This is a genomic window from Gaetbulibacter sp. M240 (genome assembly GCF_043876815.1).
In the GTDB taxonomy this organism is placed as follows: Bacteria; Bacteroidota; Bacteroidia; order Flavobacteriales; family Flavobacteriaceae; genus Gaetbulibacter_A.
The window spans coordinates 173015-230685 of sequence record NZ_JBAWKA010000004.1 but is presented as its reverse complement, the minus strand read 5'-3'; the positions used below and the strand labels follow the sequence as shown (position 1 = coordinate 230685).

At 36.9% G+C, this 57671-nt stretch carries 48 protein-coding genes and 1 tRNA gene (2 of these 49 running past the window's edge); 24 read left to right on the top strand and 25 right to left on the bottom strand.

Features of this window, described 5'->3' with window-relative positions; genetic code table 11:
• From arsC to V8G61_RS12235, 3 genes are all read left to right on the top strand, one after another.
• Positions 1-228, top strand: partial view of an arsenate reductase (glutaredoxin) gene (arsC, locus tag V8G61_RS12245; protein WP_394876033.1) — the 3' portion only. It extends 114 nt beyond the left edge of the window; only the last 228 of its 342 coding nucleotides appear in the window; its start codon lies beyond the left edge, outside the window; the stop codon is at positions 226-228.
• Between the two features lie 98 nt (positions 229-326).
• Positions 327-2855, top strand: coding sequence for an outer membrane beta-barrel protein (locus tag V8G61_RS12240; RefSeq protein WP_394876032.1), 2529 nt, complete (start codon positions 327-329; stop codon positions 2853-2855).
• A gap of 98 nt (positions 2856-2953) precedes the next feature.
• Positions 2954-5377, top strand: a complete 2424-nt coding sequence (locus V8G61_RS12235) for a TonB-dependent receptor domain-containing protein (protein WP_394876030.1) — start codon at positions 2954-2956, stop codon at positions 5375-5377.
• 84 nt (positions 5378-5461) lie between these two features.
• Here the strand turns inward: V8G61_RS12235 and V8G61_RS12230 are convergent, their stop codons facing one another.
• Both V8G61_RS12230 and V8G61_RS12225 read right to left on the bottom strand, forming a co-directional pair.
• A complete protein-coding gene (locus V8G61_RS12230) occupies positions 5462-5638 on the bottom strand; it encodes a hypothetical protein (protein WP_394876029.1) in 177 nt (58 codons plus the stop codon).
• 87 nt (positions 5639-5725) lie between these two features.
• Complete coding sequence (locus V8G61_RS12225; RefSeq protein WP_394876027.1) at positions 5726-6367, bottom strand: peroxiredoxin; 642 nt, start codon at positions 6365-6367, stop codon at positions 5726-5728.
• A gap of 185 nt (positions 6368-6552) precedes the next feature.
• Here V8G61_RS12225 and fumC point away from each other — a divergent pair, with 185 nt between their 5' ends.
• Positions 6553-7950 carry a class II fumarate hydratase gene (fumC, locus tag V8G61_RS12220; RefSeq protein WP_394876026.1) on the top strand — a complete coding sequence of 466 codons (1398 nt, stop codon included), beginning with the start codon at positions 6553-6555 and terminating at the stop codon, positions 7948-7950.
• Positions 7951-8103: 153 nt separating this feature from the next.
• On the opposite strand, the gene V8G61_RS12215 is transcribed toward fumC, so the two are convergent.
• The gene (locus V8G61_RS12215) at positions 8104-8673 is read right to left on the bottom strand and encodes a Crp/Fnr family transcriptional regulator (protein ID WP_394876024.1); all 570 of its coding nucleotides are present in this window, start codon (positions 8671-8673) and stop codon (positions 8104-8106) included.
• A gap of 165 nt (positions 8674-8838) precedes the next feature.
• Positions 8839-9735, bottom strand: coding sequence for a chromosome partitioning protein ParA (locus V8G61_RS12210; RefSeq protein WP_394876022.1), 897 nt, complete (start codon positions 9733-9735; stop codon positions 8839-8841).
• Between the two features lie 162 nt (positions 9736-9897).
• Between V8G61_RS12210 and V8G61_RS12205 the strand changes: the two genes are divergently transcribed.
• Entirely contained in the window at positions 9898-10374 is a 477-nt protein-coding gene (locus V8G61_RS12205) for a GNAT family N-acetyltransferase (protein WP_394876021.1), read from the top strand.
• Here the strand turns inward: V8G61_RS12205 and V8G61_RS12200 are convergent.
• Both V8G61_RS12200 and V8G61_RS12195 read right to left on the bottom strand, forming a co-directional pair.
• Positions 10363-11310 (bottom strand): NAD(P)H-dependent flavin oxidoreductase, encoded by a 948-nt coding sequence (locus V8G61_RS12200; protein ID WP_394876019.1) that lies wholly within the window; start codon positions 11308-11310, stop codon positions 10363-10365. The genes V8G61_RS12205 and V8G61_RS12200 overlap by 12 nt on opposite strands.
• 236 nt (positions 11311-11546) lie before the next feature.
• Complete coding sequence (locus V8G61_RS12195; protein WP_394876018.1) at positions 11547-12272, bottom strand: bacteriorhodopsin-like; 726 nt, start codon at positions 12270-12272, stop codon at positions 11547-11549.
• A gap of 104 nt (positions 12273-12376) precedes the next feature.
• Here V8G61_RS12195 and V8G61_RS12190 point away from each other — a divergent pair, with 104 nt between their 5' ends.
• Entirely contained in the window at positions 12377-13273 is an 897-nt protein-coding gene (locus V8G61_RS12190) for a Brp/Blh family beta-carotene 15,15'-dioxygenase (RefSeq protein WP_394876017.1), read from the top strand.
• A gap of 36 nt (positions 13274-13309) precedes the next feature.
• Here the strand turns inward: V8G61_RS12190 and dnaK are convergent, their stop codons facing one another.
• From dnaK to V8G61_RS12175, 3 genes are all read right to left on the bottom strand, one after another.
• On the bottom strand, positions 13310-15226 hold the full coding sequence (gene dnaK / locus V8G61_RS12185; protein WP_394876016.1) for a molecular chaperone DnaK: 1917 nt from the start codon (positions 15224-15226) through the stop codon (positions 13310-13312).
• 212 nt (positions 15227-15438) lie between these two features.
• Entirely contained in the window at positions 15439-15927 is a 489-nt protein-coding gene (locus V8G61_RS12180) for a nuclear transport factor 2 family protein (protein WP_394876015.1), read from the bottom strand.
• Positions 15914-16660, bottom strand: a complete 747-nt coding sequence (locus V8G61_RS12175; protein ID WP_394876014.1) for an NUDIX domain-containing protein — start codon at positions 16658-16660, stop codon at positions 15914-15916. The genes V8G61_RS12180 and V8G61_RS12175 overlap by 14 nt, the downstream gene beginning before the upstream one ends.
• Positions 16661-16797: 137 nt before the next feature.
• On the opposite strand from V8G61_RS12175, the gene V8G61_RS12170 reads away from it, so the two are divergent.
• The 4 genes from V8G61_RS12170 (at position 16798) to V8G61_RS12155 (ending at position 20135) form a co-directional block, all read left to right on the top strand.
• Complete coding sequence (locus V8G61_RS12170; protein ID WP_394876013.1) at positions 16798-17052, top strand: hypothetical protein; 255 nt, start codon at positions 16798-16800, stop codon at positions 17050-17052.
• 110 nt (positions 17053-17162) lie between these two features.
• Positions 17163-17981: a 3-methyl-2-oxobutanoate hydroxymethyltransferase gene (panB, locus tag V8G61_RS12165; protein WP_394876012.1), complete on the top strand. Its 819-nt coding sequence runs from the start codon at positions 17163-17165 to the stop codon at positions 17979-17981.
• A 51-nt stretch (positions 17982-18032) separates the two neighbouring features.
• Positions 18033-18731, top strand: coding sequence for an RluA family pseudouridine synthase (locus V8G61_RS12160; protein ID WP_394876011.1), 699 nt, complete (start codon positions 18033-18035; stop codon positions 18729-18731).
• Positions 18732-18755: 24 nt separating this feature from the next.
• Complete coding sequence (locus tag V8G61_RS12155; protein WP_394876010.1) at positions 18756-20135, top strand: aldehyde dehydrogenase; 1380 nt, start codon at positions 18756-18758, stop codon at positions 20133-20135.
• Positions 20136-20152: 17 nt separating this feature from the next.
• On the opposite strand, the gene V8G61_RS12150 is transcribed toward V8G61_RS12155, so the two are convergent.
• Positions 20153-20611, bottom strand: a complete 459-nt coding sequence (locus V8G61_RS12150; RefSeq protein WP_394876009.1) for an Lrp/AsnC family transcriptional regulator — start codon at positions 20609-20611, stop codon at positions 20153-20155.
• Between the two features lie 159 nt (positions 20612-20770).
• On the opposite strand from V8G61_RS12150, the gene V8G61_RS12145 reads away from it, so the two are divergent.
• A complete protein-coding gene (locus V8G61_RS12145; RefSeq protein WP_394876008.1) occupies positions 20771-21973 on the top strand; it encodes an aminotransferase class I/II-fold pyridoxal phosphate-dependent enzyme in 1203 nt (400 codons plus the stop codon).
• Positions 21974-22099: 126 nt separating this feature from the next.
• Complete coding sequence (gene nhaC, locus V8G61_RS12140; RefSeq protein WP_394876007.1) at positions 22100-23566, top strand: Na+/H+ antiporter NhaC; 1467 nt, start codon at positions 22100-22102, stop codon at positions 23564-23566.
• Positions 23567-23586: 20 nt separating this feature from the next.
• Here the strand turns inward: nhaC and V8G61_RS12135 are convergent, their stop codons facing one another.
• The 3 genes from V8G61_RS12135 to V8G61_RS12125 form a co-directional block, all read right to left on the bottom strand.
• Positions 23587-24063, bottom strand: coding sequence for an ankyrin repeat domain-containing protein (locus V8G61_RS12135; protein WP_394876006.1), 477 nt, complete (start codon positions 24061-24063; stop codon positions 23587-23589).
• A 72-nt stretch (positions 24064-24135) separates the two neighbouring features.
• A complete protein-coding gene (gene katG / locus V8G61_RS12130) occupies positions 24136-26346 on the bottom strand; it encodes a catalase/peroxidase HPI (protein WP_394876005.1) in 2211 nt (736 codons plus the stop codon).
• A gap of 181 nt (positions 26347-26527) precedes the next feature.
• A complete protein-coding gene (locus V8G61_RS12125) occupies positions 26528-27106 on the bottom strand; it encodes a fasciclin domain-containing protein (RefSeq protein ID WP_394876004.1) in 579 nt (192 codons plus the stop codon).
• 157 nt (positions 27107-27263) lie between these two features.
• Between V8G61_RS12125 and tpx the strand changes: the two genes are divergently transcribed.
• From tpx to ribB, 6 genes are all read left to right on the top strand, one after another.
• Positions 27264-27767, top strand: a complete 504-nt coding sequence (gene tpx / locus V8G61_RS12120) for a thiol peroxidase (RefSeq protein ID WP_394876003.1) — start codon at positions 27264-27266, stop codon at positions 27765-27767.
• A gap of 3 nt (positions 27768-27770) precedes the next feature.
• Positions 27771-28139 carry a diacylglycerol kinase family protein gene (locus V8G61_RS12115; protein ID WP_394876001.1) on the top strand — a complete coding sequence of 123 codons (369 nt, stop codon included), beginning with the start codon at positions 27771-27773 and terminating at the stop codon, positions 28137-28139.
• Between the two features lie 64 nt (positions 28140-28203).
• Complete coding sequence (locus V8G61_RS12110) at positions 28204-30567, top strand: DNA translocase FtsK 4TM domain-containing protein (protein WP_394876000.1); 2364 nt, start codon at positions 28204-28206, stop codon at positions 30565-30567.
• Between the two features lie 9 nt (positions 30568-30576).
• The gene (locus V8G61_RS12105; RefSeq protein ID WP_394875998.1) at positions 30577-31212 is read left to right on the top strand and encodes an outer membrane lipoprotein carrier protein LolA; all 636 of its coding nucleotides are present in this window, start codon (positions 30577-30579) and stop codon (positions 31210-31212) included.
• Positions 31213-31285: 73 nt separating this feature from the next.
• Entirely contained in the window at positions 31286-33277 is a 1992-nt protein-coding gene (locus tag V8G61_RS12100; protein WP_394875997.1) for an LptF/LptG family permease, read from the top strand.
• 15 nt (positions 33278-33292) lie between these two features.
• Positions 33293-34453 (top strand): 3,4-dihydroxy-2-butanone-4-phosphate synthase, encoded by a 1161-nt coding sequence (ribB, locus tag V8G61_RS12095; protein ID WP_394875996.1) that lies wholly within the window; start codon positions 33293-33295, stop codon positions 34451-34453.
• Here the strand turns inward: ribB and V8G61_RS12090 are convergent.
• Both V8G61_RS12090 and V8G61_RS12085 read right to left on the bottom strand, forming a co-directional pair.
• The gene (locus tag V8G61_RS12090; RefSeq protein WP_394875994.1) at positions 34450-35403 is read right to left on the bottom strand and encodes a hypothetical protein; all 954 of its coding nucleotides are present in this window, start codon (positions 35401-35403) and stop codon (positions 34450-34452) included. The two genes, ribB and V8G61_RS12090, sit on opposite strands and share 4 nt — an antisense overlap.
• A gap of 154 nt (positions 35404-35557) precedes the next feature.
• Positions 35558-36523 carry a hypothetical protein gene (locus tag V8G61_RS12085; RefSeq protein WP_394875993.1) on the bottom strand — a complete coding sequence of 322 codons (966 nt, stop codon included), beginning with the start codon at positions 36521-36523 and terminating at the stop codon, positions 35558-35560.
• A gap of 262 nt (positions 36524-36785) precedes the next feature.
• Between V8G61_RS12085 and V8G61_RS12080 the strand changes: the two genes are divergently transcribed.
• Positions 36786-37526: a LytR/AlgR family response regulator transcription factor gene (locus V8G61_RS12080; protein ID WP_394875992.1), complete on the top strand. Its 741-nt coding sequence runs from the start codon at positions 36786-36788 to the stop codon at positions 37524-37526.
• A gap of 5 nt (positions 37527-37531) precedes the next feature.
• Positions 37532-39028, top strand: coding sequence for a sensor histidine kinase (locus V8G61_RS12075; protein ID WP_394875991.1), 1497 nt, complete (start codon positions 37532-37534; stop codon positions 39026-39028).
• 9 nt (positions 39029-39037) lie between these two features.
• Here V8G61_RS12075 and V8G61_RS12070 read toward each other — a convergent pair whose 3' ends face one another.
• The 3 genes from V8G61_RS12070 to V8G61_RS12060 form a co-directional block, all read right to left on the bottom strand.
• Positions 39038-40603, bottom strand: coding sequence for a family 16 glycosylhydrolase (locus V8G61_RS12070; protein WP_394875990.1), 1566 nt, complete (start codon positions 40601-40603; stop codon positions 39038-39040).
• Between the two features lie 102 nt (positions 40604-40705).
• Positions 40706-41899, bottom strand: a complete 1194-nt coding sequence (locus V8G61_RS12065) for a DegT/DnrJ/EryC1/StrS family aminotransferase (protein ID WP_394875989.1) — start codon at positions 41897-41899, stop codon at positions 40706-40708.
• 93 nt (positions 41900-41992) lie between these two features.
• The gene (locus tag V8G61_RS12060; protein ID WP_394875988.1) at positions 41993-42622 is read right to left on the bottom strand and encodes an NAD(P)H-dependent oxidoreductase; all 630 of its coding nucleotides are present in this window, start codon (positions 42620-42622) and stop codon (positions 41993-41995) included.
• Between the two features lie 238 nt (positions 42623-42860).
• Between V8G61_RS12060 and V8G61_RS12055 the strand changes: the two genes are divergently transcribed.
• The 4 genes from V8G61_RS12055 to V8G61_RS12040 all read left to right on the top strand — a co-directional run bounded on the left by V8G61_RS12055 (position 42861) and on the right by V8G61_RS12040 (position 46101).
• A tRNA-Ser gene (locus V8G61_RS12055) sits at positions 42861-42945 on the top strand.
• Between the two features lie 267 nt (positions 42946-43212).
• Positions 43213-43869, top strand: coding sequence for an SGNH/GDSL hydrolase family protein (locus V8G61_RS12050; RefSeq protein ID WP_394875987.1), 657 nt, complete (start codon positions 43213-43215; stop codon positions 43867-43869).
• A gap of 245 nt (positions 43870-44114) precedes the next feature.
• Complete coding sequence (locus tag V8G61_RS12045) at positions 44115-44999, top strand: dienelactone hydrolase family protein (protein WP_394875986.1); 885 nt, start codon at positions 44115-44117, stop codon at positions 44997-44999.
• Between the two features lie 190 nt (positions 45000-45189).
• Positions 45190-46101 carry an alpha/beta hydrolase gene (locus tag V8G61_RS12040; protein ID WP_394875984.1) on the top strand — a complete coding sequence of 304 codons (912 nt, stop codon included), beginning with the start codon at positions 45190-45192 and terminating at the stop codon, positions 46099-46101.
• A 70-nt stretch (positions 46102-46171) separates the two neighbouring features.
• Here V8G61_RS12040 and V8G61_RS12035 read toward each other — a convergent pair whose 3' ends face one another.
• From V8G61_RS12035 to V8G61_RS12005, 7 genes are all read right to left on the bottom strand, one after another.
• Entirely contained in the window at positions 46172-48157 is a 1986-nt protein-coding gene (locus V8G61_RS12035; protein ID WP_394875983.1) for an LTA synthase family protein, read from the bottom strand.
• A 294-nt stretch (positions 48158-48451) separates the two neighbouring features.
• Entirely contained in the window at positions 48452-50359 is a 1908-nt protein-coding gene (locus tag V8G61_RS12030) for a heavy metal translocating P-type ATPase (protein WP_394875982.1), read from the bottom strand.
• A gap of 115 nt (positions 50360-50474) precedes the next feature.
• Positions 50475-50873 carry a cation transporter gene (locus V8G61_RS12025; RefSeq protein ID WP_394875981.1) on the bottom strand — a complete coding sequence of 133 codons (399 nt, stop codon included), beginning with the start codon at positions 50871-50873 and terminating at the stop codon, positions 50475-50477.
• 20 nt (positions 50874-50893) lie between these two features.
• Positions 50894-52618 carry an efflux RND transporter periplasmic adaptor subunit gene (locus V8G61_RS12020; protein ID WP_394875980.1) on the bottom strand — a complete coding sequence of 575 codons (1725 nt, stop codon included), beginning with the start codon at positions 52616-52618 and terminating at the stop codon, positions 50894-50896.
• Position 52619: 1 nt separating this feature from the next.
• Positions 52620-53351: a heavy-metal-associated domain-containing protein gene (locus V8G61_RS12015; RefSeq protein WP_394875979.1), complete on the bottom strand. Its 732-nt coding sequence runs from the start codon at positions 53349-53351 to the stop codon at positions 52620-52622.
• Between the two features lie 64 nt (positions 53352-53415).
• On the bottom strand, positions 53416-54651 hold the full coding sequence (locus V8G61_RS12010) for a TolC family protein (protein ID WP_394875977.1): 1236 nt from the start codon (positions 54649-54651) through the stop codon (positions 53416-53418).
• Positions 54648-57671, bottom strand: the 3' portion of a protein-coding gene (locus tag V8G61_RS12005) for an efflux RND transporter permease subunit (protein ID WP_394875976.1). Its footprint extends 693 nt past the window's final position; only the last 3024 of its 3717 coding nucleotides appear in the window; the start codon falls outside the window, past its right edge; it ends in the stop codon at positions 54648-54650. The genes V8G61_RS12010 and V8G61_RS12005 overlap by 4 nt, the downstream gene beginning before the upstream one ends.

The following is a 57671-nucleotide window of genomic DNA, read 5'->3' as shown; positions in this document are numbered from 1 at the left end:
TCCGAAGAGCTTTCAGAAATTATAAAACTTTTGGGCATTCAACCCATGGACTTAGTTCGGAAAAATGAAGCGATTTGGAAAAGTGATTTTAAAGGAAAAGAACTTTCAGATAAAGCTATCATAGAAGCTATGGTGAAAAATCCTAAACTTATTGAACGTCCAATAGTTATAAACGGAAATAAAGCTATTGTAGGGAGACCTCCCGAAGCCATTTTAGATATTTTGTAGTTTTGTTTAATTTTTTATTAAAATGTTTTAACAAAAAATTAACCGAAAAAGAGGTTCTATAGATTAGTTTTGCAGTAAATATGACTGCTAATAAATTTATGAAAACCAAATTTTTTCTTTCCCTGATTTTGAGCCTGCTTACTGCATCGATTAGTTTCGCTACAGAACCGGATAAAAACATTACTATAAAAGGTGTCGTAATAGATGCGGATACCAAAACCCCCTTGGAATTTGCTACGGTTTCTATTCGTAAGCATGACGATCAACAAGTTATCGATGGTGTAATAACCGATATTTCCGGGAAATTCAACATGCGGGTTGCACAAGGCACTTATGATATTAAGATTGAATATATTTCCTATAAATCAATTACTTTCGAGAATAGAACTATTACCGAAAACACCGATCTAGGTGTCATAGCTCTTGCCCTAAATGTAGAATCACTTAATGCCGTTGAAATAGTTGCAGAGCGCACCACAGTTGAGATCAAGCTGGATAAGAAAATCTACAACATAGGAAAAGATTTGACCACTGCAGGTGGTACCGTTAGCGATGCCCTTAACAATGTTCCCTCAGTTGCCGTGGATATTGAAGGTAATATTAGTTTACGAGGAAACGGAAACGTACGAATCCTTATAAATGGAAAGCCTTCCGCAATGGCCGGATTTGGTGACACCAATGTACTGAGCCAGTTACCTGCTGAAGCTATTGAACGTGTGGAAGTTATTACATCGCCATCAGCACGTTATGATGCTGAAGGTACAGCCGGGATACTAAATATTATTTTACGTCAGAAAGAAACCCTTGGATTTAACGGTTCTTTAAACCTGACTTTAGGTAATCCTGATAATTTAGGCTTTTCTTCAAATATAAATTACCGTACAGAAAAATTCAATGTGTTCTCAAACCTTGGTTATCGCTATTTTGATGCGCCTAGAAACAATTTTAACGATACAGATTATTTTGATCGTGTGGTAAACGGCAATACCGTGACACCTGAATTTGAGCGCATTATTGAAAGTGAAAAAGTAAGTCGTTTGAACCGAAATTATAACGGTAATATTGGATTGGAATATTTTCTATCTGATAAAACCTCGGTAACTGGTAGTTTATTTTACCGTTATGGTGAGGATGCTGATTTGGGAATCAACCGTAGTTCTCGTTATAACGGAGGCGATGTAGTAGAGCGAACCGATCGTAGAGAAAAGCAAGACGAAACAGGAAACAGCTATCAATTTTCTTTTAATTACATTACCAAATTCGATGAATCCGGTCACCAATTAACAGCTGATTTTCAATATGGAATCCGAAGCGAAAACCAAGATAATTTTATAAATGAAGATTATATTTTCACCGACCAAACAAATCCGGATCCGTTTCAAAATGAAATTATTTATCAAACCGAGGATAGCAAGGATTACCTGATCCAAGCAGATTATGTTTTACCAATGGGTGAAGATTCTCGCTTTGAAGCCGGATATCGTGGGAATTTTGAAAATGAGATCACTGATTACCTTTTAGAACAGGAAGATATTAACACCGGAAATTACGTTATAAATGAAGAAATTACGAATGTTTTTGATTACACTGAAAATGTTAATGCATTCTACACCCAATATGGCAGCAAATTCGGTAAGTTCTCATTTCTACTGGGTTTACGTTTGGAGAACACCCAGCTGAAAGGAAATATTGATTCCAGGTTAACAGATGCTGAGCTTGAGGAAGCTTTTGGTTTTCCTATCGATACCGAGTTCAACAATAATTATTTAGGCCTCTTCCCTACAGTTAATTTTATTTATAATCTTTCCAGCGAAGAGGATGATCCGGAGGAAAGTGTTACACTTGGTTTCAACCGACGTATCAATCGTCCTAGAGGTTGGTATATTAACCCGTTTCCATCGCGATCAAGCCGTACAAATATATTCCAGGGTAATCCCAGCTTACGTCCTGCCTTTTCGAGTACCTTCGATTTGGGCTATTTAAAACGGTGGAACGAATTAACAGTAACAGCTTCCGTTTACTATCAGCATGAAACCGGGTCTTTTGATCGTATTCAGGAAAATACGGGACAACAAACCTCAGATGGTATAGATATTATTAGAACAATACCTGTAAACCTGTCTACCAATAAGCGTACCGGTGGAGAATTCGGACTCATGTACAATCCAGCAAAATGGTTAAGACTAAATTCAAGTTTCAACATCTTTAAATTTGAAACAGAGGGATCATTTAACGGCGTTGATTATGGCGCCAATAATTCTAGTTGGTTCACACGTTTTAGTAGCAAGGTAGAGTTGCCGGCTAAAATAGATTGGCAAACTAATGCTTACTATAGTGGCCCGCAACAAGATGCACAGAGCGATCAGAAAGGTGTTTTTTCAATGGATATCGCCTTAAGTAAAGAAATTCTAAATGATAAGGTAACGATTTCCTTGAATGCCAGAGATCTTTTTAATTCCAGAATACGTCGTACCACAACAACAACAAGTTTTTACACGAATTACGAGGAATCACAATGGCGTCAACGCCAGGTAAACCTTTCAATCCTTTACCGTTTCAATCAGCAAAAATCTAAAAAAGAGAGATCAGGACAAGATATGGATGATGATTTTGATTTTGAAGGTTAATAAGTGTTAAAATAACATTTTATATTTATTTAACTTTTATTTAACCAGAACACACAAGGCTTATATCTACTTTTGCCGCGCTAACATTAAATCAAAAAATGAAAAAAATTGCTCTGTTAATCGCCTTGTGTTTTACCACTATGGTATTTGCTGATCCGGATGACCTTAAAAACAATAAAATCACCGGAACCGTTATTGATAAAGAAACAAACCTTCCTCTTGAATACGCCACCATTTCCTTTTACAGTCATAAAGAAGAAAAAGTTGTAGATGGTACAATTACTGATCTCGACGGAAAATTTGAAATAAAAGTTGCCGATGGTACCTACGATATTAAAATTGAATATATCTCATACACCTCCTTCGAGCTTAAAAAGAAGGTCATCAATACAAACCTTGACCTAGGCACCATTTTTTTAAGTTTGAATTTAGAATCCTTGAATGAAGTCGAAATTATTGCCGAAAGAACCACGGTGGAAATCAGACTCGACAAAAAAATATACAATGTTGGTAAGGATTTAACTGTACGGGGAGGAAACGTAAGTGATGTTCTGGACAACGTGCCCTCTGTGGCCGTTGACGCGGAAGGAACCATCACCCTTCGTGGTAATGACAACGTAAGAATCTTAATTAACGGAAAACCCTCAGGTCTCGTAGGTCTTAATTCTACGGATGCCTTACGACAGCTCCCTGCGGATGCAATAGAAAAAGTTGAAGTGATTACTTCGCCATCAGCGCGTTACGAAGCTGAGGGAACGGCGGGTATTTTAAATATAATCTTAAGAAGAAGTAAATTACAAGGTTTTAACGGAGCGGTAACGGCAAATGTGGGACATCCTGATCGTGCTGGAATTTCTGCTAACGTGAATTACAGAACAGGCGATTTGAATATTTTCAACACGCTGTCCTATCGCTACAACGAATCTCCCGGTTATTGGTATTCTTACACCACCTTTAAAAATACAGGAAACGTTTCTGATGAAAAGCGCGATTGGTTAAATACAAGTAAAGGCCTAACCAATAATTTTGGAGTAGAATGGTATATTAATGATTCTTCTTCTATTACGGCTTCCATGGTTTACAGTGATAATAATGGAATCGAGAGGTCTACGAACCGCATTTTTCAATACGACTCAAATATGAATTTATTGTCTGAAACGTTACGTTTAGACCCACAGGATAATGATTCCAGAAATTCACAATACACTTTTAACTACACTAAGGATTTCAATGACAGTGGTCAAAAATTAACCCTTGATTTTCAATTTGAAGATAATCAACAGACACAGTATTCTTTAATCAATCAAGACGGGGTTGATACGGATATTTTAAGTCAGAATATCACGGGATCTAAATTATTTTTACGTTCAAATTACGTGCTTCCTGTTGGAGAGAATAGTCAGTTTGAAATAGGCTATCGTGGTGATTATGATAGAACCACTACAGATTATCGTGTAGAGCTTTTAAATACAGATACCAATGAATTTGAGGTAGACAGAGGACTTACTAATTTGTTCAATTATAAGAACTATATACAAGCTGCTTATTTGCAATTTGGAAGTAAGATTAACGATAAGTTTTCGTATTTACTTGGCCTGCGCATGGAAAACACGCAGCTAACTTTGGATCAACCAACTTCAGGTGATTTTGAGAAACGCAATTTCACAGGATTGTTCCCAACGGTTAACTTAACCTATGAGTTTAGTGAAAAAGAGAATTTAAGTCTGGGCTTCAACCGTAGATTAAGACGCCCGTGGTCGTTTTTCTTAAACCCTTATCCCTCACGAAGTAGTATAACAAATATTTTTCAGGGAAATCCCGGCTTAATACCAACCTACTCCGGACAGTTTGATCTGGGCTATTTAAATCGATTCAATGATTTTGTTTTAACAACCTCAGTGTACTACTCACATGCTACCAACGTTATTCGATTTATAAGCAGAGAGTCAGGAGATTTTGTTGAAATTGATGGTCGACCGGTACCGGTGATTTTAAGAGGACCGGATAACATTGCGACAGAAGACCGTTATGGTTATGAATTTAATTTGAGTTACAGTCCATCTAGAAAATGGCGTGTAAATACGGATTTTAATATTTTTAATTCCGTGATAAACGGCGATTATCAAGGAACAAGTTTCGACTCTAAAAACGTGTCGTGGCGCGCCCGTTTAAATAACAAATTAACCTTACCCTTAGCTATCGATTGGCAAACTAATTTCAATTACCGTGGTCCCAGTCAGGATGCTCAAAACACACAAAACGGTGTGTTTTCAATAGATGTAGCCTTCAGTAAAGATTTACTTAAGGAAAAGGCTTCCTTGGCTTTTAATATTAGTGATTTGTTAAATAGCAGAAGCTTTAATGGTACCGTAGATACACCTCAATTTACAACTGTAAGAGAGTTGCGTTTTAGAGGAGTTCGATCGTACAACTTATCATTCACTTACAGATTTAACCAAAAGAAAAAGCCAAGTCGCGATGGAAACTTCGGTGGCGGTGGCGATATGGATATACAAATGTAATCTGGAAAAAGAAACAATATAGAAACAAAAAAAGGAAGTTCATTTGAACTTCCTTTTTTTTTTTATTAAAACTATATATTTTGTTTATGGATTTTCACGTTTAGCCTTCTTTTCTTCTCTGATTTCCTGAAGTCGTTCAATCAATGCACCACCAATCCAGTAAGGCACTACGAAGGTTATTAAGAAAATCATCAACCAGAATCCTATGGTTAGAATGGTTAAGAATGCTAAAAAGCCTAAATATTGGTCAAAATCAAACATAATGTGTTTCCTTTTTTTAAATCTTAAGCAAAGATAATATAAAGTGTATTGTTAAACAATAGTGATTTTAATATTTCTTCCTTGAGTTTAATTTAAATTTGGTTGTGGTGTGATTCTTAAATATGGTTTAATTTCTTTAAAGCCTTTTGGAAATATTTCAGGAATATCCTTGGTAGCTATCGATGGAGATACCACACAATCTTCACCAAATTTCCAATTGGCTGGTGTCGCAACTTTATGATATGCCGTTAATTGTAACGAATCAATAACGCGCAATAACTCATCAAAATTTCGACCCGTAGAAGCGGGATAGACAATAATTAGTTTAATTTTTTTATCAGGACCTATTACAAAAACAGAGCGTACGGTTTGTTTATCATTCGCATTAGGGTGAATCATATCGTAAAGTTCAGCGACTTTATGATCTTCGTCAGCAATAATCGGAAAATTAACTTCAGTGTGTTGTGTTTCATTAATATCCTTTATCCAGGCCTTGTGTGATTCCAAACCATCCACACTCAATGCAATAGTCTTTACGTTGCGTTTATCAAATTCTGATTTATATTTTGCTACTGTGCCCAGTTCTGTGGTACAAACCGGTGTATAATCCGCAGGATGCGAGAATAATATACCCCAGCTATCTCCTAACCAATCATGAAAATGAATATCTCCTTGTGTTGTTTGGGCTGTAAAATCGGGAGCTGTATCTCCTAGTCTTAAATTTGCCATGTCTTATAGTTTTTTTAATTAATTTATTTGTTTTTATTTATTTCCTACAAATTTAATAGGTTTAATAGGATAATAAAAATCCCTCTAGTTATTTCTCTGTTAAAAGTTCTACGAATTCCCGCTTATTATTCGAAGAAAACAGCATAAATAATTTAACTTTGTAACAGAAATTAAAGTATAAACCTATGGGATACAGAATAGAAAAAGATACTATGGGGGACGTTCAAGTTCCTTCTGATAAGCTTTGGGGCGCACAAACGGAACGCTCCAGAAACAATTTTAAAATTGGTCCTGAGGCTTCTATGCCCCTGGAAATTATATACGGTTTTGCCTATCTTAAAAAAGCAGCAGCCTACACTAATTGTGAATTAGGCGTGTTATCCATAGATAAACGCGATTTAATTGCCCGGGCCTGTGACGAAATTTTAGACGGTAAACACGATGACCAATTTCCGTTGGTAATCTGGCAAACGGGATCGGGAACACAAAGTAATATGAACGTGAATGAAGTTATAGCTAACCGGGCTCATCAATTGGCGGGCTTCAAGATTGGTGAGGGCGAAAAAACCATTCAGCCCAATGACGATGTAAATAAATCTCAGTCCTCAAACGACACCTTCCCTACAGGAATGCATATTGCTATTTACAAGAAAGTTGTTGAAACCACCTTACCAGGTGTTAAAAAACTCCGCGATACCTTACATAAAAAATCTAAAGAGTTTAAATCCGTCGTTAAAATTGGTCGAACTCATTTAATGGATGCCACTCCCCTAACCTTAGGTCAGGAAATTTCCGGTTATACCGCGCAATTGGATTACGGTATTAAAGCTTTAGAAAATACCTTGGCACATTTAAGCGAACTCGCTTTAGGAGGAACGGCTGTTGGTACAGGCCTAAATACGCCAAAAGGCTATAGTAAACGTGTAGCTGAATATATCGCAGAGTTTACTAAGCTTCCATTTATAACAGCACCAAATAAATTTGAAGCTTTAGCAGCTCACGATGCTTTAGTTGAAACCCATGGCGCTTTAAAACAATTGGCAGTTTCTTTGAATAAAATTGCTAACGATATTAGAATGTTAGCTTCAGGGCCACGATCTGGAATTGGTGAAATTATCATTCCTGCTAACGAACCCGGAAGTTCCATTATGCCGGGAAAGGTAAATCCAACGCAATGTGAAGCCTTAACCATGGTTTGTGCACAAGTTTTAGGTAATGATGTTGCCGTTTCTGTTGGTGGTTTACAAGGACATTATGAGCTCAATGTATTCAAACCTGTTATGGCCGCAAATGTGCTGCAATCTGCCCAACTTATTGGTGATGCTTGTGTAAGTTTTAACGATAATTGTGCTATTGGTATTGAACCTAATAAAAAAGTAATTGATAAATTGGTAAATAATTCCTTAATGCTGGTTACGGCCTTAAACACTAAAATAGGGTATTACAAAGCCGCTGAAATAGCCAATACAGCACATAAAAATGGAACCACATTAAAAGAGGAAGCTATTAATTTAGGATATGTAACTGCCGAAGAATACGACGAATGGGTAAAACCAGAAGAAATGGTTGGCGGATTAAAATAGCGTTCTAACTATAGGATTTTAAAACAAAAAACAGGTAATTAAAATTACCTGTTTTTTTTTTGGTGGTTAGCTATTAATCCTTTTGAATGTTGTTGAAAAGAATTAATTCAAATATAGGATTATTGAAAATGTTAAAAATTAACAAATGTTAAATTAAACTATTTTTTTACGAATACGACTTAATTGTACAGGTGTAATTCCTAAATAAGATGCGATATGATATTGAGAAACCAATTGATCTATGTTCGGTCTGTGTTTTAATAATTTTTTATAACGCTCGGTGGCATTTAAAGATATTTGATCTACTAAACGCGCTTCATACTTCGTGTAAAGTAGTTCTAAAACAGAAGTATATAAGCTTCGCAAGTCCTCTTTGGTCTTACATAACACCATTAATTTCTCATAATCCACAGCGTATATTTTAGAATCCGATAAGGTCTCAAAAATAAATTGGGATGGAGTTTGTCGCAATAGAGCGGTTAAAGATCCAACAAAGCTGTTGGGAAAATAAAATGCTTTATTAAACTCCTTCCCTTTTTCTGTTGAAATATAACAACGTATTGAACCTCCAACTAGCATGTAGAGTTTTGTTGGTACTTCCCCAAGTTTAACAATTTGAGTTTCTTCAGGAACTTTAACAAACTCGGTGATTTCCGTTATAGCCTTGAAAGATTCTTCAGAAACATTGGATATGGAATTTAAAAACTTAAAATTTCTATGCATTTGGGGGTTCGGTCTATTAATTTTAAAATAAATATAATAGCTTGAAAAAATTATTGAGTATTATTTTCTACGATATGCTTATAAATTAGGTTTACCCGTATTATGATATATAAAAAAACCTCAGACCGAAGTCTAAGGTTTTTAAAAAATTATGTGAAATGTCTTTTATCTCAGGGTAAATTCTGAAGTAGAAACCAAATCTTTTTGGTTAAATACATTTACAATATAGCGTCCTTCAGCAAAATCAGCTTCAGAAGTTTTATCTAAAAACTCGCAAATATTTAAACTGGAACCTTCGTAATTAAATTTACTAATAGTACTGTAGTTTATCGTTTTGGCTTTTTCTCCTTCTCCAAAAGTTACCTGCTCGTTTAATCCTAGAATTTGATTATTAGGACCTAAAACCTGAATGTATAATTCCTGATCACCGGCCTGTACGAGATTATTTTTAGCCACTAAGAAACAAATACGGATTTTATCGCTTCTTCCAGCGCGTTCTGTTGGAATCACTTTACCCGATGTTCTTGTGATAACCCCTGAAGCCTTAAGGTCTAAAGCTGATAATACAGCAGCATTTTCAACTACTTCAGCTAAAGCTGTATTTTGAAGTAATAAAGAATCAGTGAAAACTGTACGCTCTTCTAAACGTACACGTGTACTATCTAATGAAGTTGCTAAATACGAGTTTTGTACTTTTAATGAATCATTCTGAGCTAATAACTGATCCATTTCTTTTTGTAGGCCTAAATATTTCGTTTTGTAGCGCCATAAGCTCTTCACATTCGTTTCAGAGATTTTCAAAGAATCTATTAACCCTTGAATTCTGCCACGTGCCTCAACTAAATTTGCATTGGCTATATCATTCTCATTGATCGCCTGATCATATTGCTTGGCCATAGCGTTAAGATCATTCATCACTAACTGTTTTTCTTCAGTTAATTGTTTTTGGGTCTCTTTACTGTTATTGTAAAGGTTTAAGGTGTAAAATCCGGTGGCTATAAATAAAACCACAGCGATTACTAATCCAACCTTAAGAGGCGTGCTACTTTTATTATTTTCCATAATTTTGTTTTTAGTGTTTTTTTAATAATTATGCTTAGTTGATTACGATCTGTCTCGTATTCAGTTTAATATACGCAGGTTTTTTTTATTTAGATGTTTTTGAAATAAAAAAAGTTTTTCACCGAATCAATTTACAGCATATTTAAAGCTATTTTTTAAATTATGAAAATTGAAATAATCTCATATAAACCCCAATTTGCTAAAGATTTTTACGAACTTAATATCGAATGGTTGAAGCACTTTTTTTATGTTGAACCTTATGATGAAGACATATTAAGTCAACCTGAAAAACATATTATTAATAAAGGAGGACATATCTTTTTCGCTTCGCGGAATGGTATGAATGTGGGTACCGTAGCTTTAATGCCTTTAAACGGAACTCCTTATTTTGAACTTACTAAAATGGCTGTATCTCCGAAATTTCGTGGTTTACAGATCGGACAAAAATTGATGCAGCATTGTATTGATTTTGCTTTATCGAACAATATGCCCAAACTCATAATATACTCCAATACCATCTTAGAGAATGCCATCCATATATACAAAAAGTATGGCTTTATAGAGATACCCGTTGAACCAGGAGTCGCGTATGAACGCTGTAATATTAAACTAGAATTGAACCTGAGTTCAAGTGGTTAGTTTTTTAACAATATCTTTTACGGGCAAAATAGCGTCGGTATATTCAATACTAGGGCCTGCAACCCAAACAGTTTTATAAGTAGCTTTGGTAGCTGCATTTTTTGTAGCATTCATTCCTATAGAAAAACGAATCATTTTTACCCACTTCTTTAAGCGTTTGTTCTTATTCAAAACAGATTCCAACCAGGTTTGTTTCGTTCCTATTTTTTGAACATACGGTGTATTGATCACCGTACAAGGCGTTCCGGAAATACGCTCCGTCATTACAATATCTTCAGCACCATAATCTACACAAGCTTGTTTGTATTCATCGGTCACCTGAGCTTCTTCAGAGGCTATAAACGGACTCCCAACTGAAACACCATCAGCACCATAACTTAGCATTCTCTCTACATCGGCCTTGCATCCCACGCCTCCGGCAGAGATGACAGGTATATTAATATTAGCTTTTAACTCTTTTATTAGAGTTTCCGGCGACATATTACCACGATGTCCTCCAGCCTGATTATTAACGGCTATTGCCGCATCAGCTCCAAGGCTTTCCACTTTTTTGGCAAATTTCAGATCCACCACATCACAAAACACCTTAATTCCTACTTCATGGGCTTTTTTTATGGTTTCCTCAGGACTCCCTAAAGAAGTAATAATGAAGTCACAGCCTTCCTCACAAAGAATTCGCAACTGCTCTTTATATTTAAGATTCGATTTATTCACAATCAAATTAAAGCCAAAAGCACCACCTTCAACTTTGGCCGCTTTCAATTCATGAACAGCAGCTTTTAATTCTTCGAGGCTTCGGTAATTTAAAGCTGGAATACACCCAGCAATACCACTTTGCATGGCTTCAATAACCATGGCGGTATTCGACACCAAAAACATAGGGGCCTGAATAATGGGGTATTTAATATGAAGTATGTCGTTTAGTTTAGCTGTCATGGCATTGCAATTTGAACAAATATACTAAATTAGTATGCATGCATAACAAATTATTTATACCCTTTCAATCCCTTTTCCCTAATTACACTCAATTTAACAGCAAAGCGTTTTAAACTATAGTTGAATTCTTCAAAAGCATCAACCTTTAAGATTCCTTGTGTCGAGAAGCCGTTTTATCCAAACAAAAAGCGCAGCTTTAATGCTGCGCTTTCTAATAATTAAAAGTTCAAATTTAATTAGGCTTTCTGACTTTTAACTGCCAGAGCATAAATAACTAATCCAAAGCCAATTTTGTTGATAGCATCAGCTATATTATAAGCGACGTCTACACTACCGGACCCCAGAATATTAGTGTACCAACCATCAGTACCTAGCATGTACCCTAACGGATAAATCGCCCAACCTACAAGCACGAACCAGCATAGTATTTTGTGATACTTCAAGATATCGCCTCCTGCTGCCTGAGCCAATTTCTTGGCGCTTCCAAGCCAAATTTCGTAAACGATATAAAAATAAGCTAATCCAGAGATAAAACCCCAAAGAGCCGCCTGACCCGGGTAAACTGCTTCTCCAAAATAACCGGTAACCAACATGATCAAGGAAAAAATAATCATTTTCCAAAGCAAGGTTTTCGTAGCACCTACAACTTTTAAGATCAAATAAAACTCAACACACATTAATGGCACCGTTAAAACCCAATCTACATATCTGAAGAATGTAGGTGATTCCATAAACGACGCCCAATAATCGCGCATGTAAAAGTAATGCACTGCAGCAATAAAGGTAATGAGTCCGGAAACCAATACTGAAGTACGCCATTTTTTATCAAACTGGCTTAGTGATAAAAAGAAAAAGGCTGATGCTGCCATCATGGCCATACAACCTACAAAAAAAGTAAATCCTACATAATCCGTAGGATCTAATTTGGTGGCAATTTCACTTGTTAAAAAGAGTGTTTTCATAGTTAATTATTTATTTTGTTTAACCAAAGATAATAAAAGTTAAACAAAAATATTATATTTATATGATTTTTTTTAACATAATTTTGTTATTCTAATATTTTATTATGACCAATTTTTATAATGTCGCAATTATTTTAAGTTTTATTGGCTTATGGATTAATGCCATACTTCCAGAAAATTTAGAAATTATACTCGGTTTTATTCTTATTTTTTCTTTTGGGATATTACACGGTTCTAACGACATTTTAATTCTGGATACGATTCAAAATAAAAGTAACACCAATCCATTTTCACAAATATTACTTACGTATATCATTGTTGTACTGAGCGCCGTAGTTATTTTTTATTTTCTTCCCTCGGTAGCAGTTATACTCTTTATTATTTTCAGTGGGTTTCACTTTGGAGAACAGCATTGGGAAAACCAAAATTTTAAAGCCTCAAAAAGCATACGCAATCTCTTATACCTTTTCTATGGCTTATTTGTATTGAATTTATTATTCATATGTCAGCCAAAAGAGGTCATTGCCGTTGTAGAAACAATCACTGGTAAAAACATAAGTGAAACCCTTATTCAATATACTTTTGCTATTAATTCAGTTTTATTTGGTTTTACAGTCCTCTATTTGGTTTTAAAAAAACCGGATCTAAAAAAACAATTACTTACTGAGGGCTTCTACCTGTTGTTGTTTGCTGTTATTTTTAAAGTAGGAACATTAATTTGGAGCTTTGCCATTTATTTTATCTTTTGGCATAGTATTCCTTCCCTAATTGAGCAAATTGATTTTATTTACGGCCGTGTAACAAAACAATCGATGTGGAATTATTGTAAAAAAGCCTTGCCATACTGGCTGATTTCTATTGTGGGAATGGCTATCATGATTTACATTTTTAAAGACTCCGGCCTATTCTATGCCTTGTTTTTCTCATTTATAGCAGCTGTTACTTTTCCCCATACGATCGTGATAAATAAATTGTTCAAAAACAAAAAAACGCAACCCTAAAAGAGTTGCGTTCTTGATTTATTATTAGATGTGTTCTTACTTCACTTCTTCGAAATCTACATCCTCAACATCACTTCCTTCACCTTGTCCATTCTGACTGGCATCAGGTCCTGCTTGTTGGCCATCGCCACCAGCACCTTGTTGCGCTTCGGCTTGAGCTTTGTACATTTCTTCAGAAGCTACTTTCCAGGCTTCATTAATTTTATCTAAAGCTGGTGTAATCACTTCTATATCTTTCGTTTCGTAAGCTTTCTTAAGCTCTTCTAAAGCATCCTGAATTGGTTTTTTCTTGTCATCAGACAATTTATCACCAAACTCTTCCAGTTGTTTTTCTGTTTGGAAGATCATCGAATCCGCTTCATTTAATTTCTGAGCTTTTTCTGCCGCTTTTTTATCCGCCTCAGCGTTAGCTTCAGCATCAGCTTTCATTTTTTCGATTTCTTCTTCGGTTAATCCTGAAGAAGCTTCAATACGAATGTCTTGAGATTTTCCAGTCGCTTTATCGGTAGCCGATACTTTAATAATACCGTTGGCATCAATATCAAAGGTTACTTCAATTTGAGGTATACCACGTTTTGCTGGTGGAATACCATCTAAGTGGAAACGACCAATGGTCTTGTTATCAGCAGCCATCGCACGCTCACCTTGTAACACATGGATCTCAACAGAAGGCTGATTATCAGCTGCAGTCGAAAATACCTGTGATTTTTTTGTTGGGATGGTCGTGTTGGCCTCGATCAACTTGGTAAATACATTACCCATAGTCTCAATACCTAATGATAATGGCGTTACATCAAGAAGCAATACATCTTTCACATCTCCTGTTAATACACCACCTTGAATAGCAGCTCCTAAGGCTACAACTTCATCAGGATTTACACCTTTACTTGGTGCTTTTCCGAAAAATTTCTCAACGGCAGCTTGCACGGCAGGAATACGTGTAGATCCACCAACCAAAATAATTTGGTCAATATCACTTTTACTTATACCTGCAGCTTTAATCGCTTTTTCACATGGTGCAATGGTACGTTTTACTAAATCGTCAATTAATTGCTCGAATTTTGAACGGGTTAATGTACGCACCAAGTGTTTTGGTCCACTCGCAGTTGCCGTAATATAAGGTAAGTTGATCTCTGTTTGAGTCGAAGATGATAACTCGATCTTAGCCTTCTCAGCCGCTTCTTTTAAACGTTGCAAAGACATAGGGTCTTTACGTAAGTCAATAGACTCCTCTTTGTTAAATTCATCGGCTAACCATCTGATGATCTTTTCATCTACATCATCACCACCAAGGTGTGTATCACCATCTGTTGATAATACTTCAAAAACGCCATCTCCTAACTCTAGTATAGATACGTCATGGGTACCACCACCAAAGTCAAAAACCACGATTTTATGATCTTCGCCTTTTTTATCTAATCCATAAGCCAGTGCCGCAGCGGTTGGCTCATTTATAATACGTTCTACTTTCAAACCTGCAATCTCACCGGCTTCCTTGGTTGCCTGACGTTGTGAGTCATTAAAATAAGCAGGTACAGTAATTACAGCACGTGTTACATCTTGTCCCAAATAATCTTCAGCCGTTTTCTTCATTTTTTGAAGAATCATTGCCGATAATTCTTGCGGCGTGTATTTACGTCCTTCAATCTCAACTCTAGGCGTGTCATTATCTCCTTTTACCACTTTGTAAGGTACGCGTTCTGCCTCTTTTTGCGATTCAGAATATTTGTTACCCATAAAACGCTTAATCGAATAAATCGTGTTATGAGGATTGGTTACTGCTTGTCGTTTTGCAGGATCACCAACTTTAATCTCGCCACCTTCAACAAAGGCGATAACCGATGGCGTTGTACGTTTACCTTCAGCATTCGGGATTACAACAGGCTCATTACCTTCCATCACAGAAACGCAAGAGTTGGTTGTTCCTAAATCAATTCCAATAATTTTACTCATAATATATACTTTAATTGTGTTGCTTGTTCGTTTTAACTGTCACCCTATATTAGTCAATCATTATGCCAACAAAAAAAATGCTGACACAGTGTCAGCAATTCATATATAAGTTATTAATTTCTTGGGCGTTACCCCTCCTCCGTCACGGTCGTGCTTTCGCTAGTCGCACTTTTCAAGGTGCTCCAACAGACCGCTCAATCACTAACGCAGTCCTATTCAGCTGCACTGCAACCTGTCTTGCGTCTCGTATCTATAAGATAAATAATTTTCCAACCAGTTTCCGATTTCATCAACTGAAACGAATTCACACCACAATGACTAAAAGCATCATTGAACCAAAATTCATAAGGCGTCCAGGCATTCGCCATTAATCCATCTATTTTAATGTCGTAATCCAGCAGGCGTTCATCCCATTTCTGGTCCTCCGGACGATTAGCAATAGCGTCTAATAATCCGTTTAGGCCTTCATCTCGCAACAAAGTTTGCCCTTCTTTAGTTTTAACAATCGTTTGTAATACCGCTTTTTTATACATTACCGAAGCCACAATACTGGTATCACCCTTATGAAAGCCATCAAAAAAAGTGTCAATAGTTCTTTTAACTACTACTTCTTCCCCAGTTTGTGCATTCATATAAACTGAAAACAATAAAAATAACATACAACTTACTCTAACCATAATATATACTTTACCAAACCTCATTTAATCCATTTTTTAATGCGGTATTGTAGCGTTCCAAATCAAACGAATACAGGTCCGGAGCCTTGTGAGCACCACCCTTTCGGGTTTCGTCCAACTTTACTAAAATATCATAACGCAATATTTTTCTGTAAAAATTACCGCGGTTCAATTTTTTATTTAAAATAATCTCATATAATCTCTGCAATTCAGGCATGGTAAATTTATCAGGTAATAAATTGTACCCAATAGGTTTGTGTACCAATTGCTTGCGCAGTGTTCTTTGTGCCTGTTCCAAAATAAACTGGTGGTCCATCATTAATTCAGGAATGGTATCAATACAGCGCCAAACACAATCCGTCGATAATTCATCTACCACAGGTTGAACCTTAGAATAATCAACTAAGGCATAAAACCCCACTGAGATAAACCGTTGTTTAAAAAAAGACCCCTCTGGTAAATGATCAAAAAAAGCTTCCGATCGATTTGTTTCACCAAACACCCGGAACTGTTGTAAATAAACATCTTTAGCTCCCGTTCTTGCTTCTAGTATGCGGCCGGCTGCAGTTTTTAAATCCTCTTCTTTTAAAACATAACCACCGGGTAAGCCCCATAATTCAGTCTCTTTCATTTTCAATATTAAAACTTTTAAAGACCCCTCATGAAAGCCAAAAACCACACAATCAATTGAGATATGCGGTAGATAAATTTCCCAGGCTTCAATAGAATTTTTTTCTAATAATTCTTTAAAAGTCATAATATATTATAATTCGCTAATGTAAGCATTTGATTTTAACTAAAACACTGTTAACGACTTACATGTTTCTTTTGGTAAATATATAATAATTTACTATCATTGCTTCAATTTGAAGCATTATTGTAAAAGCAGTTCGTATGATTTCTAATTCTCCTTATTTGATTAATAGCAAATCAATATTAATCAGCGGACTGCTTTGCTTAACCTTGGCTTCATTTAATATTAATAAAAATACCTGGGTAGCTGAAAAGGGAAGCCATACCATTTTAATAGGTTCCTCTTCTTTAGATATTCAAAAACAAATAGTATTCTCTCAAAATAATGTGTTGATAGCAGAAAAAACTCATGCGGAATGGGCCCTAAATGTACCATTTACCGATTTGAAGATTTAATTTTTTCAAAAAGTTTTTTCGAAGTATGGGTCCAAAGAAATTTGGACCCATTTTTTATTTCATACCGATTTGTTTCAGTATTTTTACAGACCATTTAAACAAAGAATCGCATGTCTGTCGCAAAAAAAGAGTACAAACGCATTACGGTAAAAACCCTAGTGGATATGAAAGCTAAAGGTGAAAAAATATCCATGCTTACCGCCTACGATTACACGATGGCTAAAATTGTTGATGGCGCGGGTATTGATGTTATACTTGTTGGCGATTCTGCGAGTAATGTCATGGCAGGTCATGAAACCACTTTACCCATTACCTTAGATCAAATGATCTACCATGCATCCTCTGTAATTCGCGCTATTGAACGTTGTTTGGTAGTTGTAGATCTCCCCTTCGGAAGCTATCAAAGTGATCCTAAAGAAGCGCTTCGATCTGCCATTCGTATTATGAAGGAAAGTGGTGCCCATTCCGTAAAGATGGAGGGTGGAAAAGAGATTAAAGAATCTATAAAGCGTATTTTAAATGCCGGTATTCCTGTGATGGGGCATTTAGGTTTAACGCCACAATCCATTTATAAATTTGGCACCTACACCGTACGTGCAAAAGAAGAAGAGGAAGCGAATCGTCTTATTGAGGACGCCCGTATGTTAGAGCGTATTGGCTGTTTCGCAATTGTTCTGGAAAAGATTCCATCTAAATTGGCCAAACAGGTGGCTGAGAGTGTTTCCATCCCCATTATTGGTATCGGGGCTGGTCCGGATGTTGATGGCCAGGTTCTTGTGCTACACGATATGTTAGGTATGACTCACGAATTCAACCCGCGTTTTTTACGTCGATACATGAACTTATATGAGGATATGACCAAGGCTATTTCTCAATATGTAGAAGACGTTAAAACTGTTGATTTTCCAAATAAGAACGAAAAATATTAAGCACAATTTGTGTAGGAACATCCGTGTTTGCACTTTTCATTCTAAAATTATATGTCTAAAACCATTTCCAATTCATCCAACCTCCAGATTCTTTATGAGGATAATCATATGATCGTGGTGAATAAACGGGCCGGTGATATTGTCCAAGGTGATAAAACCGGAGATATGCCATTGAATGACATTGTAAAAGCCTATATCAAAAAAGAATACCACAAGCCTGGAAATGTTTATTTAGGTACGGTTCACCGCTTAGATCGCCCAACCACAGGTTTGGTTATTTTCGCAAAAACGAGTAAAGCCTTAACGCGCTTGAATAAACTATTTGCGCAAAAAGATGTTGCCAAAACCTATTGGGCTCTTGTGAAGAATCCGCCACCAAAAGGTGAAGATCGCCTTGTGCATTGGCTTAAAAAGAATCCGAAAAACAACAAATCCTATACATATCCTCAGGAAATCACAGGTAGCAAAAAAGCAATTTTGAGCTATAAGGTTATAAGAACACTTGGTAATTATTACCTGTTAGAAATTAATTTAGAAACAGGCAGGCATCATCAAATTCGTTGTCAATTAGCAGCTATTGGATGTCCTATTAAGGGTGATCTGAAATATGGTTTCGACAGAAGTAATACCGACGCCAGTATTCATTTGCATGCTCGAAGTATTCGCTTGGAACATCCGGTTCAAAAGGAAGAATTGTTCATAACATCACCCGTTCCAAAAGACCCGCTCTGGGAGGCTTGTTCTGAATAATTATTCGTACATTTCAAGAAAAACGTGCAATACATCAATACTTTATTTTCGAAGCAACGCGACTTCTATAAAAGTCATCAAACCCGAAATATCAAAGGGCGTTTAATCTTATTGAAAAAGCTTAAAGCTGAAGTTATTTCCAATGAGACCGCTATATTGGAAGCGCTAAAAAAAGATTTTAAAAAATCGGCTTTTGAGGGCTATCTGAGTGAGGTTGGTTTAGTTCTATCAGAGCTTGATTTAACGATTAAAAAACTGAAGTCTTGGGCAAAAAAGGAGCGTGTAAAAAGCGCACTCCTCACCTTCCCTTCCAAAGATTATATTTATAAAGAACCTTATGGCAACGTGCTGGTTATAGCGCCTTGGAACTATCCTTTTTTATTGGCCTTGGAACCTGTAATTATGGCCATTGCCGCCGGAAATACGGTGGTATTAAAGCCTAGCGAATTAACAACGAACACGGCCGCCATTTTAACGAAGATTATAAAAAAAGTTTTTCCGGGAGAAGTCGCCACAACAGTTGAGGGTGGCGTTGAAGTGGCTACGGCACTTTTAGAAAAACCCTGGGATTATATATTCTTTACGGGCAGTACGCAGGTTGGAAAAATCGTTGCAGAAGCAGCCGCCAAACACCTCACACCAACAACGCTGGAACTTGGAGGTAAATCACCCTGTATTGTTGATGAAACGGCCGATTTAAAACTGGTAGCGCGCCGCTTAGTGTGGGGTAAATTTTTTAATGGTGGGCAAACTTGTATTGCCGGAGATTATGTTTTAGTAAAAGCGCCCCGAAAAGAAGCATTAATTCAGGCGCTTAGCAAAGAAATTGAAAAACGCTATACCAAAAACCCAAAAAGTTCAGAAGATTTTCCACGAATCGTGAATAATGATCATTTGAACAGGTTAATAAATTTATTAGAAAATCAAACGGTTGTCTTTGGTGGAGATTTTGATGAATCCGACAATTACTTAGCACCCACCATTGTTGACGAACCCGATATGAATACGCCATTAATGAAGGAGGAGATTTTTGGTCCAATTTTACCCATTCTAAGCTATAGCACAGAAGAGGACATCCGAAAAACTATTGCCGAATCAAGTCGACCGTTATCATTCTATATCTTTTCTAAAAACAAGACATTCGTAGATAACTTATTGAATACCATTAACTTTGGTGGTGGTGTAGTAAATGACCTTCTGGTGCAATTTGGAAACCCCAGACTGCCTTTCGGTGGTATCGGCACGAGTGGCATGGGAAGTTATCACGGAAAATTTGGATTTGATACTTTTTCACATCATAAGGCCGTAATGATACGTAGTACCTGGTTTGACCCCTCATTCAGATATCCTCCGTATAAAGGAAAATTAAAATTATTGAAAAAGTTTTTAAAGTATTTCAGTTAAAAAACCTTGGCAATATTTTAAAAGCTGATTGCCGTGGTATGCTTAACATCGCTGATAACAAACATACTGTGTGTACTACTAATGTGATTAATATTGGTTAATTTCTTTACCATAAACTCACGAAAAGCGGCCATATCCTCAACCAAGACTTTTAGCAAATAATCATAATCACCACTCAGGTGATAGCACTCTAAAACCTCGTTGAGATTAGCTACTTCACGTTCAAATTTAACCACATAATCATGACTATGTTGTAACAATTTAATATGGCAAAAAACCACAAAAGGTTTTCCTATTTTATCTTTGTTGATCAGGGCAACATACTTTTCAATAAAGCCTTCTTTTTCCAGTTTTTTTATCCGTTCAAATACAGCTGTTACGGAAAGATCAAGTTTATTGGCAAGTTCCTTATTCGTTCGCTTACTGTCTTCTTGCAAATAATTAAGTAACTTCCTGTCTGTAGCATCAAAAATCATATTCGAATAATTTTCATAAAGATAACTTTTTTATCATCAATTAATTAAAATTATTCATCATATTATAATTACTGTAGTTTTATTTTCCTGATTTAATTAATTCACTTGATTTTTATTCTTAATTATCAGACATTTGAGTAAAACCAGAAGCCTAAAACTATGTCTTTTAAACCTGCAAATAACATTCAAGATTTACAATATTTTGGAGAATTCGGGGGAGTGAATCCTTCCATTTCTGATTCTTCTACCTACACCTTCCTTTCCGCTAAAACCATGTTTGATACTTTCGAAGGTAATGCTGACGGTTGTTATCTGTACTCACGGCATTCTTCGCCTTCTAATTTATATTTAGGTGAAGCCCTTGCTGCTATGGAAGGCACTGAAACGGCTAATGTATCATCATCAGGAATGGGCGCCATTACGACCACCTTGATGCAATTATGTTGCGCTGGCGATCATATAATCTCCAGTAGAACGATTTATGGCGGAACCTATGCTTTTTTGAAAAACTTTGGCCCCAGATTCAATATCGCAACCAGTTTTGTGAATATTACCGATTTAAAACAGGTAGAAGCATCGATAAAAAAGAACACCAAAGTAATCTTTTGTGAAACCGTTAGTAACCCCTTGCTGGAAGTAGCAGATATCGAAGGCTTATCTAGATTAGCTAAAAAGAATAACCTGAAACTTGTTGTAGACAACACTTTTTCTCCCCTATCTATTTCACCAAAGATGTTGGGAGCTGATGTCGTTATTCACAGTTTAACAAAATTCATTAATGGATCCAGCGATACCGTTGGCGGTGTTGTGTGTGGTACTCAGGATTTTATTGATGAATTGCGTAACGTGAATGATGGCGCGGCCATGCTCTTTGGGTCCACTATGGACAGCTTGCGTGCAGCTTCCATTTTAAAAAATCTAAGAACCTTGCACATACGCATTCAACAGCATAGTAAAAACGCCTTGTTCTTAGCTGAAAAGTTTGAAGCCGATGGCTTAAAAACAGTTTATCCGGGATTGAAATCTCATCCCTCTCACGAACGCTTTAAAGGAATGATGAATCCACAATACGGATTTGGCGGTATGCTCACCATAGATGTCGGGAATCTGGATAAAGCCAATGAGCTTATGGAGCTCATGCAGCACAAAAATCTGGGGTATTTGGCGGTAAGTTTAGGCTTTTATAAAACCTTGTTTAGTGCTCCCGGGAGTTCTACCTCGTCTGAAATCCCTGAAACCGAGCAAATAGAAATGGGTTTAACCGATGGATTGATACGTTTTTCCATAGGTTTGGATGCTGATATTGAACGTACTTATCAAATGATGCGTAACTGTATGGTGTCATTAAATATATTGAAATAAGACTAAAGTCTAAATATTTCATAATCAAAAAATTACAAATTTTAGCCGAAGCAATTGCTTCGGCTTTTTTATTTCGACTTGTCAAGTTTCTTTGAAAATCGTAACATTACACAACAAAAAAAGATTATGCCAAAAGACGATAACCTTTCAAAAATTAAAGTAGACGGTCAAAACATTATAGAAAATACAGAATTGAACCTGTGGGAAGCCCTACTCCCGGTTGTTCTTTTAATGTCTTTATTAGCTTACAACATTTTTTTTATTGAAGATCAGGAGTGGTTTGGCGCTTATACGAATCAAATCATTTTATTAACAGGAGGTCTCATTGCAGCGATTGTTGGGCTTTTCAACAAGGTTTCCATAAAAAATATGCTTGCAGAGATTTGGGAAAATCTAAAGAGTGTTTTTATACCTGTATTAATACTTTTTTTGGTTGGAGCCCTAGCAGGCACTTGGCTTGTTAGTGGTGTTATTCCTGCTATGGTTTACTATGGTTTACAAGTTTTAAGTCCGAGCATTTTTCTACCGGCTTGCGTGGTAATATGTGCTATTATTTCGATTGCGACAGGAAGCTCCTGGACCACTTCGGCCACCGTGGGCATCGCGCTAATTGGTATCGGTAGTGCTTTAGGTCTCGATACCGGGATGATTGCGGGTGCCGCAATATCAGGAGCTTACTTTGGTGATAAAATGTCACCCTTGAGTGACACGACCAATTTAGCGCCAGCTATAGCAGGAACGGATCTATTCACGCATATTCGTTACATGACAATTACTACCGTACCCACTATTTTGATCACCTTAGTGATATTTTCTATTTTAAGTGCTACTACAGAAACCTCCGGATCTGCCGACCTGAGTAATTTACTTAGCACAATAAATAGTACATTTCATATTACACCCTGGTTATTTGTAGTTCCGGCTGTAGTTATTGGGTTAATCCTAACAAAAACAAAACCATTAGTGGCGCTTAGTTCAGGTGTTATCTTAGCTGCTGTTTTCGCTTTTATTTTTCAGGGTGACGTATTAATTAGTTTAAGCGATTCTAAATTGAACGCTGTTGTTACCTCCGCTCTAACAGACACGAACATCACTACAGATAATGAAAAATTAAATGAGCTTTTTTCAGCCGGTGGAATGCAAGGCATGTTATGGACGATCTATTTAATTATTAGCGCTATGATATTTGGAGGTATTATGGATGGCATTGGTGCCTTATCAAAGATTACCAAGGTCTTACTATCCGTGGCGACAACGGTATTTGGTCTGTTTGCAAGTACGGTATTTAGCTGTTTAGGCCTAAATGCCATAGCATCCGATCAGTATTTGGCCATTGTTATACCCGGAAAAATGTTTAAAAAAGCTTTTGATGATAAAGGTCTGGCACCAGAGAACCTCAGTAGAACTTTAGAAGATTCTGGTACGGTAACCTCTGTACTTATTCCTTGGAATACTTGTGGCGCTTATCAATCGAGTGTTTTGGGAGTTGGAGTAGCCGATTATTTTGTTTACGCCTTTTTTAATTGGATCAGCCCTTTTACAACCTTACTTTTTGCTGCATTGAACATAAAGATTCAAACCTTGAAAAAATAATATGTAATATGAAGGTAGAATTAACCTTTTAAAAGGGCAATCAAGTTATTAAACCCTTTTTCTTTAGCATGGTCTAGAGCTATTTTTCCTTCATTATCCTTAATTGAGGAATCTGCGTTATGTTTCAGTAACAACTTCACAATATTTTCTTTGTTATAACTTGTAGCAAAGCTTAAGGCTGTTGTTCCATTATTATTTTTATTATTAATAGATGCACCATGCTCTAACAAATAATTAGCTATTGTCTCATTGCCTTTAAAAGCAACTCCTATTAACGCTGTATTCCCCGATGCATCTGTATCATCAATGTTCGCCTTGCATTGAATTAATGTTTTTACAATGGCCTCCTTATCAAAATAAGACGCGAAAATAAGGGGAGTAAAACCTCTGGAATCTTTGGAATTAACAACTTCCGGGTTCGATTTTAACACAGCCTCAACCGCCGCATTATTTCCGGACTGAATAGCCATAAATAAAGTGTCTTTTGGATTCATCATTTTTTCATTTTTAAAAAAATTGGGATAAGCATACACAACGCTTATCCCAACTTCATTATAATTCTATGGAATTTATTTTAAATCAAACCGATCTAAATTCATCACTTTGGTCCATGCGGCAATGAAATCATTTACGAATTTTTCTTCGCCGTCATCCGAAGCAAAGACTTCTGCCACAGCACGTAATTCTGTATTAGAACCAAAAATTAAGTCAGCACGGGTCGCTTTAAAAACAACCTCATTCGTAGCACGGTCACGTCCTTCAAAATAACGATCGTCTTCAGCAGTAGGATTCCATTTATATTTAAAATCTAACACATTCACAAAGAAATCATTTGTTAAACTACCAACGTTCTCTGTGAAAACTCCGTAATCAGAACCGTCATAATTAGTACCAATCACACGCAATCCACCAATTAATGCCGTCATTTCAGGAATAGAAAGCGACATTAGGTTTGCTCGATCAATCAAAAGGTCTTCCGCAGCAACCTGAAGGTTAGATTTAATATAATTTCTAAATCCATCAGCCAATGGCTCCAGATAACCAAACGATTCTAAATCAGTTTGCTCTTGTGAAGCATCACCTCGTCCCTGTGTAAACGGCACTGAAACATCATGACCTGCATTTTTAGCAGCTTGTTCAATACCAACAGATCCTCCAAGTACAATCAAGTCTGCGATAGATACATCACCACTAAAGTCTTTTTGAATAGCTTCGTAAACTTCTAGTACTTTAGCCAACTCCTCAGGGTTATTAACTTCCCAGCTACGTTGTGGCTCTAAGCGTAAGTGACCACCATTAGCTCCACCACGTTTATCAGAATCTCTATACGTAGAAGCAGAAGCCCAGGCTGTAGTGACTAATTGTGAAATGGACAATCCGGAAACACCAATCATTTTCTTAATGGTATCGATATCTTTATCGCTTAAAGTATAATCAACTTTAGGGATCGGATCTTGCCAGATCAATTCCTCACTTGGTACTTCAGGACCTAAATAACGATCGATCGGTCCCATATCACGGTGTGTTAATTTATACCATGCACGGGCAAAAGCATCTTCAAACGCTTTAAAATCATTATGGAATTTTTTAGAGATTTTTGAATATTCCGGATCCATTTTAAGAGCCATATCCGCAGTAGACATCATTAATGCTTGCTGTCCGTTAGGATCACCAGCTTTAGGAGCCATTTTCGCTTGCGACTCTTTTGTTGGTGTCCATTGGTAGGCTCCGGCAGGACTTTTTGTTAATTCCCACTCGTAATTCAATAAGACATCGAAATATTCACTGTCCCAACGTGTTGGATGCGGTGTCCAAGGGCCTTCCAAACCACTGGTAATAGCATCATCCAAAACACCGGAATTAAAGGAGTTCTTCCAACCTGTACTCATTTCTTCAATAGAAGCTCCATGTGGTTCAGGACCAACATACTTATCCGGATCGGCAGCACCATGTGTCTTTCCAAAGGTATGTCCTCCAGCCACCAAGGCTACAGTTTCTTCATCATTCATGGCCATACGACCAAATGTAATTCGTATATCATGCGCAGATTTTAAAGGATCAGGTTCTCCGTTTGGCCCTTCAGGGTTAACATAGATCAAGCCCATATGAACAGCACCTAAATGTCCTTCCAGCTCGCCGTCGCTTGTATCATAACGATCGTCATTATCCAACCATCCGGTCTCTGAACCCCAATAAATATCTTCTTCAGGCTGCCACACATCTTCACGACCACCGGCAAAACCAAAGGTTTTAAAGCCCATAGATTCCAAGGCACAGTTTCCAGCGAGTATCATAAGATCTGCCCAGGAAATCTTTTTGCCATATTTCTTTTTAACAGGCCATAATAAAAGACGTGCTTTATCTAGGTTTCCGTTATCCGGCCAACTGTTCAATGGTGCAAATCGTTGTGAACCTCCGTTGGCTCCACCCCTACCATCACCAACGCGATAAGTACCAGCACTGTGCCAAGCCATACGAATCATAAAAGGACCGTAGTGACCATAATCTGCAGGCCACCAATCTTTAGAATCGGTAAGGACATTAATTACATCCTTTTTAAGTTCTGCAAAATCGATACTATTGAAAGCTTCCGCATAGTTAAAATCATCCCCCATAGGATTTACGGGAGTTCCATGCTGTCGTAATATGTTTAACTTTAGTTCATTAGGCCACCAATCCCGGTTGCGTGTTCCACCACCGGCAGTCTTTTTTTGAGTGCCACTCAAAAAGGGACAATTTGCAGCATCACTGTCATTTAAATCGAATACATTATTCTTCATAGTTATTAATAAATTTTATAGAATTACCACGTAAAAATACTCATAAAAGGTACGCATTTTGAACGAAATTAATTTGAATAATCGATATTAAAATTGGTAAAATTTATTGGTGGATTTTGATCAAAAAAAAAGCGTTCCGAAAAAAATTCGAAACACTTTTTTTGACTAACTCAAAAACTAATTATGACTTTGGTAATAAAACTGTATCTATAACATGAATCACACCATTCGATTGATTTACATCCGCGATAGTAACCATGGCTGAATTTCCATTTTCATCAGTAACATAAACGGCACCATCTTTAATCCATGCGGTTAAATTTCCTCCACTTACTGTTTCTAATGTCGCTTTACCACCAGATTTAGCTATAAGCATTTGTAATTTTGAGGCACTCACCTTACCTGCTATAACATGATATTTTAAAATAGTTTGTAGTAAAGTTTTATTTTCTGGTTTTAATAAATTAGCTACCGTACCTTCTGGTAATTTTGCAAAAGCTTCATTTATAGGTGCAAAAACGGTAAACGGACCGTCACTAGTTAAAACACCTACTAAATCTGCAGCTTTCACAGCCGCAACTAAAGTGGTATGGTCTTTTGAGTTTACGGCATTTTCAACAATGTTTTTTGTTGGGTACATTTCTGCACCACCAACCATTTTAGTTTCTGATTTCATCATATCACTCTGTGCAAAAACACTTGAAACAGTTAGTAACATGGTAAATAATAAACTTGCTTTTAATACTTTGATTGTTTTCATCTTTTTATTTAAATTATTAATTATTAATCATCTTCCCTACTAACGTAATTATTTCCTTTGCGGTTTTTAAAAAAGCCGAAAATATTTTATGGTGACTAAAATTTATAGTCTAATTATTAATTATTAGTTTATTAGTTTTGTATTAAATTCTAAAAAAATGGCTAAAACAGCATTAGATGGCAATCATGCCAATACATCAGGAGAACTGCCAAAAGTAGGATCAAAATTAAAGGACTTTGCTTTAGTAGATAAAGCATTAGGAACCAAAACTCTAAAAGACTTTCAAGGTAGTCAGCTCATATTAAATATTTTTCCAAGTGTTAATACCGGTGTTTGCTCGGCATCCGTTAGAAACTTTAACGCAAATTCAGGTAAGTTAAGTAACACCAAAGTTTTGTGTATCTCTCGTGATCTCCCCTTTTCGCAACAGGCATTTTGTGCTGCTGAAGGCCTTGAGAACGTTATTATGTTATCTGATTTTAGAGATGGACAATTTGGAAAGGACAATGGATTGTTATTATTAGACAGTGCCTTTCAAGGACTTTTAGCGCGTTGTGTAATGGTTGTTGATCGTGATGGTGGTATTCGTTATATCGAATTGGTTCCTGATATTGCTCAAGAACCGAATTATGAAGCCGCACTGAATGCCGTTCAAAATTAATATATGAAACCAAGAAAACCCTTTTTAAAAGGTAGACTTTACAGTATCCGTTGTGCCTTTAACGGTGCTTTCCTACTATTTAAAACTGAAACTAGTTTCCAAGTTCAGGTTGTTGTTGCCATTCTTATGACAATCGCAGGGTTTGTTTTTGAGATTTCTACTACCGAATGGACCATTCAAATTTTGGCTATTGCTCTCGTTATGGGCTTAGAAGCTGCTAATACAGCCATTGAAGATATGGCTAACTTTATTCATCCTGAACACCATATAAAAATTGGTGGCATAAAAGACCTTGCAGCCGGCGCCGTTTTTATTGCTGTTATTTTCGCCATTATTATAGGGTTAATTATATATCTTCCCAAGGTATTTTAAAATACTATTACCCTTAGGATAAACGTTAGTAATTTGTATTTTTGTTGAAACTAACAGCGCATTAATGGCCAAACGCAAAACCAAATCTAATAAAGAGACCAAAAACCCAACTAAAAAACGCAGTTATAAGCTGTCTAGTCAGCAAAAACTTGTGTTTGGTAGTTTTTTAATCATCTTTGGAATCATTTTAGGCATTGCCTTTATCTCTCATTTTTCTACCGGTCCTGCAGACCAAAGTACCTTATCTAGCTTTGATTCACGAGCTGTAGAGTCCAAAAACTGGTTACGAAAATCCGGTGCATGGCTAAGTAATTTTTTCATTAATCAGGGTTTTGGAATCGCCTCCTTTATTTTTTCAGGGCTTATTATGTTATCCGGTGTCTATGTGGTTATGAATTTGAATAAGGCTAAATTGCGCAAACACTGGTTTTGGGGTACGTACATTGTGATTTGGCTTTCCATATTCCTTGGATTTTTTAATAGTCAATATGCGTTTCTAGGTGGCACTGTAGGCTTCGAGTTAAACAGTTTTCTTCAGGATTATTTGGGTAAGATTGGTATTGGTCTCCTACTGCTATTTGGTCTCATTGTGTATTTAGCCATCCGTTTTGGTGTTACTTTCGAAAGTATAGCTAAAGTATTCAGATCAGCTAAAAAAGATATTCAAGAAGATCTTTCAGAAATAGAAGATGTAAACATCGATAACAGTCTGTCTGAAGAAGCAGAAGTGATCAAAACAACCTTCGGCCTTAATACAGAAGACACAGAAGAGACGAGCTCAGAACCTAAGGTTGAATCTAGTCGTAATACGGATACTTCGGAAGAAGAAAAGGCAGAAGATGATATTCAAATGGAAGTTGAACAAGGCGTTGACGACACCTCTGAGGACAGTGATCTGGCTCAAAAGTTAGTTGAAGATTTTGGTCAGTTCGATCCCACTTTGGAATTAGCAAAATACCAGTTTCCAAACTTAGACCTTCTTAAAAGATACGAAACCGAAGGAATCAAAATCAATCAGGAAGAACTTGAGGAGAACAAAAATAAAATTGTGGATACCTTGAGTAATTATAAGATTGGTATTGCCAGTATTAAAGCCACCATTGGTCCTACGGTTACCTTATACGAGATTGTTCCTGATGCCGGAATTCGTATTTCCAAGATCAAAAATCTGGAAGACGATATTGCATTATCACTTTCAGCTTTGGGAATCCGAATCATAGCTCCAATTCCAGGTCGTGGTACTATCGGTATAGAAGTACCTAATAAAAAGGCTACTATTGTATCGATGCGTTCTGTAATCGCTTCCAAAAAGTTTCAAAATTCGGATATGCAATTACCTATTGCCTTGGGAAAAACCATTAGCAATGAAACTTTTGTAGTTGATCTGGCAAAAATGCCTCATTTATTAATGGCAGGTGCTACGGGACAGGGTAAGTCGGTAGGTTTAAATGCTGTTTTAACCTCTTTATTATACAAAAAACATCCGGCGGAAGTCAAGTTTATTTTGGTTGACCCAAAGAAAGTTGAACTTACCTTATTCAATAAAATTGAGCGTCATTATTTAGCCAAGCTACCGGATAGCGAAGAAGCTATTATTACAGATAATACTAAGGTTATCAACACCTTAAATTCCTTGTGCATTGAAATGGATAACCGATATGAGTTATTGAAAAATGCCATGTGTCGGAATATCGCGGAATACAATGTGAAATTCAAGGCCCGAAAATTGAACCCCAACGAAGGTCATCAGTTTTTACCATATATTGTTTTAGTGGTTGATGAGTTCGCTGACCTGATTATGACGGCCGGTAAAGAGGTTGAAACACCTATAGCGCGTTTGGCTCAATTAGCGCGTGCCATTGGTATTCATTTGATTATTGCCACACAGCGCCCATCTGTAAATGTTATAACGGGTATCATAAAAGCCAATTTCCCGGCTCGAATTGCATTCAGAGTAACCTCTAAGATAGATTCCAGAACCATTTTAGATGGCTCAGGTGCGGATCAATTGATCGGACGGGGTGACATGTTATTCACCCAAGGTAACGATCTTATCCGGTTACAATGCGCCTTTGTAGACACCCCTGAGGTAGAACGGGTTACGGAATTTATCGGATCACAGAAAGCTTATCCGGAAGCCTATCAGTTACCGGAGTATGTTGGCGAGGAAAGTGGCACAAGTCTTGATGTAGATATAGAGGATCGCGATAAACTTTTTAAGGACGCTGCAATAGTTATTGTAACGGCTCAGCAAGGTTCAGCATCGCTATTACAAAGAAAATTAAAACTTGGTTATAATAGAGCCGGTAGGATTATAGATCAGTTAGAAGCTGCCGGCATTGTTGGTCCGTTTGAAGGAAGTAAAGCCAGACAGGTTTTAGTACCCGATTTAACGGCCTTAGATCAATTACTTGAAAATGAAATTTAAAAAAAGAAAATGAAGCAACTTTTTACCCTCGTATTTATAAGTATTTCACTCATAGCTTTTTCTCAAAATAAAGCCAAAACACTCTTGAATGATGTGTCCCAAAAAGTGAAAAGTTATGATAATATTGCTATAGAATTTAAATATGTTCTGGAAAACACCTCCGAAAACATCAAACAGGAAACGAAAGGAGATGTTACCTTGGAAGGTGATAAATACCGTTTGAATATTTTGGGAGTTACGCGCCTATTCGATGGCCAAAAATTATACACCATTAGTCCGGAAGATGAAGAAGTAACCATTTCAATTGAAAGGGATAATGAAGACGAAGGTCTCAGTCCGAGTAAAATGCTATCGTTTTACGAAGATGGTTACACATATGAAATGGATATTACACAGAATATCCAAGGACGTAAAATTCAATATGTTAAGCTAACACCCATAGACTCCAATTCCGAAATTAAATATATTTTATTAGGTATAGATGCTGTTACCAAGCACATCTACAACCTGATCCAAATTGGAAAAAATGGAACAAAAACTACCCTTACGGTGAATTCTTTTCAAACAAACGAGCTTTTACCAAAAACCTTATTTACCTTTGACGCCGATAAATACAGTGATTATTACATTAACCGAATAGATTAAGGCAAAAGAGCTGCCTTTTTATAGATGTTGAAAATACCTTATTTCATCCGGTATTTTAGATAAAATTAAGCGCGTGAAAATTTTAGACCGATACATTTTAACGACTTATCTCAAAACATTTTTCAGCGTTTTCGCCATACTCATGCTTATTTTTATTCTGCAGACGATATGGCTGTATATACGCGAGCTGTCTGGCAAAGATCTAGATCTATCAATTATTGTAAAATTTATTGCCTATTTCACACCCAAGCTAATTCCTCTAGTTCTACCTCTAACTATTCTACTTTCGTCCATTATGGTATTTGGAAGTTTTGCTGAGAATTATGAGTTCGCCGCCATGAAATCCACAGGAATTTCACTTCAGCGCGCCATGTCTGGCCTGAGTATTTTTATAGTGATTCTGGGGATTGTAACTTTTTTCTTTTCAAATAATGTCATTCCATGGGCTGAGCTGAATTTTTACAACCTACGCGTTAATATTTACAAACTCAAGCCCGCCATGCTATTGGCTGAAGGCCAGTTTAACGAAGTTGGAGCTTACAACATCAAATTCGACGAAAAATCAGGTGATCAGGGTCAATATTTAAAAAACGTTACTATTCACGTTAAGGGAGCAGACAAAAGAACGAATACGACGGTAATTAAATCTAAAACTGGTGAATTATTCGGAAAGGAAAGTTCTTCTGTATTAAAACTGATCCTAAAAGATGGTAATTACTACCATGATATTATTCCACAGAAAATACAAAACAGGGAAAAACGCCCTTTTGCAAAGAGTACTTTCGACACCTATACAATGAATATCGACCTATCCCAGCTTAACAATGTTGATATGGACGAAAAATCTAATACTGAGAAATCAGACATGTTAAGTTTAAAAGGTCTTGGTGTAGCCATGGATTCGATCATTAAAAAACGTGCTACGGAGCAAGAAGGCACCAAACAGAATTTATATCAACGGGCAGGTGTATCGAATTTTAAGTTGGCTAATGAGTTAGATACATCGGAAATTGATTCCATTCAATCTCGAAAGGATTCGTTAGCGAAACAACCTCTGCTTTCTGTTTTTGATTTGAACGCTCAAATTCGCTTAGTGGATCTAGCATCGAAAGCTATGTTTAGCAATAAGCAAACGGTAATTGCCAAGGAGAAAACCATTATACAGTCTAAAAAAGACCTGTATACCCATATGATCTCATACCATCAAAAGTTCGCCCTGGGTTTTGCTTGTATTATCTTATTCTTTGTAGGAGCCCCTCTCGGTGCCTTAATTCGAAAAGGAGGTCTTGGCTTGCCAATGGTCATCGCTATTTTACTGTTTTTAACCTATCATTTTATAGGTATTTTTGCCACAAACAGTGCAAAGAATGGAAGTTTGAACCCTATTTTAGCAAGTTGGTTTTCTACATTAGTCATGCTGCCTTTAGGGGTTTATTTAACCAAACGCGCAACAGCGGATCGAGGCTTGTTCGAGATTGGAAACATTCTGGATCCTATTAAGAAAATCCTTAAAATCAAGGACAAAGAGGTTTTTGATTATAAATTCTTATTATCCTATACCAATGAGCGCCTCATTGATGTTATTAACAATTTTGAAGATCATGGTCTTGAAGCCGAAGCACGTATAGAGGCTTTACGTATTTTGGAAGAACGTGAAAACACTTTGGAAGCTTTAGAGCGCAACGGTTTGGAAATAGATTCAGCATACAAAACCTCAGAAATACACACCAGAAATTATAATGACCATGCTAAATTCGCGATCAGTTTATTTAGTACAGGTGCGATATTACTCATTTTATTTTTCGTGTTCAGAAACAACAAGCTACCTTCACTGGCCGAGGCCTCTATTCAGTTAAGCATAGTGTCGTTCGCTTTGTACGTTGTGTATTACCTAAAGTCCATGCTGAATTTAAATCAATTTTACAGCCATATCAAGAAATCTGGAAAACGTCCACATGTAACTCTGCTTATCCTAGGATTTTCGTTGTATATGATAAGTTTTTTATTCTTAAAATTAAAAATCAAAGAAGACCTGAAGCAAAATTGTTTGGATTCTTTAAAATAGCAATATCTTTGCAAAATGATGACAGAAACTATGACCAAAACAGCAAAGTCAAAATTTAAGCTCAATACCATTCAAGAGGCTATTGAAGACATCAGACAGGGAAAAGTTATTATCGTTGTTGATGATGAAAATCGTGAAAATGAAGGCGATTTTGTGGCGGCTGCTGATAAAGTAACCCCTGAAATGATAAACTTCATGGCTTCACAGGGCCGCGGTTTAATTTGTGCGCCATTAACTGAGAAACGCTGTAAGGAATTGGAATTGGAAATGATGGTTCGTAATAATACGGACCCCATGGAAACAGCTTTTACGGTTTCTGTTGATCTTCGCGGACATGGTGTAACCACAGGTATTTCTGCGAGCGATCGTGCGAGAACAATAAAAGCTTTGATCGACCCCAATACCAAAGTACATGAATTGGCGCGTCCCGGACATGTTTTCCCTCTTGTTGCTAAAGAAGGTGGAGTACTGCGACGTACCGGACATACAGAGGCTGCTATAGACTTTGCGAGATTAGCCGGTTTACAACCTGCAGGTGTTATTGTAGAAATCATGAATGAAGATGGTTCTATGGCGCGTTTACCTCATTTGATGGAGGTGGCTGAAAAGCTGAATCTAAAAATAGTTTCCATTGAAGATTTAGTAGCCTACCGCATGCAACACGACTCCTTAATTGAGAAAAGAGAGGATTTTCAACTGGAAACACGATTTGGAAGCTTTAGATTAAGAGCTTACAAGCAAACTACTAATAATCAAGTACATATAGCTTTAACAAAAGGCTCTTGGGCAGACAATGAAGAGGTTTTGACACGGATAAATTCTACCTTGGTGAATAACGATATTTTGGGCACCTTAACGAACAATGCTGATAAGAAGTTAGACGACATGTTCAAGGTGATCAATGACGCCGGAAAAGGCGCCATAATCTTTATAAATCAAGAAGCCCAATCGATGAATATTTTGAGTCGATTGGACTTCTTAAAAACAAATCAGGTGACTAACAAAATTACCAAAGCCCCTCGAATAAATATGGATAATCGGGATTTTGGTATAGGTGCTCAGATCCTACACGATCTTAATATCCATAAGTTACGTCTGATCTCCAATACCGAACAAACCAAACGCGTTGGTCTGGTTGGCTACGGCCTTGAAATTGTAGACTACGTTCAATACTAGTCTATCACATCAAATTCTACAAGTAAGTTTTTTGATTTTGTATTTGGTACCTCGGAAATAAAAACATAGTTCCCGGGCTCTAAGTCGACTGTAAAATAACCTGTTCGTCCTTCCGGCATATCATTTACCCCACCTAAAAAGGTTACCCCATTTGGTGCTGGGCTTTGTAACCCGCCTTTTATAGACCAATCCATCCATTTTTCAAGTTCATCGAGGTCTGTGTAAGGTTCTATTTTGGCCAGATTGATATCATGGCCAACAAAATTTTCATGTACAATTTGATCCTTAAAATGTACCGAAAACACCTGTTTCCCTTTAGTAATCCCTTTATCGTAGGTAATGCCATCCTCACTTGAAATAGTAATATTAACAGTAGGTTCCGGTGGCGTTACACCACTATCCTTATCTGTTACAATAATAGCTTTCGCCATGCCCATAGAGGTGTGAAATTTCCCTTCTGGCATCTTTACATAACATTCCATGATGTAATACCCAGGATCGAGTTTTACTGCTGTTAATGAGGTTTCTTTTGGACTTAAAAGTCCGGAACCACCAACAAATATAATTTTTCCGAACCACTCCGGTAAATTGGCTAGTTCGGCCATACCTTCATCGCGCTTTCCTGCATGGATAAGTTCACCACACTTGTCAAAAGGCGGTGCAACCTCTTCTATGGTGTTTTGTATGGTATAACCTTCAGGATATTGATCCAACAAGAAAAAGTGTGGTTGATCTGAAAGGTTCTGGTATTTGAAAATATTCCACCCTGAAGGTATAGTGTCTACAGATTGGAAATCCATACCTCTGGTTACAATATCGACAACGTTCATAGAAGATTCCATAGCAACCTCCTCATCCGCAATAGCGTCCTTATCTGATTCTTTTTGTTTACAATTAAAAAAGACTAATAGTGTAAAAATCAGAACGATTTTTAAATACATTGATTTCATAGTTTGTGGTTTTGTAGTTATTGAATTTAATTAATTTTCTGATAATCAGTGCTAAATGTACATATCTATCATGTTTTAAACGCATTGGATTTTATGAATGGTAAAAAATGTACTCTATTTTGTAAAGAATAAATTGTAACTAGTTTTCTAGTGATTAATAAACCTTAAAAACCTTATACATTTTTCGATTTAAAACATCAGGAATTTCGGATATTAGTACATAATTACCTTTTTCAGCTAGATTAGCCTTGAAAAAGCCTGTACTTCCAGCCTCAAGGTCTTCAACACCACCTAAAAAAGTTAAACCTTCAGGGGTTGGTGTTCTAAACGATTGAATATTTGCCGCATTTATCCAGTCACCTAATGAATCCAAGTTGGAAAGCTTATCCAGTCTTACTAAATTTATATCGTGACCTAGAAGGGTTTCATATAGTTTTTGATCTTTAAAGTTTACAGCAAGCTCATACACACCGCTTTTTATTGAATCCTTAAAAACAATGCCTTTTTCGCTTGAAACATCAATATTATAGTCGGCTATAGGAGCTTCTAAATTATTCTTTTTATCCGTTACAACAATTTGCTTTAACATTCCGTAAAAGGCATGGGGCATCCCATTTGGCATTCTAACATAACATTCCATAACATAGGTACCTGGATTCAGAAATACAGTTGACTGTGCAGAGCTTTGCGGTGAAATCAATCCTACACCACCACCTAATTTCACGTCTTTCCACCATTCAGGTATTTCCTCACTTGCTTTCATGGCTTCCTCATTTTTCCCTTCTATTAAAAAAGTAAAAATCTTTTTAAAGGGAGGAACCAGTTCATTGTTATAATTTTCTATGGTGATACCCTCTGGCATTTTTTCAAGGATGAAAAAATGGGTTTCTTCAGATTTATTGATATATTCAAAAGTGGTCCAACCGGAATCAAATTGCGATGGTATTTCAAAATCCATAGCATTCGTAACTACTTCGACCCTATTAACTTTATCATTGCTCCTTTGAACTTCATTAATTGTCGTATCGTTTTCCTTATTTTGATTTTTACAACTAAAAATTATAAGTGAGATAACTGATAAAAAAATGGCATACCTTTTAATATAAATCTTTGTAGTCATAATAAAAATGTTTTAACTAATTTTCTGATAATCAGTCATAAATATACATATCTATCGTACTTAAAAGGGCTTTGAATTTATGAATGGTAAAAAATGTGCTCTAATTTGTAGAGAATAAATTGTAACTTGTCTTAGAACACCTTTTGGTGTTAATAAAAACTGAATATAAGCGAAACAATACCAAGTATGTATTCAACAGTGCCTATTATACAAACCTTTACTATAATGTATGAAAACTTTATATTTTTAACAAAAGTTTGATATGATACGCGCCATTATTATAGATGATGAGTTCAATGCCATTAATAATTTGAAATGGGAAATTGAAAATTTTTGTGATGATATCGAGATCTGCGATACCTTCACAAATCCTAAGAATGCTATTTCTGCGATCAACTATCTCAAACCCGATTGTGTTTTTTTGGATATTGAAATGCCGGAAATGGACGGATTTCAGTTATTGGCACAACTAGAATATCGTGATTTTGATCTCATCATTACCACGGCTTATGATAATTACGCCATTAAAGCCTTTAAAGAGCACGCCATAGATTACCTCTTAAAACCCATTGATTCTGAAGATCTTAATAATACTATTGCTCGGGTTCGTAAAAATAAAACCAAAAATAATCTGGGTGAAGAAGTCAAAAAAATAATAGATACGATCTCTAGAGAAAATCAACCCAAAAGGATCGCCTTACCGCTGGTAGGAAAAACTAAATATGTGAATATGGTAGATATACTCTATTGCAAATCAGATGGAAATTACACCGAGATCTATTTAAAAAACAGTGAGAAAGAAATGCTGTCTAAAAAATTGAAGGAATTTGAAGATATGACCAGCGATGATTTCTTCAGAGTTCATAACTCCTATTTGGTCAATATTAACAGCATTAAAGAGTTTGTTAAAAGTGATGGCGGTTATATTGTACTCGAAGATGGGACTCATATTCCGGTATCACGATCAAAGAAAACCGACTTATTAGCCGTATTAAATAGTTAATGATTTTGGATCAGGATCTATCGTATTACTTTTTTAATTACCCGTTTCAAAACGGATTCATCACCTTTACAATCGGGATATTATTTATCCTTTCGGTCTACCATTTTTTGTTGTATTTTCAAAATAAAGACAAGCTATATCTGCTTTATAGTGGCTATACTTTTTTCATTATTTTATCACAACTGAATCATGTCTCAAGCGGTTTTATTTACGAACTGTTTGTTCCTATTCAAGTCGTAACAAACTACCCTACCATTGCTACAGAAATCTACTTTTTCCTTTATGTACTTTTTGCATTCCGGTTTCTGAATATGAAACAGGAGCTAAACACCTGGTACACCTGGAGTATGCGTGCTTTGTATCTTATTATGGCATATTGTGTAGTTAATTTTATTTGGTATCTGTTTACGGGGGATATATCTACCTTATCCCAGGGTTATTTTGTGTTCACCATACCCATGACCATGTATGGTATTGTCATGTATATTCCTTTTTTTAAGTTGAAAAATTCTCTGAAGTATTACATGATCGCAGGATCATTTATTTTGTTAGTTTCCTCGGTAGTTTCCTTGATCTACTATCTGAATCTTAAAAATGAGGGACTCCACGTAGAACCAGCTTACAGTATACTATACCTCGGATTTATTTTAGAAAATATCATTTTTTCTTTGGGACTGGGTAAGAAGCAGAAGCTGATTTTAGAGGACAGGGATGCCGCTAAGAATAAACTCATTTTACAATTAAAAGAAAACGAAAAACTGCGTAATAAAATTCAGGAACAGCTTGAAAACGAACTAGAAAAACTAAATAAAGAAGCTGAAATAGAGAAACTGCATACCCTAAAAATGAAATATGACAAAGAGCTCGCAGAATTAAAGGTATCAGCGCTGCGAAGTCAGATGAATCCACATTTTATTTTTAATTCGCTTAATTCCATTAAGCGCTATATTATTGATAATGAAAAAGAGCATGCTGTTTTCTATTTGAACAAATTTTCAAAACTTATTCGAAAGATCTTGGCTTCAACCACAGAAAAAGAAACCTCTTTAACTGAGGAACTGGAAACCATGACTCTCTATATCAATATTGAAAATATACGTTTTAATAATAGTATCGATTTTAAACTGGATTATGATGATACTTTAAATCTAAGTGCTATAAAACTACCATCTCTTATAACACAGCCATTTCTGGAAAATGCGGTATGGCACGGATTATCATTAAAGAAAGAGGATCGGCAATTAAGGATGGAGGTTAAAAAGGCTAGTGATTCACAATTTCAAATAGATATTATTGATAATGGCGTTGGCCGAAAAAAATCTCAAGCCTTAAAGAAAAATAAACTTCTTAAACGGGAGTCACTAGGAATAAAACTTTCCGAAGAACGCCTAAAACATTTTAGTGAAAAATTTAAGAGCTCTTATAGTATAAGCTTCACAGACCTTTACGAGAAGGACAAACCTGCAGGTACCAAGGTCACAATTATCATTCCTTTTGCTTAGCGAAGCATATTAATATTTTAGTACTTTTTTGATGGTTGTTGTAGGTCCTGAATAAATTTTTAAAAAGTAAACACCTGCCGGTAAATTTTCAACATTTATGGACCTCCCGATTTCCTTATGTTTTAAAACTAGCTTGCCGAAAATATCGTAAAGCGCCATATCATCAATCGTTTCTGATGTTTTAATATTTAGTTCAGTTTTAACCGGATTCGGGAATACTTTAAAAGCATCTTTTCGAGTTTCTTTAATGCTTAAACTCGAGTTCTGATACACCCGAACATAATCTATTTGCATGGTGCCCTCGGTAAAACTTGGATCAATTGTTCCTGCCACACCTCCCATAGCGATATTCAGAAGGATATACTGATCAGCATCAAAAGGCCAGGTATTGGCATCTTTTACGGAAGGATTATAAGTATAATAAACAACACCATCTAACAAAAATGAAATTTGGTCTGGAGACCAATTCATGGAATAAATATGAAAGTCATTTACAAGATCCGAGGCTATAATGCCACCTTTATTTGGATTACCACCGTAGCAACACGGTGTATGAAGCGCACTACTTATATAGTTTGGGTCTTCCGAAGGAAATATACCATGTTCCATAATGTCTATTTCACCACAGGCCGGCCAATTGGTTGTACCATAAGTATTGTCCCAATAACCGCCATCTTCATTTATGTTCTTCCCTAGCATCCAAATAGCAGGCCAAGTCCCTGCTTGCGTGGGGATTTTAGCTCTAACATCTACTCTACCATAAGTAAAGGCAAATTTCGAGTTTAATCGTGCAGACGTATAGGATTTTGTGTATCCCTGATCTGAATATGTTTCCTTTTTCGAAACAATATTCAAAAAGCCTCCTGCAACATAGGAGTTATCTGTTCTATCAGTATAATGCTGAACCTCATTATTATACCAACTTCCACCTGCTGGAAGTTGGGTTTGGTGAAACCAATTCGTACTATTCACAGCACCATTTGTGTCGAATTCATCAGACCATACTAAATCGGTATAAGTCACATCCAGTACATTTGGATCTGTTGGTGTTGACCCATCATCAATAGAATCTATTAAATAAGTTCCCGAAACCGTACTTCCCCCATCAATAAATATGGTGAGTCTGCTGTATTGGCCGGTGGCATTAACAGGTGTTACACCATCCGAACTAGCTACGGCATTCGAAAAATCAAAAATGATGTTGTGAGTCCAACCAGAACCGCTAACATTTTGAGTAACCTCCACATTAGGATTTGCGCCATTTTCCAATTTTAAAAGAATATTATGGGAACCGGTATCATATCCATAATAGGACAAAGAGATGGTTTTTTGCAGACCCAAGTCGATTGGTCTTGAAAGATCGATATAAAATCCTTGCCATGGATCAGAACCGTCGTTAGAGAACTGGCCAATCGGATTTCCGGCATCTTCAGGATCTGATGTTAATGCGAAAGAACTCCCACTAAAAACACTAAAAGTGTCTGAACCACCAGAGAAGTCAATGGGCATTTGTTGGGAAAACGTGGTGTTAATTTGAAATAATAAAAACAGGAATAATAGGTAGTTGACTTTCATAGACTTTTCTTAGGCTATAAAAGTACCCTTATCCTAAAGGAAAATAAAACTTTTAACCCCTACAAAAACCATACACTTGGAAAAAAGAATATCCTAAAATACTTATATACAGGATTTTATGATCTGAACCATTTTGTCGGCACGTGCTTTAACATCGGCTTCAGACCATGATAATTTGATCAAACAAGACAAGTTTCTGGCAATGTAGTGGTCGGAAGCCGGAAAGGTTTTGCCCTTTAATTGTTCTAAGCCCTGTTTAACTTGCACTGGTAAGGGGAATAAGGATTTTTGCTCACTGAGGTGTTGCCATTTACGCACGTAATGCCAATTGTTATCGTAATAATGAAAACAAGCATCTACACCTTCAGCTTTAAATTTGGACGCCACTGTTCTCGACGTTTCCAGATCGGGTAAATAAAAATTGAGAAACCCATAATTCTCTTCCCCGCCTTCAGGAACCGTTCTGAAGGTTACTTCAGGGATTCCTGATAAGGCTTCCCGGATGATGGTGAAATTCTTCTTTTGAATACTGAGAAACTCCGGAAGGCGTTTTATTTGAGCCAATCCAACCGCAGCGTGAAGTTCTGAAATACGAAAATTATATCCCATAAATGGATGGGTTTCAGCCCCACGATCGTTCCCAATATGATCGTGACCATGATCGCTGTAATGATCAGCGTGCGTATGATATTGTTCGTTATTGGTAATGACAGCACCGCCTTCTCCACAAGTAATGGTCTTTACAAAATCGAAAGAAAAACAGCCCAAATCTCCAATGCTACCTAGAGGTTTGTTTTTATAAGTCCCTCCTATGGCCTGACACGCATCTTCAATAAGTAAGAGACCGTGTTTGTTACAAATGCTTTGTAGCGCATCCATGTCTCCCATACTACCACACATTTGAACGACCATAACAGCTTTCGTTTTATTGGTTATCTCAGCTTCAACAGCATTAGGATCCAGAGTTAGTGTATCATCGATATCTACCAAAACTGGAATGGCACCAAGCATGAGGATCGCTTCAAAACTGGCCACAAAGGTAAACGTTGGCATGATCACCTCATCCCCTGCTCCTACACCAACACTAGCTAGCGCTACAGATACTGCTGCAGTTCCGCTAGACACCAATTGTGCGTGGTTGACCTGAAAGGCTTTTTGCAATTCGGATTCCAGAGCTTTCGCTTTCCAATGGCCATTTCGCATACCGTCGAAGCCATAGCGCATGAGAACACCATTGTCTAAAACGTCTTGTAACTCTTTACGTTCTGAATTTCCAAATAGTTCAAATCCTGGCATAGTGTTTATATGGTTTTGTGAAGCGCGCTAGGGATTGTAGCGAGTTACCGTGTAACGCGCAAAGCCCGACCCTTTGGGGAGCGCCCTAATTAATTATATTTCAATTATGGTCTCGTGTATGGGTTTTCTAACCTTTTTAAAATCGGAAAACATATCGTCACTGGCCCGATACCCAACCGGTAGCAAAAGTACTGATTTTAGGCCACGTTCACCAAGATTTAAAATACTGTCGAACTTTTCGGGGTTAAAACCCTCCATAGGGCAGGAATCGATGTTCTCGATAGCGCAGACCGTCATGAGGTTACCCAGAGCTATGTAGGCTTGATTCGTTGACCATTGTTGCTGTTCTATAAGTGATTGTTTTTGAATGGTTTGTATGAGATTTTCGCGATAAGGATTTAAGATGTTTTCGTCTGTATTTCGGATATCTTTAATGTTATTAAAAAAGTCGACAACATCTTGCGCAACGATCTCTTTTTGAATACAAATTACAAGTAAATGAGAGGCATGTAAAACCTGCTCTTGATTGTAAGCGTGGGGCCATAATTGCTCGCGAAGTGCCTGATCCTGAACTACCACCATGGATATGGTTTGTAAGCCGTAGGAGGTTGCCGTGAGATTGAACGCCTCCTTGAGGATGTTAATTTTTTCCTGTGAGAGGATTTTATTGGGATCGAACTTTTTCGTTGCGTACCGCCATTGAAGCTGCTGGATCGTATTCATTTTGCTTTTAATTTTTACAAAAATACGTTTAGAATTTTGTTTTTGAGGTTCATAATAATTAAAAAAAATAGATGTGCGAATAATTAAAATTTATTTTTAAAAATGTGTCTTTTTTTTTGAATAGAATGAAAAAGGACATTATATTTGCACCCGCCTGCAGAAAGCGGCGAATTCTTTTAGTGAGCGCGCTCGCAGTAATAAAGAAACCGTAATGTTGTGTAGGTTTTGAAAACGCATTGGAGGAATGGCAGAGTGGTCGAATGCGGCAGTCTTGAAAACTGTTGAGGGTCACACCTCCGGGGGTTCGAATCCCTCTTCCTCCGCTTAATAAAAACCTTAACAATTGTTAATCAATCAGTTAAGGTTTTTTGTTTTTAATATTAGCCCATATTTAGTTCAAAAAAACTTTTTTTGAAAAATTAACATCTAATACTAAATAGGATAACTAAATCAATACAGATACCTTTAATTCTTTTTATTTAGATTATATATATTATAATCAGTAAGTTATCGAGTATAAACTTATATATTCCCACCCAACTGCCTTTTATACGAGACCCTTAGCTTTGAAAAGGCAAAAACGATAAATAATGAAATATTTAAAAATAAAATTAATACTCTTATTCTTGTTGATTGGAATAACAAGTTGCAAACAAGACAAAAGGAAACTATTTATAATCGGAGATTCTATTTCGATTGGATATACTCCTTTTGTTACTGAAAATCTTAAGAATATTGCAGAAGTATCACATAATCCAGGAAATGCTCAGCATACAGGAACTGGACTTAGCAATATTGAAACATGGATTGAGGCTAATGATTGGGATATAATTCAATTTAATTGGGGCTTGTGGGATTTATGTTATCGTCACCCTGATTCAAAAGTACAAGGACACAGAGATAAGAAAAATGGAACAATAACTTATTCACTTCATGATTATGCTTCAAACCTTGATTCAATTGTTACAATTTTAAAAACGAAAACTAATGCTAAATTAATTTTTGTAACAACAACATATGTTCCCGAGAATGAAGCTGGCCGATTTCAAAATGATGTAATAAGATACAATGAAGCTGCAAAAAAGATAATGAAAAAACATTCGATCATGGTAAATGATATATATGAACAATCCATCTTAATACACAAAAAATTCGGGAAAGGACTGGATGATGTCCACTATTCAAAGGAAGGATATGAAAAATTAAGTGAACATGTAACAGAATTTCTCAAAACAGAAATAAAATAAGCACTAGCCTTTTGGAATTGCTCCTGAATGACTAATGGGGGCTCATAATGCTCAATTCAGCTGAAGTCTCAGAAAAAACGACTTTTGAGCATAGTGTTCCTTTTATTTTAAGTCATGTAGCACTTCTAGTATCGAATGTGCAAGGGAAGTAACAGCATGAAAAGGCAACACCCGATTGGAACATCGTGTTAAAAAATAAAAATGATGAAAATAATTCACTATTTTTAAAGGACACAAAAAATATTATGAAAAAGATAAAAAAAGAAGACATTAAACAAGAGGTTTTCGACCTCTATGATGATTATGCCCACAACAAATTAGCACGACGAGAATTTATTGAGAAACTATCCTTATACGCCGTTGGTGGCCTTACGGTGACCTCTTTAATGAGTTTCCTGATGCCTAACTACAAGGATACCATGTTGGTAAATCCTAAAGATCCTGAATTAGATTCAGGGTATATTTCATATGAATCTCCTAAAGGCGGTGGCACTATAAAAGGACTGCTTTCAAAACCTAAGAATAGTTCCGAAAAATTGGGTGGTATTATCGTGGTGCATGAAAATCGCGGCCTGAATCCTTACATAGAAGACACCGCGAGACGTGCTGCCCTAGAAGGTTATATAACCTTGGCTCCAGATGCACTAACACCACTTGGTGGTTACCCCGGAAATGACGACGAAGGCCGTGCTTTACAGCGCCAACGTGATCGAGATGCCATGCTTGAGGATTTTCTTGCGGCTTTCAATTACCTGAAGGATCATGAGCAATGTAGTGGGAAAATTGGTGTCGTTGGATTTTGTTTTGGCGGTTGGATTTCAAATATGATGGCTGTAAAACAACCGGATTTAGCAGCAGCCGTACCTTTTTATGGATCGCAACCTACCGAGGGCATCGATAACATTAACGCGCCCTTAATGCTCCATTTTGCAGGCTTGGATAACCGCGTAAATGCAGGTTGGCCGGATTATGAAGAGGCGCTTAAAAAACATAATAAATCCTATGAGGCCTATGTTTACCCTGATGTTAATCACGGGTTTCATAACACAACAACGCCTCGTTATGATAAAGCTTCAGCTGAATTGGCCTGGGAAAGAACTATGGCGTTTTTTAAAAAACACCTTCGTTAATCTTCTAACTTAATTGTACCGCGAGTAACTAGAATGGTGATTTAGCCTTCAGGTTCAAAAACGTACCAATTAATCACATAATGATCTGAAAAAAACATTTTGAGGTTCATATAGTTCATCACTACTTAAAATTACATTTCAGTAACCTGATTCATTACTGTATTTTAGCATTCTAATCTCAAACAATCCCATGCAACAACTTAGGATCTGGTTATTTTTATTTACTCTACTCTCAACAGTACTTTCAGTTGAAAGCCAAACACGCTTTGTTGACCCGATATTCGATTCGATCTCGGTGAAGACTTACACCTACTCCCTAATTGCTGGTAAATCATTAAAATTAGATATATACACCCCTCTGAATGACAACATGGAAAAGCGTCCTCTTTTCATGCTGATTCACGGTGGTGGATTTAAATATGGAAAACGAAATGATAAGGGTCTTGTCAATTTAGCCAGGAACATTACAAAAAAAGGTTATTTGGTGGTTTCTGTGGATTACACCAAACTCCCGAAGAACAAAAGTTTTGGATGTAATATGTCGAAGGATTTTATCTTGCAGACCATACGAAACGCAACTCATGATGTTACAAAAGCTTTATTATTCTTAGTAAAATACAAAAATATTTTCGGTATTGACGACTCAAAAATTATCCTAACCGGAAGTAGTGCCGGAGCTGAAATTGGACTGAACCTTACTTATAACAAGAATCAAATTTTGAGTCCGTATTATGTTTCAGATATTCCTGAAATAGCCGCAGTTGTTTCTATTTCCGGTGCTATTTTAGATGCACAGTTTATTACTAATACTAATGCAAAGCCAGGTGTGTTTTATCATGGTACCAAAGACCCTATTATTCCTTACGGGGATGGGGTGCATCACAATTGTAAAAAAAATCAAAAAGGCTATTTAACCGAATCCGGCTCAAAAGCCATTACCGACGCATTAAAAAAACAGAATTCAAGTTATTTATTATATAGCTATGTAGACCGTGGCCATGATATATTCAATCTTCCATACGAGGATTTACATCAAGCCTTCGTGTTTTTACGAAAGGTTTTATTTGACAAAGGGTTTCATCAAGGTGTTCGATTCAGATAATTATTTTTAAAGGAATCAGAAGTCCATAGTTACGCCCTTTAGTTTTAATTAAAAAACAAATTAGCTGGCGCTATTCGTATTGATTCGTTTTTAGACCGCCATGCCTGTATAAATCATCAGCTACTAAATAAAAAGAAATAGTAGTTTTAATAAATGAGTCATCCTCAGGTATGGGGCTCAAACTATTATCAACGTAATCATAACTGTAAAAATTAGCGTTTTTATGTTCGTCAAGAATAACGACACTATTGTCTTTAAAATACCCTAGTTTTCTATAGTTACCAACAAATGCTCTTAAATCTTCTTTAGGCATTGAAAGAATATCTTTTCCAAAAAAATTCGAATTGTAATTCCACCCCAAGCAGGCAAATAAGGTTGGAAAAATATCTATTTGTGAAGCCAGAGTAAACACCTGTTTGGGCATGGTTTTAGGCAGATTAACAAAAAATGCCGGGATACGATAATTTTTAATATCAAGTTCCCAACGGCCTGCACTACTCGCACAATGATCGCTCATTATAACGAACACTGTATTGTCGTACCAGGGCTTTTCCTTAGCTAATTTCAGAAATTCTTTAATTGCGTAATCGGTGTATTTTACAGCTCCATTCCGACCTGTACCCGAAGGAATATCAATTTCACCTTCAGGATAGGTAAAGGGTTTATGATTTGATGTTGTCATTACAAAATCGAAGAAAGGGATACTATCTGAATAGGATTTATCGGCTTCTTTGATCACTTTACGGTATAAGTCCATATCGCACACCCCCCAGGCATTTTCAAAAGTAACCTCATTATCTTCAATATTAGTTCGAGTCGTTTTGATGGAATCATCCAATAAAAACCCACGACCTCTATCAATAATATTGAATCCGTTTCCTCCAAAAAATGTATTCATATTATCAAAATAGCCATCACCGCCATAAAAGAAATTCCTGGTATACCCCTTCTCTTTAAACACTTCTCCAATGGTATACAGATTTTTATTATTCTCTCGTTTTACAATACTTCGCCCTGGTGTTGGTGGAATCGACAAAGTAATGGCTTCCATCCCACGAACCGTTCGTGTTCCTGTTGCATATAAATTTTTAAAGAAATAACTACTCGAGTTAGCTAGAGAATCTAGGGTTGGAGTAATACCCTCCGTGTTTCCAAAAGTTTGCATAAAATCGGCACTCAAACTTTCAATGCAAATAAATATAACATTTGGCCTTTTTGGTGGTAAGGTGTCGATAGGGTTGTTCTTTACATATCGGTATATAGCCTTCGCTTCTGGATTAATAAAACTATCACGAGAATGCGCATAGGATTCTTTCACCATGTTATAGGCTTCCGCTTTCGGTATGGTCTTGTAAAATTCGGAATAAGGTAATTCGTTATTCTTAAAAGCCGCAAAGAAGGCGTAAATTCCAGATTTAGCCAACTCATTATTATAACGATTATCTGAAAAATCAGCGTGACTATTTTTGATGTAGAATGCATTAAGAAGCAAGATCGCCATCCAGGGAAGTACTGCCATTGATTTGGTTGTGAAGACGGTTTCACTTTGAAAAGTTCTATGGAAATAACCCAGTTTATAAACAATAAATAAACTAATGGCCACCATTAAAATAATTCCGGAAATAAGAAATGGTAATGGATAGGATTGATTTATATTTTGTACAACTTCATACGTGTAAATCAAATAATCTACAGCAATAAAGTTATAGCGCCTGTGAAACTCATCCCAAAAGGTTAATTCACCAAAAAAAGAAAAATAAATAATTAGTAATCCTAAAGAAAATCCAAAATACGTTATGATTTTATCAGCCACAGTGCCGTAAAAACGTTTTGGAAAAATAAAAAGATATAATAAAAAAGGAATCGAAAAAAAAGATACCGTTGCCAGGTCGAATAAACTACCAATTACAAAGGTGCTTGCCAGAACAAAAAAGCTTTTATCAACTTCAGGGAAATTCCATACAAAAAAACTCAACCGAACCAAAAAAGAAACGATCAAAAACAGCCCAACAAAAGCCTTAAATAGTGCAAATCGGGAAGGGAAGATTTTGGACATGGATTTCTAATGCATATTAACCTTCGTAAAAATAAGTTAAAATTATAATTTACAGTTGGGTTTAATCCGCATTTTAAAAATAATGTTCGAATCTTCACACTAAAACATCAATAATTCTATGTTATTATAACCGAACCAACAAATCAAAAAACTACGCAAAGTATTCATCAATTTTCAAAATCAAATGTTTTGAGGAAGATACTACCGGACCTTATTTTTTCCACAAAATTATTCATTCAATTTACCAGGTAAAGTTTTAGGTTGTTACCTAAACTGGATGAGAATTAAAACCAGTTAATCCCATCGCATATGTTGTAAACGCACAGCGTTCAAAATGGCTAATAGAGCCACGCCTACATCAGCAAAAACTGCTTCCCACATATTGGCCAGACCACCTGCACCCAAAATCAAAACAACGAGTTTTACGCCCAGAGCCATAATAATATTCTGCCAAACAATATGACCTGTAGAGCGCCCTATTTTTATAGCCTTGATAACTTTTGATGGATGATCCGTTTGAATCACCACATCCGCAGTTTCAATAGCCACATCACTTCCAAGACCACCCATGGCGATGCCCACATCACTCAAAGCCAAAACAGGAGCATCATTAATACCATCGCCTATAAATGCTAGTTTATGTTTTGATTTTTTCTGAAGTTCTTCAACTTCCTTAAGTTTATCTTCAGGTAATAAATTCCCTAAAGCACTATCAATTTGTAAATCCTGTGCTATATTTTGAGTGACACTTTCACGATCCCCTGAAAGCATTACCAAATGAGATATTCCTAATTTTTTTAAGCCTATTATAGTCGCTTTGGCATCATCCTTAAGAGCATCGGCGATCACAACATACCCTTTTAATTCACCATCAATAGCCAGCATGACAACTGATTTCTCAATATTTTGAGTTTTCTCATCTACAGAAATACCGTTACCTTTCATTAAAGACAAATTACCAGCCAGAACCTTTTTGTCATTAACCACACCAATTAAGCCTTTCCCAGCTACTTCCTGAACATCAGAAACCTTAAACTGATCAATATCCATATCATAATCGGAAATGGCCTTGGCAATTGGGTGGGTCGACTTCCCTTCAATGGCTTTGAAGTAACTCATGAGTTCCTTTTTGTTTCCTGAGATGGCATGAATCTCTTGAATTTCAAACACTCCTTTTGTTAGCGTACCGGTTTTGTCGAAAACCAGTGTTTTTACCTTGGCAATGACATCCAAAAATGATGCTCCCTTGAAGAGAATCCCATTTTTTGAAGCGGCACCTAAGCCTCCAAAATAGCCCAACGGAATAGATACAACCAAAGCACAAGGACAAGAAATAACCAGAAAAATAAGAGCTCGGTACAACCAGTCGCTAAAGACATATTCGTCGACAAAAAAGAAAGGTATTATGGTTAAGGCCAGAGCCAGATATACAACGATCGGCGTATAAACCCGGGCAAAACGCCTGATGAATAACTCTGTTTTTGATTTCCTTGAGGTGGCATTCTGAACCATATCCAAAATTCTAGAGATGGAGCTATCCTTGAATTCTTTGGTAACTTTAACTTCGATAAGTTCTTCTAAATTGATGCTTCCTGAATACACTTCCTCACCTTCAACGACGCTCTGAGGCTTACTTTCTCCGGTTAAAGCTGCTGTATTTAAGCGTGCTTTTTCAGATATTAAAACACCATCTAAAGGAATTTTTTCGCCAACACGGATTTGCAGGGTTTCCCCAATACCAACACTTTCAGGAGAAACCAGTGTGTATTGACCATTCCGCAAAACGTGGGCCTCCTTGGGACGAACATCGAGAAGCGCCTTAATATTCCCTTTTGCTTTACGAACTGCCGCTCCCTGAAATAATTCACCTACTGAATAAAACAACATTACGGAGACACTTTCAGGATATTTTCCAATAGCAAATGCGCCAACGGTAGCCACCGTCATCAGAAAAAACTCCGTGAATATATCTCCACGTTTTATGGTATTCCAACCTGCTTTAATCACCGGCCATCCTACTGGAATATAAGCGATACCATACCAAATAATTTGTACTTTGTTCGTAAAAAACATGGATCCGAAATATTCAGTAAGTATGCCCGCAGCTAACATTATAAAACTTATAATAGCTGGTAAATACTCCTTAATAGCCAAGGGTATTTTGATCTTATTATGAAATACGGAATTTTCTTTTACCTCCAAGGTTAACGGTCTTTTTTTAAATTGATTCGTAATGTTACAATTAAGGTAACAAAAATTAATAGCAATAAAAAAAAGCGTTTGTTAAGAAAACAAACGCTTTTTTCGACTTTAATTTTTATTTAGTCAAGCTCATTTCCATGTCATGATCATATTGACAGCACATTGGCAAGTCTTCATAAGCCGCCGCATCACCTGCCATTTTATCGGTATCATATCCAGATCCCGCTATAGCCTTGTGAATCGCCATATCTGATGTTTTTGAGGCATCGAATGTCACTTCAATGGATTTATTGGTCACATCCCAATCTGCTTCGGAAACACCATCAACCGCACCTACGGCCTTTTCTATGGTAGCCTTACACATGGAACAATTACCACGAACACCAAAATTTATAGTACTTAACTCATTTGAGGCCATTTCCGTAGAAACGGTATTGGTATCCTCCTTTGTTTCATTCTTACATGAACTTAGCATTACTGCCACTAAAAATACACTTAAAATAATCTGTTTCATTGTTTATTATATTAGGGTTATTATTGAATTACATTTTTAATTTCGCCACAAGTTAACATGGCTTTACCGAAATAAGGATTTCGAATTTCAGCATCTTTACTGAGCCAAAAGGCTCCTTTGTTATTGTCTGCCATAGGACAGTATTGGTTATAAATTTTTTGGTTTATTCCAAACGTAGAAACAGCCTGAACCATGCCTTCTGATAAGGGTTTAAAATAGTTTCGTTGTTCCTTTATATCGGAGGTCTCCGATAAAGCATTTCCAGCGGTTTTCAATGTCTTGTTTAAAGTCATCCAAGCTTCGTGTGCTTCTGTCTGATCTAAAGTTTTCATATCAACCTTGCTCAAGGCATTTAGAAATGCGCTTGCATCTGTTTTTGCTTGATTTGAATCACCAGACACTAAGGCATCCTTTAAAGTGGTGTAACGGTCGAATACCATTCTTAATTGATCTTGAAATTTGTTTGAAACACTGATCCTTTCTACAGAATCCTCAGCCTTAGAAGTTTCTTTTTTAGTTTGATTCATCATCGAATTTTTTCCTTGTAACTGAGCTGCCGCATCCACTGTAAATACCCCTTGGGATACGATGTGTTCTCCGGCATTTAAACCAGATAAAACTTCGTAAGTTTCACCAATACGATTACCAAGGGTAATTTCACGCATTTCAAAAAACTGATGATCTTCATCTGTTTTTACATAGACAACAGAACGCTCTCCTGTCCATAAAACGGCCGAGGCCGGAACCGTTAAAACTGTTTTTCCTTTTACTGAAACATTATTTATGGTGGCCGTTACGAACATACCTGGCTTAAATCGGTTTTCTTTATTATTCAAAACTACACGAAGGGTTACCGTTCTTGTTTTTGAATTCAATACAGGGGAAATAAAATCAACCTTTCCTGAAAACGATTTCCCGGGATATGCCGCTGTGGTCACTGACACACTTTGACCTTCCTTAAATAATCCGATCTGATTTTCATACACATCAAAATTTGCCCAAACGGAATTTAAATTAGCGATTTTTAAAAGTGGTTGACCTTCCTTGATATAATCGCCCTGAGCTACTAATTTTTCCGTTACCGTGCCAGAGACTGTGGCATAAATTGGTAAACTTTCTTTGATCTCGCCAGTCTTCTCAATGGCATCGATCTGGGCCTCACTTAGTTTCCATAACTTCAATTTATTCCGCACAGCATTATATAAACCGGGCTGGGATGCCTTTAAATTAACTGCTGTTAGAAGTTCCTGTTGTGCAGCGTAAAGTTGTGGAGAATAAATGGTAGCTAAAATCTGCCCTTTACGCACAAGTTCTCCTGTATAATTCACATAAAGTCGGTCTAATCGTCCTGAAAAATAACTGGCTTGTACTGTATTAGCCTCTTCATTTTCAACAATTTTTCCTGAAAGTTTGATCTGTTGGTCTCCCGCAGCACCATTATCGACTACTAGGGTTTGAATATTTGCCAAGGCCATCGCCTGCTCCGAAAGTTCAAATTCGTTTACCGCCAAGCCTCCATCACTAGAACCTGCAGGAATGAGTTCCATACCACAAATGGGACAATTACCCGGTTCGGGCTGCATAATTTGTGGATGCATGGAGCAGGTCCACATCTGATTTGTTGCAACCTCTTGATCGTGGTTATGATCTCCTTCAGAAGTATCGCTTGATGTTCTACCGAAAAGCAACCAGCCTAAAAGTAGTCCTGCGAATAAAATACTAATGTAAATACCTATTTTTTTCATTTTAAAACATATTAAGTAGCATCAGAACCGCCATAACGATCATGATAAAGTTTTCAATAAAAGTAGCCTCCGTCATGGGGAGTTTAAGTGCCGTGCCCAGACAGGCACATTGTATCGCTTTTTTGTTGAGTAGTGTTCTGGTAACACCAATCGTAGTGATTCCCAGAACAACTAAAGTAACAACTAAAGCAATTGTAATTTCAAATCGCATTAAGAACATCAGTCCTAAAGCCGTTTCAATAAAGGGATATATCTTTCCGTATACCGGTATCCGCTTAGCTAAAGGGTCGTACATCCTAAAAGACTCCGGAAAACCTTTGAGATCCAGCATTTTAAAAAAGCTAAATACAATGTAAAAAAGCCCCATAAAATCCAACATAAAAGCCGACCAGCTCCAAGCATTATAATGAAGTAAAATACTGGCTGTACTGATATAGAGAATAATCAGGAGTAAAGGTTTCAGTTGTTTTAATTTACTTTCCTCTCCAGGCATAGCCATACTGTTTTCAGTATTAAAAACTTGCTTTTCATGCTTTTCTGTAATGGCGTATTTTTCTGGTAAGGCTTTTTTTAAGGTTGCCGTATCCACATGAGTATCCATGGTAAGTTCCGCCTCTCCTTTTTTAAGATCTACCTTTACCCCGGTAATATGATCTAATGCCTTTAAGTACTTTTCTACGGAGGCTTTACACCCTTCACAGGTCATTCCTGAAATGTTATATGTATGTTTCATTATATTAATTTCTTTCTTCAGTTATTTTTTTAAGATCACAAACAATTTTACAATAATGACTTTCTTAATTCGATAGATAATTTATAGTTGTTGTTTGTATATAATAGTTTGTAACGGCTTCAATCATTTGCGTTTGAAACTTTAACTGAAGCTCTTGAATATCCAATACGTCATTGAAATCTATAGTTCCGGTTTCATAGTTTTTAATTAAAATCCGCTCTGCATTTCTGGCCTGATTTAAATTTTCAGTTTGTGCTTCATAGTTTATTCGTGCCGCATTTCGATCTGATAGGGCTTTTTCAAGTAAGCTTTCCAAAGTATTCCGACGTTCTTCCTGTGCTGCCTTTAACTGTTGTTGCTTTAAGGCCAATTGTCTATCGGTCGATTTGAATTTTTGATTGAAAATAGGAATAGACACCGATACCATAGGCATTAAAATATCCTTTCCATTATCTGCAAAATCCATATTCGGGCGTTCGTCTACATTAATATAATCGAGACCGAAACCAAGCATCGGTTGACTTTCATTCTTATTCACTATTTCCGATTGTGCTATTGAGGCATAAAGCTTATCATACTTAAGTAACTCAGGATGTGCGCTTAGGTTTGCAGGAATATTATCAGTACCGGCATCAGGCAAAGTCAATTCTTGTGGAATTTTGATCTCAACTGATTTATCGCGGTTCAATAATTTGTTCAAAGCTGTTTGTTCAGCCATTATATTTTGTTTCAGAACAGCTTGTTGTTTTTTAAGTTCGTTCTCCCGGATTTGAAGTTTTAGGACCGCTACTGCGGAACTTTTTCCTGTTTCCACGGCGTTCAAAGCCATGGTTTTATAAGTCGCTAATAATTGAATGTTTTCTAGCAAAACATTTTGTTTGGCGTGAAACGCATACAATTTATAGTAGGTCTGCGATAAAGAAACAACCAGTTTTCGCTTAGTGATTACCAAATCTTCATATTGGGCATCTGCCATAGCTTTCGCATAGTTCTTTCGAGCTGTTATGGTTCCAAACCAAGGAATCATTTGTTTCGCTGTTACCTTAAAACGTTGCGGTCCGGTGCGGGTTTCAGGTTCGCTAACAAAATATCCAACTCCAAATTCCGTATTTGGCAAGGCGTTTACTTCATTCTCTTTTTCCGAACTGATGTTATATTCCAGTTCTACCTTATATATTTCCGGATTATTCATGATCGCTTGTTGTATCAAAACCTCTAATTCCTGGGCCTGAATGGCGAACAAACTCCCAAAAACAATCAGGATGCCAAATAATTTTATTTTCATCGTTTGATGTTTCATTTTTCAGAACGTTTAAGTTGAACTTCTTGTCGCCAGCTATATAAAACCGGCACTACGAATAGGGTGATCAATGCTAAGAGCATGCCTCCGAAACTCGGTATGGCCATCGGGATCATGATATCACTACCACGTCCTGTAGAACTTAGCACAGGTAACAAAGCTAAAATAGTAGTAGCAATGGTCATTAAACAAGGGCGAATACGTTTTTCACCAGCTTCAACAACCGATTTCCTGATGCCTTGCAATGATTGTGGCGTATTGCGCTCAAAGGTCTGATCTAAATACGTTGCCATAACCACACCGTCATCAGTAGCTATCCCGAATAAAGCAATGAACCCGACCCAAACAGCTACACTTAGATTAATGGTATGCATTTGAAAAAGGTCTCGCAGGTTTTCACCAAAAAAACTAAAGTTTAAAAACCAACTTTGCCCATACAACCATATAAGGATAAACCCTCCGGCAAAAGCCACTGCAATCCCTGAAAAAACCATGAGCGAGGTACCAACGGAGCGGAACTGGAAATACAGGATCAAAAAGATGATCAATAGCGCTAATGGCACCACTACAGACAAGGTTTTCTCAGCACGCAATTGATTTTCGTAGGTTCCGGTAAATTGATAACTGACACCTTTTGGAACTACCAGATCACCATTATCGATCTGGCTTTTAAGATAAGCCTGTGCTTTTTCAACCACATTCACTTCTGCATAACCATCCAGTTTATCGAACAATACATAACTCACCAAAAAGGTGTCTTCACTTTTAATCACCTGTGGTCCTTTTTCGTAACGAATGCTCGCCACATCACTTAAAGGAATTTCAGATCCGCCATTCAATGGGATATATATTTGATTCAGATCTTCAGGATTCGCTCTTAATTCGCGTGGATAACGTACCCGAATACCATAGCGCTCCCGTCCTTCAACCGTTTGTGTTAGTTCCATACCACCTACAGCAACCTGCAAAGTGTTTTGAACGTCTGCAACAGTTAACCCGTAACGCGCCAGTTTATCTCTATCAATATCGATTAGCAGATAGGGTTTTCCTACGATCCGATCGGCAAAAACAGCCTCATTCTTTACACCTTCAACCTGTCTTAAACTATTTTCTAACTGCAAGCCAAAAGCCTCCATTTGTTTTAAATCCTGCCCCTTCACCTTAATTCCCATTGGAGCCCGCATGCCTGTTTGCAACATAACTAGGCGCGTTTGTATGGGCTGCAGTTTCGGCGCCGAGGTAACACCGGGAAGCTTTGTAGCTGTAACAATAGTCTTCCAAATATCATCAGGTGATTTTATATCTTTTCTCCAATTACGGAAAAATTCACCATCAGAATCAGGTATAAGTTGCAATTTGGTATCAATATTTTTCCAAGCGGATTTCGGTTCTCCCGGAAGGGAATTACCATTTTTTAAAATATAATCACCATCAGCATTTACCTTAAATCGTTGTCGTTCACCATCGTCATTCAGCATGTATTCCGGTTTGTAGACAATAATATTTTCATACATCGATAGCGGTGCTGGGTCTAAAGCTGATTCTGTGCGACCGGCTTTTCCAACAACGGTTTCGATCTCAGGAATGCTTGCCACAGCCATGTCTAATTGTTGTAATACACGCTTATTCTCCTCTACGCCGGCATGTGGCATTGAGGTTGGCATGAGTAGAAAAGAACCTTCGTCTAGAGATGGCATAAACTCTTCTCCTGTATTTTTCATAATGAAAAACCCCAGAACTACCATGAGGATTGGGATGGATATGAATACTAATTTGTTTTCAAGACACCAACTTAAAATCCGGGTATAATAGTATCTGAAAAGAACAAATACCCCCAATAATCCAAAGCAAATAACAGCTACAAAAATAACATTAACAAGGATATTCTGTTCAACACCAAGAGGTCTCCAGTATGTGGCTAGAAGAAATACGATAGCAACTACAGAAATGACAATGTGCGCTAAACTGGTTTGTTTTTTGGTTATTTTATTTTGAATTCGAAGTAAGCCAATGATACCAAAGGCGATGAGCATCAAACCTAAACCATAACCAAAACCTAGAGCTGTAAGGCCCAATGCAATTAAAACTGATTGAACAACATATTGCATGTAGCCTTTAAGCTTACTTTTTCTAAAAATAAAGGCGGCAAATGGTGGAATTAAAAATAAAGCAACAAGTATAGATGCGGTTAGAGCAAAGGTCTTTGTGAAGGCCAAAGGTCGAAATAACTTACCCTCTGCCCCAATCATGGTGAATACAGGAATAAAACTGATTATCGTTGTCATGACGGCTGTAACAATGGCACCTGAAACCTCCGCTGTGGCATTATACACAACTTGATCGATAGATAATTTCTTGGGAGCCTCTACACTATCATTATCATCCAAATGCCTGATGATATTTTCTGAGAGAATCACCCCGACATCAACCATGGTACCGATCGCGATCGCAATACCTGACAGCGCCACTATATTTGCATCAATACCAAACAATTTCATGGCAATAAACACCATAAGAACAGCTACAGGTAACAATCCGGATATTAAAATGGAAGCCCTTAAATTATAAACCATAATAATGATCACGAGTATGGTGATCAATATTTCCATGGTTAAAGCTTCATTCAAAGTGCCTAAGGTTTCCTGAATGAGTTGCGTCCTGTCATAAAATGGTACAATGGTAAGTTGCGACGTTCTGCCATCAGATAAGACCTTGGATGGTAACCCAGAGCTCAAAGATTTGATTTTTTCCTTGACGTTGTTGATCACCTCCATAGGATTCGCTCCATAACGTGCTACAACAACACCACCAACCACTTCTGCGCCTTCTTTGTCCAATATACCTCGGCGTGCTTTTGGTCCTAAATTCACTTTGGCAACATCTTTAATACGTAATGCCGTAAAATCTTGTGAAGCGATCACAGAATTTTCGATATCGTCAATCGATTTAATATAACCCAAACCACGAACTAGGTATTCCGCTTTATTGATCTCCAGTGTCTGTGCGCCAATATCCTTATT

Bases quoted from the DNA above. Each gene is read 5' to 3' on its own strand.
- V8G61_RS12205 (WP_394876021.1), top strand. From the start codon at position 9,898: ATGAAAATTGAAATAATCTCATATAAACCCCAATTTGCTAAAGATTTT.
- V8G61_RS12150 (WP_394876009.1), bottom strand. From the start codon at position 20,611: ATGATTTTTGATGCTACAGACAGGAAGTTACTTAATTATTTGCAAGAA.
- V8G61_RS12065 (WP_394875989.1), bottom strand. From the start codon at position 41,899: ATGCCAGGATTTGAACTATTTGGAAATTCAGAACGTAAAGAGTTACAA.
- V8G61_RS12210 (WP_394876022.1), bottom strand. From the start codon at position 9,735: ATGGAAAATAATAAAAGTAGCACGCCTCTTAAGGTTGGATTAGTAATC.
- V8G61_RS12175 (WP_394876014.1), bottom strand. From the start codon at position 16,660: ATGACTTTTAAAGAATTATTAGAAAAAAATTCTATTGAAGCCTGGGAA.
- V8G61_RS12170 (WP_394876013.1), top strand. From the start codon at position 16,798: ATGATTTCTAATTCTCCTTATTTGATTAATAGCAAATCAATATTAATC.
- V8G61_RS12025 (WP_394875981.1), bottom strand. From the start codon at position 50,873: ATGAAACAGATTATTTTAAGTGTATTTTTAGTGGCAGTAATGCTAAGT.
- V8G61_RS12215 (WP_394876024.1), bottom strand. From the start codon at position 8,673: ATGCATAGAAATTTTAAGTTTTTAAATTCCATATCCAATGTTTCTGAA.
- nhaC (WP_394876007.1), top strand. From the start codon at position 22,100: ATGCCAAAAGACGATAACCTTTCAAAAATTAAAGTAGACGGTCAAAAC.
- V8G61_RS12040 (WP_394875984.1), top strand. From the start codon at position 45,190: ATGCAACAACTTAGGATCTGGTTATTTTTATTTACTCTACTCTCAACA.
- V8G61_RS12085 (WP_394875993.1), bottom strand. From the start codon at position 36,523: ATGACTACAAAGATTTATATTAAAAGGTATGCCATTTTTTTATCAGTT.
- V8G61_RS12110 (WP_394876000.1), top strand. From the start codon at position 28,204: ATGGCCAAACGCAAAACCAAATCTAATAAAGAGACCAAAAACCCAACT.
- V8G61_RS12180 (WP_394876015.1), bottom strand. From the start codon at position 15,927: ATGAGGTTTGGTAAAGTATATATTATGGTTAGAGTAAGTTGTATGTTA.
- V8G61_RS12115 (WP_394876001.1), top strand. From the start codon at position 27,771: ATGAAACCAAGAAAACCCTTTTTAAAAGGTAGACTTTACAGTATCCGT.
- V8G61_RS12090 (WP_394875994.1), bottom strand. From the start codon at position 35,403: ATGAAATCAATGTATTTAAAAATCGTTCTGATTTTTACACTATTAGTC.
- dnaK (WP_394876016.1), bottom strand. From the start codon at position 15,226: ATGAGTAAAATTATTGGAATTGATTTAGGAACAACCAACTCTTGCGTT.
- V8G61_RS12070 (WP_394875990.1), bottom strand. From the start codon at position 40,603: ATGAAAGTCAACTACCTATTATTCCTGTTTTTATTATTTCAAATTAAC.
- V8G61_RS12135 (WP_394876006.1), bottom strand. From the start codon at position 24,063: ATGATGAATCCAAAAGACACTTTATTTATGGCTATTCAGTCCGGAAAT.
- fumC (WP_394876026.1), top strand. From the start codon at position 6,553: ATGGGATACAGAATAGAAAAAGATACTATGGGGGACGTTCAAGTTCCT.
- V8G61_RS12195 (WP_394876018.1), bottom strand. From the start codon at position 12,272: ATGAAAACACTCTTTTTAACAAGTGAAATTGCCACCAAATTAGATCCT.
- V8G61_RS12015 (WP_394875979.1), bottom strand. From the start codon at position 53,351: ATGAAACATACATATAACATTTCAGGAATGACCTGTGAAGGGTGTAAA.
- V8G61_RS12060 (WP_394875988.1), bottom strand. From the start codon at position 42,622: ATGAATACGATCCAGCAGCTTCAATGGCGGTACGCAACGAAAAAGTTC.
- V8G61_RS12010 (WP_394875977.1), bottom strand. From the start codon at position 54,651: ATGAAACATCAAACGATGAAAATAAAATTATTTGGCATCCTGATTGTT.
- V8G61_RS12235 (WP_394876030.1), top strand. From the start codon at position 2,954: ATGAAAAAAATTGCTCTGTTAATCGCCTTGTGTTTTACCACTATGGTA.
- V8G61_RS12045 (WP_394875986.1), top strand. From the start codon at position 44,115: ATGAAAAAGATAAAAAAAGAAGACATTAAACAAGAGGTTTTCGACCTC.
- V8G61_RS12080 (WP_394875992.1), top strand. From the start codon at position 36,786: ATGATACGCGCCATTATTATAGATGATGAGTTCAATGCCATTAATAAT.
- V8G61_RS12020 (WP_394875980.1), bottom strand. From the start codon at position 52,618: ATGAAAAAAATAGGTATTTACATTAGTATTTTATTCGCAGGACTACTT.
- V8G61_RS12230 (WP_394876029.1), bottom strand. From the start codon at position 5,638: ATGTTTGATTTTGACCAATATTTAGGCTTTTTAGCATTCTTAACCATT.
- V8G61_RS12190 (WP_394876017.1), top strand. From the start codon at position 12,377: ATGACCAATTTTTATAATGTCGCAATTATTTTAAGTTTTATTGGCTTA.
- V8G61_RS12035 (WP_394875983.1), bottom strand. From the start codon at position 48,157: ATGTCCAAAATCTTCCCTTCCCGATTTGCACTATTTAAGGCTTTTGTT.
- V8G61_RS12200 (WP_394876019.1), bottom strand. From the start codon at position 11,310: ATGACAGCTAAACTAAACGACATACTTCATATTAAATACCCCATTATT.
- V8G61_RS12160 (WP_394876011.1), top strand. From the start codon at position 18,033: ATGTCTAAAACCATTTCCAATTCATCCAACCTCCAGATTCTTTATGAG.
- tpx (WP_394876003.1), top strand. From the start codon at position 27,264: ATGGCTAAAACAGCATTAGATGGCAATCATGCCAATACATCAGGAGAA.
- katG (WP_394876005.1), bottom strand. From the start codon at position 26,346: ATGAAGAATAATGTATTCGATTTAAATGACAGTGATGCTGCAAATTGT.
- V8G61_RS12050 (WP_394875987.1), top strand. From the start codon at position 43,213: ATGAAATATTTAAAAATAAAATTAATACTCTTATTCTTGTTGATTGGA.
- V8G61_RS12240 (WP_394876032.1), top strand. From the start codon at position 327: ATGAAAACCAAATTTTTTCTTTCCCTGATTTTGAGCCTGCTTACTGCA.
- panB (WP_394876012.1), top strand. From the start codon at position 17,163: ATGTCTGTCGCAAAAAAAGAGTACAAACGCATTACGGTAAAAACCCTA.
- ribB (WP_394875996.1), top strand. From the start codon at position 33,293: ATGATGACAGAAACTATGACCAAAACAGCAAAGTCAAAATTTAAGCTC.
- V8G61_RS12145 (WP_394876008.1), top strand. From the start codon at position 20,771: ATGTCTTTTAAACCTGCAAATAACATTCAAGATTTACAATATTTTGGA.
- V8G61_RS12125 (WP_394876004.1), bottom strand. From the start codon at position 27,106: ATGAAAACAATCAAAGTATTAAAAGCAAGTTTATTATTTACCATGTTA.
- V8G61_RS12225 (WP_394876027.1), bottom strand. From the start codon at position 6,367: ATGGCAAATTTAAGACTAGGAGATACAGCTCCCGATTTTACAGCCCAA.
- V8G61_RS12105 (WP_394875998.1), top strand. From the start codon at position 30,577: ATGAAGCAACTTTTTACCCTCGTATTTATAAGTATTTCACTCATAGCT.